Source organism: Sphingomonas sediminicola (assembly GCF_049991885.1).
GTDB lineage: Bacteria > Pseudomonadota > Alphaproteobacteria > Sphingomonadales > Sphingomonadaceae > Sphingomicrobium > Sphingomicrobium sediminicola.
The window spans coordinates 2332501-2387974 of sequence record NZ_CP178916.1 but is presented as its reverse complement, the minus strand read 5'-3'; the positions used below and the strand labels follow the sequence as shown (position 1 = coordinate 2387974).

Below are 55474 nucleotides of genomic sequence, written 5' to 3'. Positions count from 1 at the left end.
CCCGTCGGCTCAACGCCGCCTGGAGAAAAGTCTTACGGAAGGGCAAAGGGCTAGGCGACCTAGGGCCGACGCGACTTCATCGGCTTCGGATAAGCCTCAAGAGGATGCGATATGCCGTGGACTTCTTTGCGCCGCTGTTTGCCAGGAAACAGGTTAGCAAGTTCGGTTCCTCGTTGGAGAAGATGCAGGATTGTCTCGGCCTGATCCACGACGAGATAGTCAGTCGGCGAATTGTTGCCTACTTTGGTCTTGGCGAGATGGGCAGAATGGAAATGACCACTCGATCGCGGCAGCTCAAGACGGTCGAGACACGCTTCAAACATCTGAAACGCCAACCGCTCTTCTGGAAAAGCTAATCCCCGGTCACCGGAGCAGCACGATCGCAATCCCGTAGCCCTGACGATGTTCGAGCAAGTCACTGGCGCGGAGAAGAAAGCGGGGCCCGTTGCGGGGGGCATGCTTTTGTCGAGCATTCCAGTAACGAACCCCGGCGTGCAGATACGCACTCTGCTGCGGTGGAAGACCTTACCCAAAGTTAGCGATAGCGTTGCCGAAGGCTGCGGGGGAGGCTTCCCTCCCCCGTAATTCGCCGATTAGAGCAGATGGTCGTAAGCGCCAAACACGTGGCCGAAGTTCGCGTTTAGTACGATAACCGAGTCATCGATCAAGTGCAGCGAATCCAGGTTGCCGGATACCCGAACAGCCGCTTTTGGCGAGGCGGATGCGCCCGCAAGGTCGTAGGAATAATAGGTTGCTCCATCGAGCTCGGTCGTTCCCGAATAACGAAGGGCGGTCGCCCCCGTGATCTCCACGCTGCTTGAGCCGAAGAGGCCGAGCGTCCCGCCGGCGCCAAGCTCGATGATCCCGTCGCCGTTCCCATCGGCAAGCTGCACCGTCGTCAGGAGGTGGTCCGGGTTGCCTAGGTCGACGATCCGGTCGTTCCCGGTTTCGGCTCGATTATCGAAGACGAAATAATCGGGACCGTTTCCGCCCCTCAATTGGTCATTGCCGGTTCCGCCAATCAGCTCGTCCGAGCCATTATCGCCATTGAGCTGGTCGTTGCCTGCGTCACCCGAGAGATGGTCGCTGCCATTGCCGCCATAGACTAGGTCGTTCCCTGAACCGGCCCGTGCCCAATCGTCGCCGTTGTTGCCGCGGAGCGTCTCGTCAGCAGCGCTTCCGAACAGATTGTCGTTGTCGTTTCCACCGATCAGGAATGGATCGTCGACATACATGACAAGCAGCTGGCCCTGTTCGACGGTGGCCGGATTCCCCGTTGCAGCGTGAACCTGAGCGTCGAGTAGATAGGCTCGCGTGTCGCCGTCGCCGAGGAGCGACGTGACATCGACGACGCCGGAACTTTCTTCGTCCTGAGTGATGAAGTTCGCTCCACCGACAACGAACTGCGCCGGGTTGAAGCGGGCCAATTCGCTGACGGCACCGCTCGCGATGTCATATTCCCAGACCCGGGCGACATAGGCGTTATTGCCCGGATCCTCCTGGACGATGACTTTGCCGTCTGCGACCGTCAGATTGTCGAACATGTGGCCGCCGAGATCGTCGCTCTCGACTACGGCCTTGATTGTACCGCCGGTCGTCGGATTGGTGATATCGTTGAACGTCAGCTGATAGACACGCGAGACGCCGGAGAAGCTGTTCGTCGTCGTAAAGTAGGCGACGCTTGGATTGTCCGGATCCCAAGCGAAATCTTCCGGCCGCAGGAAAGCCGTGACGCCTTCCGCATTGCTCTCCGCCTCGATCTGGGCGCCCGTCATGTTGCTGACGTCGCCGCTGGCTCCGATTTCGTTGAGAGTGAAGCTGCCGCTTATCGGGCTGCCATTTGACTCGGCGGTCACCCCAGTGACCTTGATGCCGTAGAAATCGCCTCCCGAAAGGCCCGCTTTCTCGATCTCGGTGCCCGTCGACTGCTTCTGGCCGACGTAAATGTACACCTGGCCGTTGCCGTTCGGAGGACTGCTATCGTCACTTACGGCAATGATCGTCTTGTCTTGCGCGTAGGGGTTCGCGACGATGTTCTCGAACGCGAGATTGCCAAGAGAAGGAAGCTCGTAGATCGTTCCGGCGTTCGCACCGGTGACGATCGTTGCGGTCGCACGACCTTCGGGCGTGTTCTCCTCGCCGGTAAGATAGATTCGCACCTGAGTGCCCAGGCCATCCGCCGAATTGAAGAGTGCTGAAGTCGCCGGCAAGTCGCCCGAACAAAAGCGGTTGAAGGCGGTCGTCGCGTTCACATAGCTGTCGGTCGCGTCGTCCCATTTCATCACCGTCTTGATGAGATCGTCAGCGCCGACGACCTGTAGGGTATTCGCATCGATAATGAGCTTGTCGACGTAGGCGCCGGTCGATCCGTGGTCGCGCACCAGTCCAGCGCTCGACCCCAGCTCGTGGTTGACGAGCACGGTGATCGTGCCGTCGCCATTGTCGAATGCGCCGATGCCATCCGGGATTCCACCGAACACGCCGTCGCCCGGCAGAGCATCACCAGTCGTAGCGATCGAAACGATTCGCACGTTGGGCTCGGAAGCGAGCAGGAACGGATCAACGGTGGTGGAAGGACCGGTAGGCATCGCCTTACTCCTCTGCTTGGAAAGCAGATTAGCTACGGACGGGCGATTTCAGATCGCCGTTCGGACAGGTGACACGCGCGAGACCGAATGATGAAAGTTGGAGGCGAGGTGCAATTCGAAACTTCACTCATCGCCAAGAGAATCCGCTCCTGACGGCGCGCCTAACGCCCAAACTTGAAAGCAGTGAAATTTCCGAGAGCGCATATGCGTCCGAACGGAAGAAGAGTGACCTGCTCACCAGATCGGACAAGGTCGCCCTTACAGTAATAGGCAGCATTGGAATCCGGGATCACCGTCTGACCCGGCGAAAATCCGCAACTGTCCTCTAGGGTGCTAACCCAAATCACCTTGTCCTCCTCATAAAGAAGGACGTGGGGATCCGAGTTCGAAATGCGGAAGACCCGACCCGATTCGACCCCGATGCAGCGTTGACTTTTCACCGGCAGTCGGCCTGCGAGCTCAGCCACTCTTTGAGGCGGAGGCGCTACTGGTTCCGGCGCCCCCTTCGCGCAAGAGCAAGCTAAAAGGGCGACCAGCACGACAGTCTTATTGCTCATTAGAACAATCCGATTTCCCCAATATTCAAATCATTTATCAGTCCGCAGAGGGTCTCGGGCCACCAATTCGCAATAGCAAACAAAGAAATGCGACCTCCGGCCCGAAGACGAACAAGATATGCAGAGCACCCTCAACGACCAAGGCCATGACCGAAACCGGCAGGCGAACCCATCGCCTCAAAATTTCGACCCAGTGCTCCAACCCCCAGCTCCTCGCTTGCGGACGCGCTGCGAGACTCTTCTCAGTCAAAACCAAGGCGCAGCCATGACCGATGGATGAAAGTTGCGAGACGAAAGGTATCATTCGCGACTTTCCAGGAACTGTTCGACTTCCCTCACCACATCGCGCGCCGCTCTGGGAGAGATTGCAAATGCCATATGATGGCAATCAAGCTCGGCCTGCGCGTCGCGCTCATGATCAAGCCCTCGTGCTGCCCGGGGTGCGATCAGCCCATCGCGCCTGGACCAAATCGCGAGGTGTGGAACGGGCGGCTTATCAGTGATCCGCGGAATCGGTGGATCATCGACCTTGTGATTGGCTACCCACTCGTACAGCCGCCAGACATTGTTCTGCTTTGGATGACCGGAGAAAGGGGTGCCGAGGGTTATGACCGCCCTTACGTTTGCAGCGTAATAACGGGCATACTCGCGAGCATAGAGACCCCCAAGACTCCAGCCCACAATGACTATTGGCCGATCGTGGCCAAGGCCATCGACCCTTGCTGCAAGAATCTCGATCGTGTCCGGCTTTGCGCCGAAGTTCCATCCTTGCTTCCAGCCATGAACCCTGAATCCCGCGCGAGCGAGTTCGCGTCGAAGGGAAAACGTGGTCTGATCACTACAGAGGAAGCCCGGGATCACCAGCACAGGCTGTCCGTGCAACGGGCCGAGCGGACCTCGTTTCCGGAATGTGCCAATCATCCGGCCGAAGTTCCAGAGGAGCTCGCCCCAATTTCCTTGAGATGGTGGGGCGTCGTCCCCCTCCCACGCCGGCTCATGACTTTGCGTCGATCTCCTCACCGAGTCTCATCGGCTCCCCAGATTGGCAAAACGCTTACCTAGGCCGCTTCGCGAACGGGAGTGCGTTGCGATGTTTCGCTTGCGAGGCCTGTTTCGAACAGGTCTGTGCAATGCTCCCAAGAGTAACGCCGACCTTCAGCGACCGCGGCGCCCCGGTCGGCGGTGAGAGCGAGATGGATTGCGGCGCCCAAATCTTCATCGAGCGCCCCAATTCGACGAGACCCGTCATGAACGCCTCGGCCGTCTTCTCCGATAATGTCGAGCGGCCCTGGAACGGGATATGCAGCGACCGGCACGCCGCATGCCAATGCCTCGATATTGACCAATCCAAACGTATCCGTCCGGCTTGGGAACACAAATACGTCCGCCGCCGTATAGCAAGACGCCAACTCCGCGCCGTGCATCGCGCCCATGAAGACAACTTTGGGGTAACGCCGCGACAGGCTTTCGAGCGCTGGCCCATCACCGACTACGACCTTCGTTCCGGGCACATTGCAGTCGAGAAAAGCCCCAATGTTCTTTTCTACTGATACCCGCCCGACGTTGAGCAGCAGCGGCCGAGGAAGCCTGAACAATGCAGGATGCGGACAGATGTGGGGGCTGAACTGGTCGAGGTCCACACCACGCGGCCAAAGATGTGTTTGCGCAATTCCGTGCCGGTTGAGTTCCCTCTCAAGCGTTGCTGTCGCCGAGAACGTGCGTTCCGCCGCGCCGTGAAAACGCCGCATCACCTTCCAGATCCATTCGGCCGGAATGCCTGTCCGGATCGAAACATAGTCGGGAAAGCGCGTATGGAATGCGGTCGTGAATTGACGATTGCGCTTCAAGCACCAGCTGCGTGTCGCCCAGCCGATCGGACCTTCGGTCGAGACATGAATACGGTCAGGTGCGATCCGGTCGAGCATTGCGGAAACCTGCCGCCCGCAAGCGATCGCGAGGCGAATTTCGGAATAAGTCGGACACGGGATAGTCCGGAACATGCCCGGCTCGATGACGACCACCTCATGTCCGCGGCGCTGCAGATGCTCGACGGTCGTATCGAGCGACCGTACGACTCCATTTACCTGCGGACGCCAGGCGTCGGTAGCGATCGCGATCCTCACGCTGCGGCTAGCTGATTCGAGGGATGGGGGGCTGCCGCGCTAGCTTCGTTCCGTTTGCGCTCGGCCCAGTTGAGAATCTCCATCTGCCCGTCTGCGTGCTCAACCAGAGCGGTGCAGCTCTCCACCCAGTCCCCATCATTGTAATAAGTGACGTCGCCGATCTGACGGACCTCGGCAGTGTGAATGTGGCCGCAGACGACGCCGTTAGCGCCGCGTTCGAACGCCGCACGTGCGACAGCCTCCTCGAAGCTGGAAATGAACTGGACGGCATTCTTGACCTTCTTTTTCAGGAGGCCTGACAGCGACCAGTAAGGCTTGCCTATCATCCGGCGGCAGCGGTTGAGAGCAGCGTTCAGCTTGAGCAGCATTGAGTATGCGCTGTCGCCAAGGAACGCGAGCCAGCGCGCATAGAGGACGACGCCGTCAAATTCGTCGCCATGGACGATTAGCAGAGTCCGCCCATCTGCCGTGACGTGCACAGCTTCGGGCAGGATTTCGACGCCGCCAAAGTGAAGCCCGATATAGTCGCGGAAGACTTCATCGTGATTACCGGGAACATAGATGACCCGCGTTCCATGCTTCGCCATCTTCAACACGCAACGGACGATATCGTTGTGGCGTGGCGGCCAGTACCAACCCTTTCGCAGCTGCCAGCCGTCGATGATGTCGCCGACGAGGTAAAGGGTTTCGCACTCGATCGCCTTGAGGAAGTCGAGCAGTATCTCCGCATTGCATCCAGGAGTCCCAAGATGCGTGTCGGAGATCCAGACGGTGCGGAATACTAGTCTTGGGCGATGAGGTTCGAAGTGAATGGGTTCCTCAATCCACTTAGGCGTCAGTCGCCCTGCAGCGGAAGCACTCCGACCTACGATCAGATCATTCGGCAGACTGTTGGACACGGCACCCTCCCCGCCTCCTTGATATGGAACAGAGTAGGTCTGGGCCGTGTCAGCCGAGTTGCGTGACTGCTACAGTCTTATGGCGCCTTATCGCTTGCCCGTGATTATTCCGCGAATGTCCGCTTTGGGTGGAAAGACGACATTAACGCCTCCCTGCGATTGAGACAAAAATGTTCACGTTCGCCTTCATCGTTTTTCTTTTGGCATCCTTGCTGGGAGTATTCCTGGCGCACAGAAAGCGCCAAAGGCGTTGGCTCCTAATAACGCTACCCTTCTTAGTTGCGCTGGCTCTTTACGGGATAATCGTGTTCGCTTGCTTCTTCGGCAGCAGCTGCCTGTAGTGTCCGCAATGGGTGGAAAGCGGACATTGGCGCTTGCTCAAATCGAGTCGAACGAATTGGTTCGCCATCGCTACGGCAGTCACTTCTTCGATACCTTAACTTCAGCGTTTTGAACCGACCGTACGGCGTAGCCATTCGGTCCTGCGGCCGCTGTGGCTTTGTAGCTCTCAATCACTGCCTGACAGGCTGCATCGACCAGTTCCGGCCGCTCGTTTTCAGGATATTCCACGCAATCAGAAACGCGACCGTGTTCATCAACGGCGAACATCACCTTGGCATAGCCCGACGAGCGAGCCCCTTTGGGAATTTGGTCTACTTTAACCGTAACGTCAGGCGGCCTGAGGTTCGGAGGCGGATCGTCTCCGACCGCCCATGTCACTCCGGCTCGAAAGACACCCTGGACGGGTGATCCGTCGGTCCACTTCGCCGGTGCCAGCTTCGCACGCTTTTTGATGATGTTGCAAGACAGACTGTCGAGGTAACTGTCATTGCTGCTGATCTCGACGTCGCAAGCCTGGATTGAGCCGTCGGGCTTCACCGTGACTCGATAGGTCAGCCAGCGCGTGACCCCGTTGATCTGGTGGTAGGCCGGCATGTCATCGGGCGACCACCACTTGAGGAAATCGATGGGAACCGGAGCGCTCAATTGAGCGGCAAGTGCAACCCAGATCATGCGTTCAAGTTTGCATTGGTCTCAGCCATTGTCGATATGCGTCAGCTTCTAGCTTCTAATGTCAGCTTTGGGTCGAAAGCGGACATTGCGCGTCGTCACCATTTCCATAAGGTTCGCTGATGAACACGGCGACGCTCCGACAGCGCCTAATCGCTATTCTCAACGAAGAAGAGCGACCAAATGTTGATTGGCATGCCGTTGAGGACCTCTGCACGAAGCTCTCTGACGATCTCGAAAATCACCCCAATCAGGACTGCCCTCACATCGTCCATCACTTCCTGGCGGACGCGGACATAAGGGCGAAAGATGCCGAATATGGCCGAAAGCAGCGGGTTGAAATCAGGCGCTTTGCCGACACCGGCGAATGCGATGACAGCAAGCCGGTTTCTGGCCGTGGTTGCTTGGCCGTCGCTATCGTTTGCCTCGGTGCGCTACTATTCTGGTGGCTAAGCTAATGTCCGCAATGGGTCGAAAGCAGACGCTAGGATGATCTGCTCGTTGTCCGGGAAGAGGCAGGGCTAGGGTCTCGCACGGCTCGACCCGACGTTGATCCGCTCACGTATCTCAAAGGCAAGCGCGCAGCTATCGCAGGCCCGGGCTCAAGCGGCGCAGTAACAAGGCGAGGCCAATCGGGTCCGAGGGCTCGATGAACCCGGCATTCTGCCGGACGGAGAGGATGGCTGCGGTTGAGCAGGGCTCGCCTGATGGAACGCGCGCCGCCGTAGGCGGCGTTCCTTCCTGATCGCAGAAGATCGTTGGACCCAAAAGATTATCCGAGATGATTTCTGAGGCAAACGGGATCTTTCTGGAAAAGAAGAACAGGACACCGAGGTTAATCAACCCAAATTGCTAGCGCAGGAACTTGTTGAGTCTGAAACAACGAATGTGTCGAATCATCAGGAAGATTTCCAGAACCTATTCATTAGAACATCCACAATACTTCCACAACAAACCGATACGCATTCATTCATTGTTAGAACATCGGAAAACGGCATTTTGATACTTTGACAAATCGACAATTCGCATCGATTATCACGCGCGAGTTGTTGTGGCAGTTGGAGTAGCAGATGAGTGCGCCGGTCCGACTGAAGGTTGGGGACTGCTTCGTCCTGGACGGCATGTCTTCGCCGCTATGCCGTGTTCTCAAGGTTACGAAGGCGGGCATCAGCGTGCTCAAGAGCGGCAAGGATGAGGATGAGCCCGAGACCATCTCCTTCGGCGAGGTGTTGCAGGCTTATGGACGGCGGAGGTTCCGCATTGGCCCGTAAATCTCGACAGCCTCCAAGCTGACAAGGTCGAGATGTTGCAGTCGGCCTTTACCGCTTGGCCGGCGCACGTCAGGAGAGAAGCGGCTCGGCGGTTGGCTTATGTGTCAGAAGTCGACCAGCGCATCCCTGTTTGCGGGACGATCAGGGCCGCCTGCCTCTCGGCACGCGGCGAGACCTTTTCCGCCCACTTCGAAGCTTGGGAGGCAGAAGAGAAGAACGCGGCGCTCATAATCCATAGCTCTAGGACCCACCGGAAGGGAGAGAGCTTCGACGGGCCAGCTGTCAAGCACCGGCGGGTGAAACAGCCTTCTGCCCGGACCATAGAGAACTGGTACGGCGATTGGCGGGATGCCGGACGCGACATCTGCGCTCTCATTCCGAGCTATCACCGCAGAGGCTGCCGTAGCCCCCATTACAAGGCCAAGGATCGGTCAGGCTTCGACACATATCATTATGCCAAGAAGGCGATCGACGAAGTCTACATGACGTTGTTGCGACCTCCATCCACGGCCGCTTGGGAGGTGTACAAGGACTGTGTCGAAGAAAGCAGCTTGCCCGCCACCGAGCTGATGTCTGATCGAGGCTTTCGCGATTACATCGACAGGCTCTACACGCCTGAAGAGCAGTGCATAGCACGCAAGGGCCGGAAGAAGGCCTTCCTCGAGCACGGCATTTTCATTCCACAGGACCTACCCGACATCCCGCTCGATGAGGTGGAGATCGATCACTGCTTGGTGGACGTCATATTGATACACAAGAACGGGCGGATTGCCGGTCGGCCGTGGATTACCGTCCTTCTCGATAGGGCAACGAGATGCGTTCTCGGCATTCACATCACCTTCCAGCCGCCGAGCTACCACTCCGTCCGCCTAGCGATTGCCCACTCGGCTTATCCAAAGGATCTCTCGACGTTCCCGTCCATCAAACGAAAATGGGCGTGCTTCGGAGTGCCCAAATACTTGATCAGTGATCAGGGCAAGGAGTTCAAATGCGCGAGTTTCAAGGCGACCTGCGCTGCGCTAGACATCATTCCGGTCCCTCTTCCAGGTCGCAGCCCTTGGCTCAAAGGTGCTATTGAGCGGCTGTTCGGGTACATGGGTATAGCCGTCTTTGACCTGATGGACGGCGCAACGAAGTTTAACGACGTCGAGGCCTACCGATCAGCAAAAAGTGCTCGTCTAGATAAGGACGAATTCACGAAGCGGCTCATCCGCTGGATTGTCGATCGCTATCATCATCGACCGCATCCCAAGCTCGAAGAGCGCTACGGAAGGGGTACGACGCCTGACATGGCGTGGCAGGTTCTGACCTCGCGCTACGGCATTCGTTTGGCTCGTGACCCAGAGCAAGTGCATCTCATCACTGGCGAGATCTTCAATTGTCGGATCAGGTCGGATGGCATCCGGATCGGTCCGCAATGGTACTTAGACAAAGATGTAATGGAGCGGCTTCGCAAGAGGCACGGACCTGGCAAGGTCTGGCGGGTTCATCGGGACGATACCGACTGGGGATATATCCGTCTTCTGGATGATACAGGCCGCGTGCCCCACTGGATCACGATACCTAATGCCAACCGCGAGGTCATGAGCGGCGTCTCCAGAGAGCAGTTCAAGATCATCCTCGACGAAGCGCGCCAGATGACCCGCGAAGGTGCGGAGATCCAGGTTGCCACCCTCGCTCGCGCCAAGAACCGCTTAGAGCGCGAGAGTGCGGCGCTTCAAAACGGAGAATACAAGCGGAACAGCACTCATAAATATCTGCTCAAATGGACCAAGTACGGGGACCTTGGGACGTTGGTGACCCCGGTCCCGGGGTTCGAGCACCAAGTCATCGCCAACGACCAGGACCCCCTGTTGGAGGATGACTCGTTCGAGCTTGCAGCGGCTTGCGAACCGTCGCGCGTCGTCTCACCTGAGCCTAGAGCAAAGAACGCTGACCAAGTTGGCTTGCCACAAGTCGACGAGGAATCTTTGGATGAGCTGGCAGCCCTCATTGAGGAACGCATGAAGCTTTGGCGGGCTAAATCATGATGGTCGGGTACGCACCTGGCGAACTCGAAGCCACCATCGCCAGCAGCCGTCTTGAGCAAAGTATCGTCCAGCACAAGTTGCTCTTCCATGGCTTGCAACGTCTACGCCTGCACCAGGCACGAAGTCTGAAGCTCTTCGAGGGCTCCTCACAGCCATCGCATCTGCTCATCGTCACAGGCCTCCCTGGGGCAGGGAAATCAACGTTGCTCAAGCAGCACAAGCGCGACTTTCCCGACGTTGAGACAATCGACGGTCGAATGATGCCCGTAGTGCTGGTCGAAATGCCTTTTCCCTGCACTCGCAAGGGTCTCGTCGAGGCCATACTCATGGCGATGGGCCATGAGCCCAGCGCCAACTGGAATACCGCCCGTATCGTAGACGAGATCGCTAATTTCGCGCGGCGGCACGATGTTCTCATGATCGCCATTGATGAGGCAGACCGCATCTTTGGCTCTGAAGCGCCAATATTGGCGAAGTTTCTCGTGTCGCTTCTGAACAGCCTCGACTGTCAGCTCGTGCTTGCCGGAGCTCCCGAGATTCAGCAGCTCCACAAAGGCTGGGGCCTGGAGAGACGGAAAGAGGTGGATCTGAACCTCGATCCTTACCGCTTCAACACTAGAGAGGGCCAGACCGACTTCCGCTCAATGCTCGGGCTGTTCGAAGAGAACATGGGGTTGCCCGAACCATCGCTCATAAACTCGCCGGATTTCAGCAAGCGACTCTACCTCGCGTCAGGGGGGCAGGTTGGCCTCGTCAGCAAGCTCTTGGTCGAGGCTTTGAGGCGTGCTCACATGAGGCAGATGGCCAAGATCGATCTTGCACTCCTCGGCGAGGTTTACGTCGCCTTCAAGCGGGGCGACGAGGACGAGGAGATCGAATTCGATTGCGACGCAGAAACCATTGATGCGGCCGAACCTCTTCCGTTGAGTGACAATCCTTTTCTCTGCACCTCGGCTCGCTTGAAAATCCTGTGGGATGATCTTCACGCCGAAAGAGCGCGCAAGGCGAGGGATAATGCGAAGCCCGCGGTGAACAACGCCACGATAGGAGCCAAGGGAAAAGGCAAAAGCTCGTAGGTGTCACGGGCTCTGACCCTCAGGCTCCGGCCAAGGCTAATGGAGCCGGCGCATGGCGCCTTCGTCAGGCTAGCGGGCAGGATGGGTTATCGGGCCCTCCGAGATCTTCGACGCCGCCTTCGATTTTCACTGCACGATCTCACGAAGGGAATGAACGTCGATGAATTTGCGTTTCGAGCAGGCCTAGATCCGGGGCAGCTCATGAAGTGGTCTCCGGTAAGGCGACCGACAGGCCGTCTAGTCGAGCTCCGAGGCGAGCTGATCAGACTTGGGGATTGGTCCACTACGTTCCGACGGCGGTGTGAGCTTTGTCTGAACGGCGATTTCGAACGAGCGCGATCTCTTGGAATCGACGACCGGGCCTGGGCCTGTCATCGCTTCCACTGGGACGTTCAATCGATTTCCACTTGTCCTGAGCATGGCTGCGCCCTGACGGACGATTGCTCCGCCTGCGGCCGGCGGCAGCGTTGGTCCGACCCGTCACTGCTTTATTGCGCGTGCGGCGCCCGGTTGACCTGCAGACTATTCGCGACCGCTCGCTCCGTTTGCAGCGACTATCTTGCCGGCCGGCTTGGAGTCAGCGACCGCTTAAGCTGCGAGCTACTCGATGCGCTCGACTATCGGCATGCGGTTCGTGCTGTGAGGATTTTGAGCTTCGCCGCTTCCGATGCTGGCATCGAAGCTGTCGGAGATTTTTGCACGCCAGCGGACCGCGGATGGACGATCGCCAAAAATTGGGTCGATTCGATCCCGTTGCTTCTGGACAGTCTCTTAAAGCGCCGAGGTCGTAGAGGCTCGGGCCTCATAGAGGCTTACGGCAGACTTTATACCGAGACGGACGAGCAAAGCGCAGGGCCGATCTTCTCAGAACAGCTTCTTGCCGCGATTGAGCGGCACGCGGTCCAACACGGCATAATAGCCGAGAACGAGTGCCGACGTGGGCGACCGCCCCTAGGAACCGTGAGCGTCACCGGCCTGGCTAGAAGACTAGGACGATCATACGAGACGACAAGGTCGCTGCTGAGGGAGGCCAACGCCATTCCTCGGGGCTCCCGACGCGGTGTGGCATTCGCCATAGAGGCGTCGATTGCCGATTCACTGCCGCCGCGCCAGCCCGAGAGCGCGACCCAAGTCCTTGGCGTGGGCAAGCGGCAAGCTGCTCAACTCGTTGCCGAGTTTTGCCTGAAGAATAATCTGGGTCGCCCATGTCCCGAGATGGCTCGGAGGTGGGTAAGCAGCCTCCCAACATATCAAAGCCTTCCGTCTGAAACTGGTCTTCTATCGGACGTGTGCCGAAATCGCGCGGTGTCGCTCGCCAATATTTGCCACGGCATCATTGCAGGTCGCGTCCGCTGCACGCGGCTGACTGCGACCGGCGGCTTGAGCGACTTCCGTGTCAGCGTTGAGGATTGCGTGAGCCTCAAACGGGCATCCGAGTGGACCATTAAGGACGTCAGTCAAAGGTTCGGCGCGCATCATCAAGCCCTACTTGAACTGGTGAAGCTGGGCGTGCTGGCGCGACACGGGCGAAAGCTGTGCCGAGAGAATGTAGAGGCATTTTTCGCAGAGCATCTAACTACAGCTCAGCTCGCCGAGAGGCTGCATATCGCAGCCAAGCAGGTGATAGGTTTCGCGGACCGACGAGGCGTTCACCCTGCGTTCGGCCCACCGAGCGTTCGCCAAACATTTTTCCGACTGCAGGATTGCCGTCAACTGAGTCTCTAGGACGGGTGGCGAGCAGTCGATCGAGCGGGTCAACGACATCGTGATCAATGGGAGTGTCTTATGGGAACCCCAAGGCCACATCTGCGGAAGAGACCACCACATCTCTTACGAAAGGCCCCTCTCTACATACGGGAGCGAGCGGACGAGGCTCCCGCCTCCATCTGGTGCCGCCTAGCGAGGCGGGCCGGTTATCAAAATGTCACCGACTTTTTGAATACAGCTGGCGCGAAAGGCGACGTCATGAATTCGCCATGGCGGGAAGAGTCCCTGATCGCGCTCGCAAACGTTTCGGGTCAGGATTTGGAGACCTTAAAAGCTCGAACGCCGCTGTCCACTGATCGCGGAATCATCCTGAACTCCATCCTGCTGACAGACCACACGCGCTTTCCTCATCCCGGAGGAGCTTTCATCGATTCAGTCTGTCCCGAGTGTTTGGCCAACGATCTTGAGCACCTCGAGGGGCCGGAGGACTGCAGGCCCTATCGTCGTTTCTGGTGGGCCCTCTCCTTTATAGGCTGCCCCCTCCATCGGCGGCCCTTGATTTCCCGATGCCCGGGCTGTGGAGACCAGCTCCAAACCCGCAGAGTGCGGGTCGAGTCTTGTGTCTGTGGGGCAAATTTGGCGCGGTGCTCCGAACTCCAAGCGGAAGTGGCAACGTTGGACGCGGCGTTTGTTGGCTACCTTATGGGTTCTCCGAGGCCGTCCTGGACTCTCCCATATGATCTTCAGACCCTCTCGGATCTTTGTCTGCGAGTTGGTCTCTTTTTCAGTGACGCTCCGTATCTGGATGTTGGACGACACCTGCCGCCTCACGAGATCATGCGGATGTCATCTGAGGCATTCGACCTTCTGCTAGACGCTGACGGAGACCTTTGTCAGGTCATCGGCGAGAAAGCCGCGCGGAGAGCGGGTCACGGCTTTTCGCGCGTTTTTGGTCCGCTCGCGCACTTTCATGAACAGCGCATACGCAGACACCGCCGCGAGTTGCCGTTCATGTCTGCTCTTGAGAGGCTATGGAAGGAGATTGTCCTGAACCGCGCCCGTGGTGTGGCACGTCATAATCGTCAGCAGCCGTTGCGCTTTTCGCTAAGTGAAGTTGCGCTCTTAAACGAGGTTTCTGAGGCGGCGGTTGCCGAAATCGTCGCGGAGCTTACCGAGACAAAAGTCGAGGATTGGTCTCCGGCGGCGATGCTGGATGCAAAGCTGATTCAATCAGTCAGGCTGAAGATCGGACATACTGGCACCATACATGAACTCGCCGCGATGTTGGGTGTCGGTTGGAAAGTCGTGCTCCAACTGGCCGAGCGTGGAGTTTTTCAGCGCGTGAGCGGGAAGACGTCTACGAAGGCAAACCTGTTCGATCTGAGGGCGCCCCGCGCATTCGTGGCTGCGGCTGCAGAAGGGAAGCCGACCTTCTCAGAACAGCCGGATGACCTCGTTTCAATAATTACCCGTAGATCTCAGAGCATTGCTGAGATTGTTCGAGCCATTCAGGACGGTCAGCTTGAATGTGAGGGCCGGCTGAAAGGAGTAGCTGGATTGGCGGGGCTGCTCGTTAGGGATCAGCAATTGGGTTGGGACTACCGGCAATATGAAGTCGAGTTCGGCCTACCAATTTACGACGGCGGCGCGAGGCTTATGATGGGGGACTGGGCCGTTAATCGATTAATAGAGGCCGGCTTCCTGGAAATTTATCCTTCGTCGCGTAATCGCACAAAATCTCACACTGTGACGCGCCGGTCGCTCGAAGCGTTCGCGGAGCGTTACGTCAGTAAGGCCGAGTTGGCGGCCAGATCGGATCTTGCGCAAGAGATCATCACAAAGCGCATGCGCGTGGCGAGAATTCCGTGCCTCGAAATGAACGGTTCTCGCTTCCACCGCGTTTTCGAGCGCGAGCGCGCCCTTCACGCTTTAGGACTGAACGAGGAACCCATTTAATGCTTCCGAAAGAGATTAAGAGCTGCTTTATCGCTTCCGCGACGCGGGAGATTGCCTTCCGAATTCGCGGATCGGCTCCGCTTTTTCGGCTCCGTTGAGAACTGCCTTGGCGAGCCCGGTGTTGCCACAGTCGTGACCGTTGAATCGTCGATCACCGTCGCAAGCTACAATGTGCGCAAGGCCATCGGCACCGACCGGCGCCGAAACCCGCAGCGCGTGCTCGATGTGCTCCACGAAATGGATGCCGACATCGTCGCCCTGCAGGAAGCGGACAAGCGCTTCGGCGGACGCGGCGCGGCCGTGCCGCACGAGCTGATCGACGATCACGGGACGTACAGGCCGGTGTTCTTCGGAGTGAAGCACCGGCGCGTTCTGGACCGCATGCCGGGCGGAAAGCATGTCGACGCGCTGCTCAAGATCAACACGCGCAACATGGGCTGGCACGGCAACGCCATCCTCGTGAAGCAGCATGTCGGCGTGCTCGACTGTGCGGCGCTTGAGCTTCCGACATTCGAGCCGCGCGGGGCCGTGCTTGCTGAATTGTTGATCGGCGAGAGGCCCGTCCGGGTGATCGGCATGCATCTCGATCTCTCCGGAATGTGGCGACGGCGCCAGATCCGGGCGATCCTTGAGGCCGTGGCAAAGCGGCCTCAGAAAATGCCCACCATCCTGATGGGCGACACCAACGAGTGGCGCGAAGCGGCGGGCTGCCTCAGGGACTTTGAACCGCATTTCCATATCGCTCCGACCGGGCCGAGCTTCCATTCGCGGCACCCGGTGGCGGCGCTCGATCGCATCATAGTCGACAAGGAATTGCGGATCGATGCGGCCGGCGTGCACATGAGTCCCTCGGCGCGGCGCGCGTCGGACCATCTGCCAATCTGGGCGCGGCTCTCGCCTTAGGCGGCGCCGGCCATCTTCCGTTGGCGGCGGCGGTGGATGGATGAGCCGATCCCCATCGACTCCCGATATTTGACGACGGTGCGGCGGGCGCAGTCGAAGCCGCGCTGCTTGAGCAGGCCGGCGATGGCGTCGTCGCTCAGCACATCGGCCTCACTTTCGATGATCTCGCGGATCGCCGCTTTTACCGCTTCGGCAGCAGCGCCTTCGCCCTCGCTCTCGGTCGAGGCGACGCCCGAGCCGAAAAAATATTTCAGCTCGAACAGGCCGCGATCGCAAAGCAGATACTTGTTCGAGGTGACCCGGCTGATCGTGGATTCGTGCATCTCGATCGCGTCGGCAATCTCGCGCAGGGTCATCGGCTTCATCGCGGCGACACCCTTCTCGAAGAAGCCCTGCTGCCGCTTTACGATCTCGCTGACGACCTTGACGATCGTCCGGGCGCGCTGATCGAGCGCTTTCACCAGCCAGTTCGCGCTGGCCAGACATTCGCTGAGCCAAGCCCGCGATTTCTTGTCCTGCGGTCCGGTCTTCAGCTCCTGATAGTAGCGGCGATTGACCAGCAGCCTCGGAAGCGTCGCCTGGTTGAGTTCGACCGCAAAGCCAAGCCGAGTCCGGCGGACGAACACGTCCGGCGAAACGCTTTCAGCTCCCCGGCTCGAGAACTGGCAGCCGGGTTTTGGATCGTAAGCGCGAAGCTCCCGGACCATGTCGGCGAGATCCTCGTCGTCAACCCCGCAAATGCGCTTGAGGTCGGCCATGCGGCCCTTGGCGAGCAGATCGAGATTATCGATCAGCCTCGCCATGGCCGGATCGTAGCGGTCAGCCGCCTTGGCCTGCAGCGCGAGACATTCGGAGAGATTTCGAGCGCCTACCCCGGGCGGATCGAGGCTTTGGACGAGCCCGAGCGCCTCCCCGACGACCGCGACTGGCTCCTCCGTAGCTTCGGCAATGTCGCGGACCGGCACGTCCAGATAGCCGGTCTCTTCGAGCATTTCTGCGATGACCCGAGCGAGCTGTCCGACCGTGCCTGACGCGCCATGAAGCTGGTTGAGCAAATGTTCGGACAGCGAGTCCGCCGTATATTCCATCCGCTCAAAATCCGGGCCGTCTTCGTCACCGCCGCCACTGCTGACAACGACATCGGCGAAGCTGTCGGTTTCCAGCGCTTCGCTGTCCCAGTCGAAATCGAGCGGCTGATCGGACGTGCCGTCCGACGAAGTCATCAGTTCATCGGCGCCGGGGACCGCTGGTTCGTCGGAGGAATCTACCGCGACTTCGGCATCCGCATCCAGGGGCGGGCCGCCCTCGTCGTCGCCGCCTGAAGCCGCCTCAAGGAGGGGGTTCTTGGATATCTCCTCCGCGATGACCGCTTCGAGCTCGAGGTTCGACAATTGCAGCAGGCGAATCGCCTGCTGCAGCTGAGGCGTCAGGACGAGTGCCTGAGTTTGTCGAAGGTCGAGGCGTGGGCCGAGCGCCATTGCGCTAAGAGACTAGCGGCAAAGAATTAAAGCGCGAAGCTCTCGCCGAGATAGAGTCGACGAACTTCATGGTCGGCGACGAGTGCCTGCGGAGTCCCCGCGAATAGCACCTGGCCATCGTAGATGATGCAGGCGCGGTCGACGATGTCGAGCGTCTCGCGGACGTTGTGGTCGGTGATGAGCACGCCGATATCGCGCTTCTTCAGCTCCCGAACCAATTCGCGGATGTCGGCAATCGAAATCGGATCGATCCCGGCGAAGGGCTCGTCAAGGAGCATGATCGACGGGTCGGCCGCGAGGGCGCGGGCGATCTCGCAGCGGCGACGCTCGCCGCCAGACAGGGCCATCGCGGCGGAATCGCGCAGGCGCGTCAGCCCGAACTCTCCAAGCAGTTGCTCAAGCCGGTCATGCCGGGCGTGCGGCTCGGGCTCCGCGACTTCCAGCACCGCCATGATGTTCTGCTCCACGGTCAAGCCGCGGAAGATCGATGTTTCCTGGGGAAGATAGCCAAGCCCAAGGATCGCTCGCCGGTACATCGGCAGCTCGGTGATGTCCTGGCCGTCCAGGAAGATCCGACCACTGTCCGGCTTCACCAGGCCCATGACCGAGTAGAAGCAGGTGGTTTTGCCTGCGCCGTTCGGGCCGAGCAGGCCAACGACCTCACCGCGGTGAACATCGAGCGAAACATCGTGCAAGACGGCCCGGCGATCATAGGCCTTGGCGATCGACCGGACTTCCAGGCCGCCAACCGCCGCCGCCGGCTCGATGACCGCGCGTGGGAGGGTGACGGCTTCGTTCACGGGATCAGCCGCCCTTTTTCTGAGGGACGGTGAAATGTCCGGTCACCCGGCCGCCGCTTTGGCCGACGCCGGCAGGGCCACCATCGATCACTGCGCGTCCGGTATCGAGATCGATCACCAGCCGCTGGCCATTGATCTGCGATCCCTGGCGCTGGAGGACGACATCGCCGACGAGGGTGATCAGCTTTCGGTCGAGGTCGTAGATTCCGAGAGCGCCCCGCGCGGTCTCGGACGGACTGCGCACCGTCACGCCGCCGCTGGCATCGAGCCGCTTGATCTGGACACCGCCCGTGCTCGTATAGGCGACCGTCAGTCGGGCAGTATCGAGACTCAGTTCGTCCTGCCTCACCTTCACGTTGCCGGCGAAGATTGCGCGGTCGGCGCGGTCCTGGACCTCGATCCGGTCGGCGGAAACGTCGACGGGCGCGTTGCTGTTGTGTCCCTTGAGCGCCGAGACGGGCTCCTGCGACTGGGCGAGGGCCGCTGCCGCCGTGGCGAGCGCCACAGGGGCGAGAAGGATCAGCGGCAATCTGCGCATCGGTCTCATCTGACTGCCCCCTGCACGATTTTCAAGCGAGCGCCGCCGTCCAGGACCACAGTTCGGTCATTCAGGTTGGCGCGAAGGCGTGACGCCTCGAACTGACCGAGCTCCATTCGGCCCGCCACGCCGCCGTCGCTGGTCATGACATTCTGCTTGAGGTCGACCGTCACGTCGCGCGTCACCAGCTGTTCGCCCTCTGGGCCGGCAACCCGAACCGGGCCCTGGACCGTCACCTTCTGCTGGTCGAGATTGTACTGGCCCTGGTTCGCCGCAACCGTCACGGGCCCCTGCGCAAGGCCGAAGCGGGCGAGCATTCCCCAGATGTCGACGATCGGCTGCTCGGAAGTTCGCTGAAGCGCGCGGTTGGCGACGATCAGGAATTTCTGCCCGTTATTGTCCTGGCCGACATAGCGCGCCTGCTCCACGCGCATGCGCTCGGGAGCGTTCTCCACCTGGTTCTTGTCGAGGATGAAGCTCACGTCCCCACTCTTGTCGAGCGGCGCCATGGCCAGGAATGCGATCACGACGCCGACAGCACTTGGGAGCGCGACCTTCGCGAACCGCACGATCCTGTCGTGCGAGCTCCCGGGCACCGCCCAACGCTGTTTTACTTCGCGTTCCTGGTTGGCAAGGTCCGACATCGATTATCCGTCGTGAGCGAAAATGTCCTGTTCCGGCCAGCCGGCCAGATCAAGCAAGGCACGATGGGGAAGGAAATCGAAGCAGGACTGCGCCAATTCAACCCGCTTTTCCCGAACCAGGCGTTCGTCGAGCTTTTCTTTCAGCGCATGCAGGTAGCGGACGTCGCTCGCGGCATATTCGCGCTGGGCATCGCTAAGCTCCGGTGCACCCCAGTCGCTGGTCTGCTGCTGCTTGGAAATTTCGTGGCCAAGAAGCTCGCGGACAAGGTCCTTGAGGCCGTGCCGGTCTGTATAGGTCCGAACCAGACGGGACGCCGTTCGCGTGCAGTACAGCGGCGCGGCCATGAACCCGAGGTAGGCCTGGATCATCGCCACATCGAATCGGGCGAAGTGATAGAGTTTGAGGCGGTTCGGATCGCCGAGAAGCGCCTTGAGGTTTGGCGCAGAGTAAGCGCTTCCCTTGCGGAATCGGACCAGGTGCTCGTCCCCGCGGCCGTCAGACAGCTGGACCAGGCATAGCCGATCGCGCGCCGGATGGAGCCCCATCGCCTCCGTGTCGACGGCAATCGCCCCTTCGAAGCTAAGGCCGTCGGGCAGGTCTTCTTCATGGAAATGGATGCTCATTCACTCGTCCCAAAAATCTTTCATTACGCTCGGATCGCTCCCCCTTTAGCAGACCTTGCGCCGCACTTCTTGAGGCCATGTCACGGTTCCGCGCTGGAATCACTGGAGAGACACAGTTTTTTGCTGTAGGGTGCTGAACAGTGTGTGAGCAATCATGCGCCTGACCGGTTGCGCTCTTTGGGCCCAGCGCGTTGGTTTTAAGACATTGTGGGCACAAAGGATTTTAGACGGGCATGGGTTTCGATAGAGGGCGTAAGGGGGACCGCGGTGGTCGCGGCCGTGACAAGCGCGACGATTTCTTCGGTGGTGAAAGCAGCAGCTACGGCGAGCGCGGCGGTTTCGGAGACCGCGGCGGATTCGGCGGTGGCGGTGGCGGTGGCGGCGGTGGATACCGCGGCGGCGGCGATCGCTTTGGTGGCGGCGGCGGAGGCGGTGATCGCTTCGGCGGTGGCGGCGGCTTCGGCGGTGGCGGCGGCTTCGGCGGTGGCGGAGGCGGTGGTTTCCGTGGCGGCGGTGGCGGTGGCGGCTTTCGTGGCGGCGGCGGCGGTGGCGGCGGAATGCCCCCCCAGGTCGTCGGCGAAGGCAAGGGCGTCGTAAAGTTCTTCAATCCGCAGAAGGGTTTCGGCTTCATCGTCCGTGACGATGGCGGCGAAGACGTTTTCGTGCACATTTCTGCTGTCGAGCAGGCCGGTCTAACTGATTTGGCCGACGGTCAGCCGCTCGAGTTCACGCTGGTCGATCGTGGTGGGCGTATTTCCGCGACCAACCTGCGAATCGATGGCGAGCCGATGGCGGTCGAGCGGGCCGAGCGCGCGCCCGAGCGGAAGCTGACTGGCGAAAAGGCGACGGGCGTCGTCAAGTTCTTCAACGCGATGAAGGGCTTTGGCTTCATTCAGCGCGACGACGGACAGCCGGATGCGTTCGTGCATATCTCGGCGGTTGAGCGTGCGGGCATGCCGACGCTCAACGAAGGCGACCGACTTGAGTTCGAGATCGAGGTGGATCGTCGCGGCAAATATGCCGCGGTGAACCTGGCACCGGTCAGCGAATAACAGCTCCTAGGGGGCAGAGGAGCCGGCGGGACGCAAGTCCCGCCGGCTTTTTCATGCCTATTGAGCGCTTGCGTAGAAATCCGCGAGGTCGGCCTTGAGCTGCCGTGCAGAGCCCGGGTCCGTGTACATCATGTGGCCCGCCGGATAGTAAGTGTAGCGGATGTTCGCCGTGATCTGCGGCTCCAGCGCCATATGGCCGATGTCATAATCAGCCCCGAAGAATGGCGTCGCCAAGTCATAGAGACCGTTCACTGAAAGCAGCTTCATCCGGGGATTGCCGCGCATTGCCGCAGCGAGGTCGGCGCTTGTGTCGACTGCGAGTTGCTGCCCCTCGACCGACTTGTGCTGGAAGTTCCAGTCCTCGCCGATGCCGGCGTAATTGTTCGGCCGGTAACTGAGCGGCGTCTTGTAGCCGAGGTCGCGGAACAAATAGTCGTTCAGCGCTCCGGCAAAGGCGCCGGTAATGGCCGCAGCCTGTGCATCGTAGCTCGGCTTCTCGCCTGCCGCGTCGGCGTCCGTGCCGACATAGCGCGAATCGATCCGGCCAATGATCTGGCGGCGATCCCGCAAGAGCTCGCGCTCGAAACGGTCGGGATTCACGCGCAGGTTCGAGCGAAGGATGTATGCCTCCGACAGGCCGGTCAGCCGCGCCATTTGCTGTGCAATGGACTGCTTCTCCGCCTCGGTGATTGCGGCGCCCTTCTGTAGGGCGGCGGCGTAAGGGCCGGCGGCGAACGCCTTCGCCTCGGCCACCCAGCTCATCAGGTCCGGCTTCGGTTCGGCGACTTTGCCGTGATACCAGGCGTTGGTCGCATAGGTCGGCAAGAAGTTGACCATCGACTGATCGCCGTTGAAGCTGTTGAAGTTCAGCACCGTCGAGACGAGCACGATGCCGTTGAGCTGAACGCCGCGGTCCGCGAGCGCGGTGGATAGGCCCGCCGCTCGGGTCGTCCCGTAGCTTTCGCCGATGATGAACTTGGGCGAATTCCAGCGCCCATATTTGGTCAGGTAGCGCTGGATGGTTCGGCCGAACGCATCGAGATCCTTGTCGACACCGAAGAAGTCCTTCGATTCGGCCTTGCCCAATGGCCGCGAGAGCCCGGTCGTCGGCGCGTCGATGAACACAAGGTCGCTGACGTCCAGCAACGTGTCCGGGTTCGCACCGTAGCGGAACGGAGGGCCCTGAACCGTTTCGGGAAGCGAGGCGTCCACCTTCACCGGCCCGAAGCTGCCCATGTGCAGCCACATGGTCGACGAACCCGGCCCGCCATTGAACAGGAAGGTCACTGGCCGAACGGGACCGCGCCCGTTGTCCACCGTGTAGGCGACGTAGAACATGCTCGCCTTGGGCGCGCCGTCATCGTCGCGGATCGTCAGGTGACCAGGCGTGACCGTGTAGCTCAGCGACCGGTCGCGCATCGAGATCGAGCGCTTCTTCGGCTGGGCGTCTTCCTCGACGCTTGCGGCGGCGACATCCGGATCCGGCTTCGCGGCTTCCTCTTTCGCTTTCGCTGGCGGGGCATCGCCGGCAGGGGCTGGCGTATCGGCGGCAAAGGCGGTGGTGGAGAGGAGGAGGCTCAGCGCCAATAGTGACGAACGCATGCTTCGGTCAGTCCTTCATCGGGATCGGCTTGCCGCCGACCATGACATAGCCGACGCGCTGCACAGCGGTCGGATCGACCAACGGGTCTCCTTCGACTGCAATCAGGTCGGCTGACTTGCCGGGATCGAGAGTCCCGGTCTCGCTTGAGATGTCGAGAAGGTCCGGACCGCCCTTCGTCGCAGCGATCAGGGCGTCCCGCGGAGTCATCCCGCCCTTCGTTACCATCAGCTCAAGTTCCTTGTTGGCCTGATTGTGAGGAGCGACAGCGCTGTCGGTACCGAGGGCGATCTTCACGCCGGAGCGATAGGCGAGGTTCAGCCCTTTGCCCCAGACGGCGAAGGTCTGCCGCGCCTTGGCTTCGGATTCGGGCGGCAGCTTGCCGCTGCCCATCAGCGCCTGGACTCCGCTGAACGCCATGAGGGTCGCTGAATAATAGGTACCGTGCGCCTTCATCGCCTGAGCGCCTTTGGCATCGAGGAAGGTGCCGTGCTCGATCGAATCGACGCCCGCGTTGGTGGCGGCGAGGATTCCCTGCGCGCCATGAGCGTGGGCGGCCACCTTGAGGTGCATTGCGTGGGCCGCCTCGACGATGCCCTTCATCTCGGCGTCACTGAAATGCTGTTCGAGGCCCATCGCCCCCGGATCGAGGACGCCCCCAGTTGCCATGATCTTGATGACATCGACGCCCTCGGCCGCGAGCTTGCGAACCGCCGTCTGGCACTGCTCGACGCCGGTGCAAACGGCCGGGCTCAAGTGCGCGTCGTTCACGGCCTGCGCCAACTCGGGCGGGAGACCGGTCGCCGCGTCCGCGTGACCGCCGATGATCGAGAGAGGGTCGCCGGAGACTCGGATGCGCGGACCCGGAAAGCGTCCTTCCGCTACCGCGTCGCGAACCGCGGTCACTGCGCTTGCATCGCCACCGAGATCGCGGACCGTGGTGAACCCGCCGCGCGCCATTTCCAGCGCATGCGTCAGGCCCAGAGTGGTCGCGTAAGGAGCGGAATATTTCTTCGTGAAGTACGCATACCAGGGTGTCCCGGAGGTCTGCGTCAAGTGGACGTGGACGTCGGTCATGCCCGGCATCACCGTGCGGCCGCGCTCGTCGACGATCGTCGCACCGGCGGGCGCAGCGAAGCCGTTCTCAATCCGCGCGATCCGCCCATTCTCAACGATCACGGTCGACGCTCCGCGTGCGGGCTGCGCGGCATCGACGATCAGACGTCCGGCCTGGATTGCGTAGGTTTCGGCGCTGGCAGTGGAAGCGGCGGTCAGCGCCGCGACGGCGGCTAACAGTTTCAGCATGCAACTCTCCCCTTCGGTGCGTGACCGTAACGGGAGTCGCAATCGCTTCAAGTGGCCATGGCGAGCAGGGCCTCGATGCGGTCGGCTTCGTTCGCCGGCTTGTCCGTTCGGATACGGCTGACGCGAGGGAAACGCATGGCGAGGCCGGACTTGTGACGAGTGCTCTTGTGGATCGAATCGAAGGCGACTTCGAACACCAGGCTCTTCTCGACTTCGCGGACCGGGCCGAAGCGCTGGATCGTGTGGCTTCGGACCCAGCGGTCGATCCAGCGCAGCTCCTCGTCAGTGAAACCGAAATAGGCCTTTCCGACGGGAAGCAGCTCGCCCGCTTCGTTCCAGCAGCCGAAGGTATAGTCGCTGTAATAGCTTGAGCGTTTTCCAGAACCGCGCTGGGCGTACATCAGCACGCAATCGGCAGTCAGCGGATCGCGCTTCCACTTGTACCAGAGGCCTGCCCGGCGACCCGCCACATAGGGGCTGTCTCGACGCTTCAGCATGATGCCCTCGATCGCCGCGTCGCGGGCACCCGCGCGGAGAGCTTCCAGCTCGTCGAAGTTCGCCGCTTTGATCAGCTGCGAGATGTCGAACCGCTCGGCTTCGAGCGTCGGGACGAAGCTCTCCAGCCGCTTGCGCCGCTCGGACCAGGGCAGTTCGCGGTGGTCGCGGGCACCTTCGAGCAATATGTCGTAGAGACGCACGAACGCCGGATATTGGCCGAGCATCTTCTGGCTGACGTTCTTGCGGCCGAGCCTCTGCTGGAGCGCGTTGAAGCTGGCGGCCGCCCCGCCATGGAGATCGGCAGCGCCTTGATCGGTGCCTCGAACGAGAAGCTCGCCATCGAGAACTCCCTCCGCCGTGAAGGCCTCGGCAATCTCGGGGAAGCTGCCGCTGATGTCGTCGCCGGTCCGGCTGTAGAGGCGCGTCTGCCCCGCTGTCCGCACGATCTGGACGCGGATTCCGTCCCACTTCCACTCCGCCGCATAGTCGTCGAGCGAGACCTTCGTTTCTTCGAGCGGATGGGCGAGCATGAAGGGCCGAAAAACCGGAACGTCGCGCGCAGTCGGCTGCGGCCCGCGGCCTTCGGCCCAGTCAAATAACTCCAGATAGGGCGGAGCGAGGCCGTGCCAGACTTCCTCGACCGCTTCGACGTCAATCCCGAAGGCGTCGGCAAGCGCCTGCTTTGCGAGCCGGGCCGAAATGCCGACGCGTAATGCTCCCATCGCCAGCTTCAGAAGCGCGTACCGGCCGGACGCATCGAGATGGTCGAGCATCTCTGCGAGCACCTTCGGCGCGTCCATCTTGCTTGCCGAGCGAAGGCGATCGACGGCGGCGGAAATGCTGACGGTAGCGTCGTCCAGCTCCGGCTCGCCATCTGCCGCATTGGGCCAGAGCAGCGAAATCGTCTCCGCCGAATCGCCGACATAGTCGCGGCTCATGCGGAACAGGACCGGGTCGATCGTCTCTTCGACCAGCCCGCGTATGGCAGCCGGTTTTACATGGGGAATGTCGAGCGTCGCGGTCAGCGCGGCGAGCGCGATCCCCCGATCAGGGTCGGGCGTTTCCTTGAGGTAATCTCCGATCAGCTTGAGCTTGGTGTTGCGCGAGCGCGTGTAGACGAGGTCGTCCAGCAGCTGGGAGAAGGCGCGCATCGGGCATCACAATGCCTCAATGGCGTTGCGGTGCCGAAACTTTAGTGAAGACGAATGGCAAGCGCGGCGAGAATTGCGTTCGTGTCGGTGCTGCGATTGCTCGAAAGAGCTTCATCCATATGTTCGAGGCAGCACTGCAACGAAACGCGGTGGCCGGGCAGAAGCGCCAGCTGTGCCGAGCGGTGCGCAAGGCATTCGAGCGCGGCAAACCCGTTGATCGCCGCAACCTCGCGGATCGCGTCCATCTGGGCGTGGATATCGAGCGGCGACAGTCGGGTCGCGCGCTTCGTCAGGTCGGCGATGCGCTCACCGAGCTGCTGACGAACGTCGCTTAGCGAGTCAGATTTGCGTGCCCGAGCCATGAGCGCAGTTTCACCGATGATGGTTAAGAGCGTGTTACGCGGCCGCGTCTTCTTGACAAAACGGCTCGGGCCAGTCATTTGCGCCGGCGATCGAGCGGCCGCCTCGCGCGCCGCTCTCTTCGTTTCAAGCATTTGGGATAGGCGCGATGGCCAAGCCGACAACCGTCAAGATCAAGCTCGTCAGCACGGCCGACACGGGCTTCTTCTACGTTACCAAGAAGAACCCTCGGAACCAGACCGAGAAGATGAGCTTCCGCAAGTACGACCCGGTCGCGCGCAAGCACGTCGAGTTCAAGGAAGCGAAGATCAAGTAAGCCGCTGCCGGCGCTTTACGCGTCGGCGGTTACCGGCTCTTTCCGCGCGAGCAGTGAGTCCACCTCCTGCACGAACCGCGCGACTGAAATCGGCTTCGTCACGTAGGATTCAGCGCCCGCTCCGCGGATGCGCTCCTCGTCGCCTGCGGTCGCATATGCGGTGACCGCCATGATCGGCACGTCCTTGATCGCCTCGTCGGCGCGAATCAGCTGAATGAGCTCCAGCCCGCTGACGTGCGGGAGCTGGATGTCGGTAATCACCAGGTCGGGAACGAACTCGCGCGCTGCGTCGAGGGCGAGGCGGCTGTCGGTCACGGCCTGCGGCTCATGGCCATGCGCTGCGAGCAGATCGCAGAACAGCTTGATGTTGAGGGCGTTGTCCTCGACAATCAGGATCTTGGCCAACCGAATATTCCCCCCACTCTCTCTAGCAACGACTTAAGCCATGCGGGCTCGCTCGACAAATGACGCTGAGACGCTCGCGCTCTCCGCGCTTGCCGCCACACTGACCGACGAACGCCGCGCCCGGCGGTTCCTCGACCTGTCCGGAATCGACACAGAGGAGTTGCGCCTCCAGGCTGCGGAGCCGGCGTTGCTTGCCGCATTGCTGCGCTTCCTCGAAGCGCACGAACCCGACCTGATCGATGTAGCCGATGCGATGGGCGTGAAGCCGGCGGAGCTGGTCGCAGCCCGGGAGGACCTGGAAGCGTGAAGCGGCCGCTGCTCATCACCGATTGTGACGAAGTGCTGTTGCATATGGTCAGCCACTTCGCCGAGTGGCTGGAGGCGGAGCATGGTGTCCGCTTCGAGCTGGAAACCGGCCGCTGGTCCGAGGCGATGACCGTCGTCCAGACAGGCGAGTCGCTTGCGCTCGACCAGGCCTGGATCCTGCTCGACGCGTTCTTTCGCGGGGAAATGCACCGCCAGACCTTGGTTCCGGGGGCAGTAGAAGCGCTCGGCCGGATCGGCGAGGCCGCGGACATCGTCATCCTCACCAACCTCGGCAACGAGGCGCATCCCTGGCGCGTGGAGCAGCTTGCAAGCCACGGCATACGCCATGACGTCATCTGCAACACCGGCGGCAAGGGCGCGCCGGTGAAGCAGCTGCTCAAGAAGCGCCGTCCCTCGGGAGCCGTGTTCGTCGACGATCTGCCGATGCATCACGCTTCGGTCGCGAAACATGCTCCCAAGGTCTGGCGGCTTCACATGATCGCGGAGCCTCGCGTTGCGGGAGCCGTTCCAATGGCCGAGCACGCCCACGCGCGGATCGACGACTGGCCCACCGCCACCGACTGGATCCTCGACAAGCTTTCGGAGAAGAAATGACCAAGACCATCCTCATTACTGGCGCGACTGCGGGATTTGGTCAGGCCGCGGCAAGGCGCTTTGCAGCCGACGGATGGCGAGTTATCGGCACCGGCCGTCGCGCCGAGAGGCTCCGAGAGCTTCAGCAAGAGCTGGGCGACGCCCTCCTGCCGCTGGAAATCGACATGCGCGATCGCGAGGCCGTCGAAAGCCTTTCGAATCTTTCGCCGCCCTGGGGCGACATCGACCTCCTGCTCAACAATGCGGGCTTGGCGCCACCAATGACCCCGATGCCGGAGACGGATTGGGAGCGGATCGAAGAAGTCCTAGACACAAATATCGCGGGATTGGTCGCGCTCACTCGCGTGCTTCTTCCGAAGCTGGTCGAGCGCAAGGGGCAGATCATCAACCTGTCCTCGGTCGCTGCGACGTATCCCTACAAAGGTGGAGCGGTCTATGCAGGGACCAAGGCGTTCGTCCGCCAGTTCTCGCTTGACCTTCGTTGCGACCTCGCCGGAACCGGTGTCCGGGTGACCTCGATCGAGCCGGGCATGGCCGAGACCGAGTTCACTATTGTGAGGACAGGAGGGGACAAGGCTGCCTCGGACGCGCTCTATGCAAACATGAAGCCGATGACCTCGGAAGACCTCGCGGACCTGTTCTGGTGGCTGGCCAACCTGCCGCCGCACCTCAACATCAACACGATCGAGCTGATGCCGGTCAGCCAGAGCTGGGCCGGCTTCACCGTTAACCGCGAGGGTTGACCAGAAGCGCCAGCGGGTGTTGAGGCGCGGCCATGAGCATCGACCAGCGCCTCGCCGAACTCGGCATCACCCTTCCGCAGCCCGCAGCCCCCGTTGCCTCTTACGTCCCGGCGGTCGAGCAAGGCGGCCTGCTTCACATCTCCGGCCAGATCAGCTTCTCCGAAGATGGGAATCTCATTCAAGGTCGTCTTGGCGAAGACATGAACCTGGAACGTGGAACCGCGGCTGCGCGCCGTTGCGGGATCATGCTCCTGGCGCAGATGAAGGCGGCGCTCGGTTCGCTAGATCGAGTTGAGAAGGTCGTGAAGCTCGGCGTGTTCGTGAATAGCGCGCCTGACTTTACCGACCAGCCGAAAGTCGCGAACGGTGCTTCCGAGCTGATGCAGGAAGTGTTCGGCGAGGCCGGCCGGCACGCGCGCAGCGCCGTCGGCGTCGCGGTCCTGCCCCTGGGTGTCGCCGTCGAAGTGGATGCGATCGTCGCGGTCAAAGCCTGACCCGCTCGAGCCGGGCCCGAAAGGGTTCGCGCACCGGGGCCTGCACTACGGCTCTGGCTTTCCCGAGAATAGCCTGATCGCGTCCGCCGCAGCGCTCGAGCTTGGCGCGGGCATCGAATGCGACCTGAGGCTTACCGCCGACGACCAGATTCTCGTCTTTCACGACGCGGATGCCTGGCGCATGTGCGGCAGTCCGCTTCGCATCGGCCAATCCACCCATGAGGAGCTAAAGAAGCTCAAGGTCGGTGAGGGCCCACTGCCGACCCTCGAAAGCCTTCTCGCGCTAGTGAAAGGCGACGCTCCGCTGCTGCTGGAAGTGAAGGTCGACAGCGATATCTGGCGCTGGGTGCCTGCACTACGGCGTGCGCTCGCGGGCTACGCCGGTCCGTTTGGGGTGATGAGCTTCGATGCTCGCCTGGCGAGGCTTTTGAAGACGAACATGCCTGACGTTCGGCGCGGACTTGTCGTTCGCGATGACCTTTCGCCCCTGCAACGCAGCCTTGCGATCTGGCTTGCCGATCCCGATTTTCTCGCCGTGGATCGTACTTCTCTCGGAAAATCATGGATCGCCCGCGAACGGGAGCGGATGCCAGTCTACAGCTGGACGATACGATCGCCCGAGCAGCGCGCGCAAGCGCAGGTTCACGCCGATGCCCTTATCTGGGAAGCCGATGGCCGACCGTGAATCGGAAGTAATTGCCAAACTGGCGTCGGGGGTGAGCGGTCTCAACAGCCACGCCTGGGACAGGCTTTCGGGCGATGACCCGTTCGTAAGCCATGCCTTCCTCTCGGCGCTCGAGGAGTCGGGCAGCGTCGGCAAAGGCACCGGCTGGACGCCTGCGGCCATCCTTGTCGAGGACGAATCTTCCCGTCTGATTTCGGCGGCGCCCGCCTATCTGAAAACTCACAGCCAGGGCGAATATGTATTCGACCATGGCTGGGCCGACGCCTTTGAGCGCGCGGGCGGGACCTATTACCCGAAGCTTCAGATCGCCGTTCCCTTCACCCCCGTGCCCGGGCCGCGCTTGCTCGGCACCCAGCCGCAGCACTTGCTTGCGGCTGCCGAGGCGGTGGTCGTCCAAAATGAGATCTCATCGGCGCATATGACCTTCATCGATGAGGGTGGCGTCGCCGAATGCGAGCGGCGCAATTGGCTCATCCGGGATGGCATCCAGTACCATTGGCGGAACCGCGGCTACGGCAGTTTCGAAGACTTTCTTGCGGCGCTGACCAGCCGCAAGCGCAAGGCGATCCGCAAGGAACGTGACGCAGCGCGGCATGGTTTCGAGTTCCGAACTCTGCGTGGTGCCGAGATCGGCGCGGCTGACTGGGACTGGATGTGGCGCTTCTACCAGGACACCGGCTCCCGCAAATGGGGACGGCCTTACCTGACCCGCAAATTCTTCGACCTCATTGGCCAGAGCATGGGCAACAAGCTGCTCCTGTTCCTCGCCATGCGCGACGGCGAGCCGGTCGCCGGCGCCCTGAATCTCATAGGCCAGGACACACTTTACGGCCGTTACTGGGGAACGGTCGACGAGGTCCCGTTCCTTCATTTCGAGCTCTGCTACTACCAGGCGATCGAGTGGGCGATCGCGAATGGTGTGACCTGTGTGCAGGCTGGTGCGCAGGGCGAGCACAAGCTTGCGCGCGGCTACGAGCCAGTGGTCACCAAGTCAGCGCATTTCATCGTCGATCCGGGATTCCGCGACGCGGTCGAGCAGTTCCTGGTCGAGGAGCGGCGGGCAATCGGCGCGGAGTTGGACTGGCTGCGGCGGGCTCTGCCCTACCGCATGTCTTCCTCAGCGTAGATCGCGACCTTCTGCATCTCCGGGCCAGCGACGCCGCGATACATGGCGCGTGTCGTGAATCCCCAGGCACAATCGCCGCTCGGCGAGACGGCAATCAGTCCGCCCAATCCGCCGAGCTGTTTAATGTCTTCCAGCGTTCCGTCGAGCGCGTCCTGAAGCGTCTCTCCGGCCAGGCGAACTCGTTCACCCAACTGATGGCCGGCGACGGCGCGAATGAAATATTCGCCCGAGCCGGTCGCCGAAACCGCTGCGGAGCGGTCGTCGGCGTAAGTGCCGGCGCCAATCAGGGGCGAGTCGCCGATCCGGCCCCACTGTTTGGCCGTCAGTCCGCCCGTCGATGTAGCGGCGGCCACATGCCCGTTCGTATCAACCGCAACCGCGCCGACGGTTCCGTATTTGACGTCAGCGTCGAAGCCGCCTTTTTCGAGCAATTCGTCGAGCTGCCGACGGCGTTCGCCGGTCACGAACCAGCTGTTGTCGACCTGCGCGAGCCCGGCCTCGATCGCGAGACGATCGGCGCCTTCATATGAGAGGAACACGTGCGGACCGCGCTCCATCAATGTGCGCGCCAGGCTGATCGGCGCGCGGGTTGTGCGGACTCCTGCAACGGCGCCGGCCCGGCGATCCTCACCGTCCATGATGGCGGCATCGAGCTCGACGATGCCCTGCGCGTTGAGGGTGCTTCCGCGTCCGGCGTTGAAGCAGGGGTCGTCCTCCAGCACTCGAACAGCAGCCTCGACCGCGTCGACCGCGCTTCCGCCGTTGTTCAGGATCGCAGACCCCGCCTCGAGAGCATTGCGCAATCCCTGCCGCGCACGCTCTTCATGATCTTCGTCGCCATGGACCGGGCGCATCGCACCTGCGCCGCCATGAATCACAAGCTTCCAGGAGATAGTCATGGGGGCGTTCCTAGCCACCGACGGGTTCCAAATCCACGTCGCTGATGTCGGATTGACTCAGATTGAGTGCGATATTATTTTGATATCACTTTAACAGGGAGGTTCTCGTGGCTGACAATGTCACCGCCTTGAAGGCCAGCCGGGAGCGGGCGGCCTCAACATCCAGCGGCTACCTGATGCTGTTTCTCTTGTTGCTCGACATCCTTCTCATTGCTTTTGGCGCCTACAATCTGAGCAATTACGCGGCCGGCTGGGCGCCGGTCCTAGCGGTGCTCCTCGGACCGATCGCGCTGCTGCTCATCGCGCCAGGATTCTTCATGTTGCAGCCCAACCAGGCCTCCGCGATCACCTTGTTCGGGGATTACCGCGGCACGGATCGTGCAACGGGCCTCCGCTGGGTGTGGCCATGGATGATTCGCAAGAAGGTCTCGGTCCGATCGGTCAACTTCATTTCCGAGCGAATCAAGGTCAACGACCTGCGCGGCAACCCGATCGAAATGGCAGCCCAGATCGTCTGGCGCGTGGTCGATACGGCTCAGGCCCTGTTCGACGTCGACGACTATAGGGAGTTCGTGAAGGTCCAGGTGGAAGCGGCGATCCGCACCATCGGCTCGCGCTATCCGTACGACGATTTCGAGCACAAAGAGATCACCCTTCGCGGCAACCACGACGAGGTCGGGGTCGAGCTTCGCAAGGAGCTGATCGCGCGTCTTGCGGTCGCCGGAATCACGATCGACGAATGTGGCTTCACGCACCTCGCCTATGCGACTGAGATCGCCGGCGCGATGCTACGTCGTCAGCAGGCGCAGGCAGTCGTCGCGGCTCGCCGGACACTCGTCGATGGCGCGGTGGGCATGGTCGAGATGGCGCTCGCGTCCTTGTCCGAGAAAGGGGTCGTCCACCTCGATGACGAGCGGCGGGCGGCCATGGTCTCGAACCTGATGGTCGTGCTCTGCGGTGAGCGTGACACGCAGCCCGTGGTGAACACCGGCACGCTCTACACCTAGGTCAAAATGGCTGGCGGCGGCGAGCGCAAGGCATATCCGTTGAGGGTCGACCCGGACCTTTGGTCCGCAGTCGAGCGCTGTGCCGCCGCCGACCTGAGGAGCGTCAACAGCCAAGTCGAATGCCTGCTTAGAGAGGCGCTGAAGGCCCGCGGCGTGAAATTGGAGCCACCACAGCCGGTCAAGCGCGGCCGCCCCAAGAAGGGCTGATCGACTAGCCGACCGAAAGATCGTGCTGCTGGTTCAGCAGCCTCCACTCGTCGAGATCCGCATGCATCGCTCGCGCGGCCTGTTCGACAAGGTCTCCCGCCCGCGGAAGGTTCGCAGGCTCCCGCTCCAGGCGATCGACGATCTGTTCCAGGACCTGCGCGGTCTGCTCCGATCGCACCGCGCTCCCTACATAGTCGCCCTGGACCCTGATGCCGAAGACTGCAGTGCCGATGGCCGGGAGGCCTGCAGACAGGAGGGTGAACCAATTGCTGTTGTGCTTGACCCAGGCCGGATCGACCACGAACCCGATGAGCAGGGCGATGCAGCCCACGAGCGCGAGGGCGAACAGGCTGTAGCCGAATATCTCGAGACGGTGGTCGAGCCGTTCGACCTGCCGCGCGGTCGAACGGTGGTAGTCGATTTGCGGGGTGATCTCATGTTCGGCGATCGTTTCTGTGAGGATCTTGAGCTTATCCTGCGTGAGCCGCCCGGAAGGGCAAGCCATCGCCCGCCACACCGCGATTGCATACCAGTCGATCCACCGTCGAGCGACCGGATTTGCGCTGGTTCCGGGTGGGTCCGGCGCCGCCAAGGCAAGCATTTTCAGGCTGCGCATGGGCCGAAGACGCTCGGCCAGCTGACGATAATCGAGCCAGCGACGGTGCCATTGCTGCCTGGTGCCAAACCAGGTGTTGAAGAGGATCGCGAGCACCGCGATGAGCTCGGCGACTGCAAGATACTTCTTCGCGTCGGGAAGGACCAATGTGGTCAGCGCGAGCAGTACGGCCAGCGCACCCAGCACGAAATTGAACACGTGCCCGCTCCGGTAAGATTGGGCGAAATGGGTGGCGAGGCTGTCGGCCCACTCGTACCAATTCTGGAGGGAAGTGAGCGGCGCGCTGACGGCCTGCACTCGCTCGCATGCGTCGCAATAGCTCCGCCATTCGGCATGGGACTGCTCGAACGCCGCATCGGCTCGCCAGTGCTGTCGGCGGAAGCGCGATACTCCGGTCGCGGCGAGTAGAAGCGGATATTCGATCCGTGCCTTCACCTTCCGCCGGCATTCGCTCTGGAACTTGTGGATGAAGTTACGCTCCTGCGCGCCTGGCGGCGGGGTCACCAGCGCGTTGAGAACGTCGTTCAACTCTTCATTGGAAAAGCCTCGAACGTTCGCCGTGTCTTCGGCGCTTGTAATGACGGCGGGCTCGAAGGCGCTCCATCTCAGGGTAATTGGCTGCGAGGCCGAAATCGGAACGTGGATCGTGGGTGTCGCTCGGTCATGAGCTAGCCGCACGATTTCGCCAGTCCCGCCGCGCCCCCTGGGCGGGAGGCCATCCCATACGGCGATTAGCAGATCGCTGTGAGCAACCGTTGCACGCCCGGCCATGACGTAGCTCTCGAGCAAATGGCTCGTGTGCCCGGGAAGCTCGAGCACGCAGGACGCGCGCGAGAGTAGCGCGTCGAATTCGGCGCGGCCGGCCGCTTCCGCCATGTCCTCAAGATATCGGTCGCGTTCGAACGGAAGGATTGCGTGCAGCTCGAAACCGAGCTCCAGCGCGATTGCGGCGGCGATCTGATCGGCCCCGTCTGCCAGCGGCGAGACGAATAGCAGCCGCAGCGGTGCATCGGAAAAGAACTCGCAGTTCGCGCGCCGCACGTCATTTGCCGTGGCCGCAATCGCCACGAGAACGTCGCGCAGCCGGCTCTTCAGCGCCTCAACCGCATCCGCGGCAAGGGCATCCCTTCGGTGGCCGGTCACCCCAACCGCAAGGACGAACGGCAGCGATGGTGGGCACTCCCGCATACGGCGACGACCCGACTGGTGCAGGTTCAGCTCAGGCGCAGTGATCGCTCGCTCCTATTGCGCACTAGTCCCGCCGTTCTTGAACTCAGGATCGCAAGGCTCGGCCTTATTGGCCTGGTCGACGAAGTTCAGCTGATACCGAAGTATCGATTCCTTGTCGTTCTTGTTGACGAGCTTCAGCGTGTTGTCATCGCAGCTCACGACCTCGATCTGCTTGTCAGTCGCTCCTGGGGAAGGGCACTGACCGTCCGCATTCTCGTGAATCCAGATCGGCTGCTCGGTATCGAAGCGAAGCTTCCGGCTGGTTGTGTCTTGAAGCTTGAACTCTACCAGCACGTCGTTGTCGCCCTTATCGAATTCGATCCGCGAGACTTTTGCTTTCTTCCCGTCGATTTCCCAATCGATGAGGCCCTTGTCGCCTTTCTTGGCCTCGACTTTCACGTCCTTTGCCATGACCGAGCTCCTCTTCTCGTTTTCGTTTACCCAACAATTGAAAGGTCGCGCTTGTAGGTGGGGTCGCCGTAGCCCATGCGATCCAGCCGTGCGGCCAGGCCTCCCGCCTCTTCCCGTCGGCCCAATCCTTTCAGGATCACGACCTTGCGGGCGATCAGTGCCGGCCTGTCGGACGCTTCCGCGGGCCATGACCGCAATGCACTCGCAAATGCGTCGCGAGCTCCTGCCCGATCCCCGGACGAGCTTTGGACCAGGCCCCGCAAGAGGTAGGCATTGGCTAGGACAAGCCGCGCGTCGCTCGAAGGCGATCTCGCGAGTTCGCCTTGCGCAAGTCCGTTCAGCTGGCCGGAGAGCTCCTGCGCCTCCGCCAGCGCGCCTCGCCCAACGGCCGCGCGAATCTTTGTTTCGAGGCACATGCTCCTCAGATCCATGCGCCAGAGAACAACCGTTGAATCTTTTGAAACGAGCCTGTCCGCGGAATCACAACCGGATCGAACAAGCGCGGACGCTTCGTCGACGTTTCGCGCCGCCAAATCGAACTTGGCGAGCTCGAGCTTCGAATAAGCGGTCATCGCCGCCCAGTCCGTATTTGCCGGCTCAGCTTTCAGGAGAGCGTCGCCAATGTTCACCGAAGTGCGCATTTGCTGGATGCCGGCAGCTAGGTTTCCTCGAACGGCGTTCAACCGACCCGCCGCGCGGTACGCAACGACGGCTTGACGGCGATACTCCGCGTCACTGTTCGGATTGGTGATGAGGGGCTGGAGTAGTACGATCTGGCGTTCCCGCTGCGCGAGGCCGTCGTCGAGCCGGCCCTCCTTCTCTCGCGCGTCGCCGAGCCACGCCAGGACCTCAATCAGCGCCTTGCGGTACTGCGCATTGTCCGGAGCGCTCGCGGCCAGCTTTTCGCGGTCGGATAGCGAGTTCTCGAACACCGATGCCGCTTCGGAATACCGACCCGATTCCATCAGCAGGATTCCGAGATTGGTATCGGCGTAAATACCTTCCATTTGCCAGGTCGGGTTCGAAGGGTCGGTCGCGATCAACCGCTGCGCCAACGCCTTGTAGTTGCGCATCGCCGCTTCAGCTTCGTTCGTCATGCCCCGCAGGCGGGCAACGTCCCCCACGTAGAAGACGTTTTGCGCGTGTTCATAAATTCGCTGCGGATCGTTGGGCGATCGACGCAAGGCTTCGGCGGTGCCTGCCAAGGCTTCACGGTAGCGCTGGAAGGCTCCATCCACGTCCCCCCGGCTGCTTGCGATCTGTCCCATCAGGGTCAGCGCCCTCGACCGTTGGGTCAGGCTTTCGTCGCTTAAGCTCGTTGTGTCCTGGTGCCGGTAATAATCGAGCGCGCGCGCCCCGACGCTGTCAAGGACATCGAGACGGCCCAGTGGCTCCAGTTTGTTCTTCAGATCCCCGAGCATGAAGCCGATAAGACCTTCGGCTTGCCTTCGTTGATCGCGAGCAGCGTCGCGTGCCTGGATAGCGGTGTAAGCAAGTCCGCTCGTCACCACCATTCCCGCGAGGGATGCGGCAGCCAGCAAGGCTAGCCTTTTCTGCCGCCGGACTTCGTCGCGACGGATGAGATCGTCGAGGCCGACGCCCAGCATTCCTGCGACGAGCTTGAGCAATCCCAGGCGTCTGACTTCGGCATCGCCGCGAAGGTCGGCTGCCAGTGGCTCGGCTCGCTTCGGCGTCGGACGTCCACGTCGATCGTACCGGAACCGGAGCGCCCTCGGCAGGCATTCTTCCTGCTCCCTGCCCGGATGCTCGGATGCAAAGGGCTCGCCGGCCACGATCGCGGCGAGGACGCAGCCTTCGGGGTGCACGCGCTTGAAGGCCTCGATCTCGGCATTGGTCCATTTGGAATCAGCCGCCGCCGGCGAGCAGATTACGATCAGGAAGCGCGACGTCGAGAGCGCGGCACGAATCTCGTGGCCCAAGTCATCCGACGCAGGAAGCTCCCTTAGGTCGCGGAAGATCGGGGTGAGCCTTCGAGGTACGGAACCGTGATCGGTGACGCGGCCGACCAGATGGCCGGGCACGCGGAACTTCTCGAGCTCATCATGGAGCCAGCGCGCTGTCGGCTCGTCGCGGTGGCTGTAGCTGAGGAATGCGAAATAGTGCTTCGAGCCACCGGCGAAGGGCGTCGCCGAAGCTGCATCCCGGTCGGGATGAATCCACTCAGACGGCCGGGCAAGTAACGTCATCGCTGCCCTCGCAACTCCGCTAAATCGCTTACCATTTCCGCGAATTTAACGCGAATCAGTCCTCGGACCTCGCTTGGCCGTAGCGGCGGCAGGCCCTATATGCGCCGCCATGTCCTCAATTCGCCCGTGGCGAGATATCGCGCGCCGCAAGTCGCGTCAGATCATGGTCGGCTCCGTTCCGGTGGGCGGAGATGCGCCCGTAACCGTTCAGACAATGACCAACACGCCGACTGCTGATGCGGGCGCCACGATCGATCAGATCCGACGCTGCGAGGATGCAGGCGTGGATATTATTCGCGTCTCCTGCCCCGACCAGGACAGCACGGCGGCCTTGAAGGAGATCGTCCGCGCGGCGAACGTCCCGATCGTTGCGGACATCCATTTCCACTACAAGCGCGCGCTCGAAGCGGCGGACGCCGGAGCGGCCTGCCTGCGAATCAATCCCGGCAACATCGGTTCTGAAGACCGTGTTAAGGAAGTGATTGCGGCGGCTCGCGCCAACGGCTGCGCGATCCGCATTGGCGTGAACGCCGGAAGCCTCGAGAAGGACCTTCTCGAAAAGTATGGCGAACCGTGCCCCGAGGCCCTCGTTGAGAGCGCGCTCGACCACATCCGAATTCTCGAGGATCACGACTTCCGAGAGTACAAGGTCGCGGTCAAAGCGTCCGACGTCTTCCTCGCGGTCGCTGCGTATCATGCGCTAGCAGACGCAGTGGATTGTCCATTGCACCTCGGCATTACGGAAGCCGGCGGGTTGATCGGTGGCACCGTGAAGTCATCGATCGGCATCGGCTCTTTGCTTTGGGCAGGGATCGGCGACACGATCCGCGTATCCCTTTCCGCCGAGCCGGAGGAAGAAGTTCGCGTCGGCTACGAGATCCTGAAGGCGCTCGGCATCCGCAATCGCGGCGTTCGTGTTGTCTCCTGCCCAAGCTGCGCGCGGCAGGGCTTCGACGTGATCCGCACGGTCCAGACGCTGGAGGAAAGGCTCCAGCATATCCGCACGCCCATGTCGCTCTCGGTGCTAGGATGCGTCGTCAACGGTCCAGGGGAAGCCCGCGAGACCGACATCGGCATCACTGGTGGCGGCCAGGGCAAGCACATGGTCTTCCTGTCGGGAGTCACCGACCATCATGTTCGCGACGAGGACATGATCGAGCACATCGTGAAGCTGGTCGAGGCCAAGGCCGCGGAAATCGAGGCGGCGTCCGCAAGCGACGAGACTCTCGACGCAGCCGAGTAAAGTTCAGCCTTTTTTCACCTTGTTGGGCGCATTGTCGCGCCGTGGCCAAGCTGTTGTTCATTCTGATTTTGGGCGGAGCGCTCGCCGGCACCATGGAGCCGTCGGAGCCGCCGCTGCTGATCGATGATGCCTCGCAGCCCGCACCGTCTTCGCCTGACGCAGACCTGTAATCACCACAGCATCTTCGCGAGTTTAAGCAATTGCTGACGAGTTGCGCTTAAATTGCAGCTCAATGTACCGAGCTCTCTTTGCGTTCATTGCTGTCGGAACCGTGATCGGCCTCGCCGTGCCGACGTCCAAGCGCCCGCCAGCCGCACCGGCCTCCGTTCCGCAGAATGACGGCCAAGCCCGTGAGACCGTCCTCGAGCGCGAAAGCAACGGGCATTTCTACGTCCACGCGAAAGTGAACGGCGAACTCGTCCGCTTCCTGGTCGACACCGGCGCAAGCGGTGTCGCCCTCACCGTTGAAGACGCCCAGCGCATCGGCATTCCCGTCAATCCGGCCGAATTCGAATATATTGGCGAGGGCGCTTCGGGCCCGATTCGCGGCAAGCCGATCATGCTGCACGAGGTCGATGTGGACGGGAAAAAGGTGACCGATGTCCGCGGGGCAATCCTCGAGGGTTCGGAGCTGTCGCTTCTCGGCCAGTCCTATCTGTCGCGGATGGGCGAGGTGCAGATGCGCGGCGATTATATGGTGCTGCGCTAGCCGACGCTCATGGCTAAGGGCGGTGCGTGAATCGCGTCGCCCAACATCCCGTCCAGGCCTTTCTCGCGGCGCTAGCCGCAGTCGGCATCCTGTCGGTCATGGACGCTGTGATGAAGGCGCTGGTGCTGGCGATAGGGATCTACGCTGTCAGCATCTGGCGGTCGGTCGTCGGCTTCATTCTTTCAGGGAGCCTCTACCTCCCGCGCCGCCTTCCATGGCCGAGTCGGTCGACGCTCAGGATCCACGTTGCGCGAGGCTTGATCGTTACCGTTATGGCGTTCCTCTTCTTCTGGGGAATCGGCCGGGTGCCGCTCGCCCAAGCCATCGCCCTGACGTTTATCGCTCCGCTAATCGCACTCATGCTCGCGGCGCTCTTCCTGCACGAGAAAATCGGCGGACGATCCATCGGCGGCTCGGTTGCGGCCTTTGCCGGGGTTCTCGTTATTGTCTTGGGGCAAGCGCGGGCCGAGCTTGGTCCCGACGTCCTGATGGGTAGCGTCGCCATCATTGGCTCCGCGCTTTGCTATGCCTGCAACATCGTCTTGATGCGGCATCAGGCGCTGGCGGCCAAGCCGCTCGAGATCACCTTCTTCCAGTCGCTGACCGTTCTGGTCCTATGGCTGGCGGTCATTCCGTTCGCGGGCCTGCCGGACTGGCCATCGGACTATTGGTGGACGTGGATCGTCATTGCTGCGGCTATGTCGACGGCCGGCGCCATGCTCTTTGCCTGGGGTTATGCGCGTGCCGAGGCGAGCTACCTCGCAGTGACCGAATATAGCGCATTCCTATGGGCCGCTGCGCTCGGCTGGATCGTCTTCCAAGAACCGGTCTCTCTCTACACCGTTGCGGGTGCCGGCATGATCGTCGGAGGATGTATCATTGCCGCCCGGAGCAAGATTGCTGCGCCGGGTGAAGTGGAGGTCGCGACCTAGCGGGATCCGAGTATGTTCACCGTCAACGCAAGCACACCAAGATTGAAGAAGAAGCCGACCACGCAATGGACGGTGACGACCTTGCGGATGTGTGGTGACGTGATCGCCACGTCGCTGGTTTGGACCGCAACACCAAGCGTAAAGGCAAAATAGGCGAAGTCCGCCATCAGCGGTTCGCGCATCTTGGGAAACTCGAGGCCGGCACAATCGCGGCCGCCATCGTCTGCCGTGTAATAGAGATGAGCATAGTGAAGCGCGTAGACTGCGTTGGCGAACGTCCAGACCAGAATGAGGCTGACGGTGACGATGAACTTGTCGAGGCTCGAGATCTTCCCGCCTTGAGCGAGCTCGCCGACGAGCACGGCCAGGATCATGATGGTGAGCACAAAACTGAGGATGAGCAGGATTGCGCGGTTGGCGTCGTTGTGGGCTGCTTCCTGGCGGATGCGCTTCGCGTCAAATCGGAACGTCGGCGCGTAGGAAGCAAGGAAAGCGATTGCGGCGACGTCGAACCCGATCAGCAGACCTCGCGAAAGCACTGCGCCCGCCCCGATCGCAACGATCCAGGCGGCGATCAGGATCGCGAAGAACAAGAGGAAACGCCACGGGGCGATACGATTGATATTCATGCCACTGCTCGCCATGAGCGCAGAACCTACAATCGGCAAGTTGGTTGCGGAGGCGAAACATAGCCTGGTTCTGGCTCATTCTGGGAGGCGTATTCGAAGTCGGCTTCACGACGTCGCTGCGTTTCGTCGATGGCTTCAGGAATGCTCCGTGGACGATCGCCTTTCTCGCTTCGGTCGCAATCAGCATGGGCTTGCTGGAGCTTGCGTCCCGCTCGATCCCGATGGGAACGGCCTATGCGGTCTGGGGCGGGATCGGCGCGGTCGGCACGGTGATCGTCGGCATCCTCTGGTTCGGCGAGCCTGCGGCGACCGTCCGCATATTGCTGATCTTCGCAATCGTGGCGGCGATTGCGGGCTTGAAGCTCACCGCCTAAGTCCCCCGCAATGACGACGCCCCAGCCCGTTCGCGGGACCCAGAGCTTGCTAGGAGAAGAGGCCGACCGCTTCCACGCAGTGGTCGACGCGTTCGATCGCGTCCGCCGCCTGTTCGGCTTCAGGCGCGTCGAGGTTCCGGTGATCGAGCAGACCGCCGTCTTCGCTCGCACGATCGGCGAGACCACCGACGTCGTGTCCAAGGAAATGTATTCGTTCGAGGATCGCGGCGGCGAGCTGATCACCCTGCGTCCGGAGTTCACGGCGGGCATCTGTCGGGCCTATCTCAGCGAGGGTTGGCAGCAGTTCGCGCCGCTGAAGCTCGCGGTGCACGGACCGGCCTTTCGTTATGAGCGTCCACAGAAGGGCCGCTTCCGCCAGTTCCACCAGCTCGACGCCGAAGTGATTGGGGCAGGCGAGGCCGCTGCGGATGTCGAACTGCTGTCGCTCGGCGACCAGCTATTGCGCGAACTCGGCATCCACGAAGGCGTGACGCTTCAGCTCAACACGCTTGGGGATGCGGAGACGCGCGATGCCTGGCGGTCGGCTTTGATTGAGTATTTCGAAGCGCATCGCGATTCGTTGTCCGAGGACAGCCTGGCCCGGCTCGAGCGCAACCCACTCCGTATTCTCGACACGAAAGATCCGAAGGAACGCCCGATCGCGGACGCCGCGCCTTCGATCGACGATTATCTGACCGGTGAGGCTTCCGATTTCTTTGGGCAGGTGACGGCCGGCCTCGATGCGGCGGGTGTGAAGTGGGTAAGAAACTCGCACCTCGTTCGCGGGCTGGACTATTACCGTCACACGGCTTTCGAGTTCGTCACCGACCGGCTTGGAGCGCAGGGGACGGTGATCGCCGGCGGCCGCTATGACGGCCTAATCGAGGCGCTCGGCGGTCCGCATACGCCAGCCGTCGGCTGGGCGGCCGGAATTGAGCGGCTGGGCATGATGATCGATGCGCCCAAGCCGGAAGCGGCGACCGTGGCGGTCGTGCCGCTCGGCGATAAGGCCGAGGCTGCGGCGCAAGGAATCGTGGCAGGACTTCGCCGCGAGGGCATCGCCGCCGACATGGCCTATCGCGGCAACATGAAAAAGCGGCTGAGCCGCGCGAACGCGTCGGGCGCTAAATATGCGCTAATCCTTGGCGACAATGAGCTCGAGAGCGGAGAGGCGCAGCTCAAGGACCTCACAACTGGTGAGCAGCGAGCGGTATCGCTCGACCTGATCGGGGATGCGATCCGCAAATGACCCAGATTTCGTCGGAGCGTATCGCGTCCATCGAGGCGAAGAAGCAGGAACTTGCCGACGCAATGGCCGCTGGCGACCTCTCGCCGGACGACTTCGTGCGCCTGTCCAAGGAATATGCGCAGATCGAGCCCGTCGCTGCGGCTGCTCGCGAAGTCCGCCGTCTGCGCGCCGAGCTCGAAGTCCTGAACGGGATGGTGGCCGACCCCGCGGCGGAAGCGGAGCTGAAGGAGATGGCTGCGGCCGAGGCCGACGAGATCCGTCACAAGCTTCCCGACGCCGAGCGCGCCCTGGCCATCAAGCTCCTGCCTCGCGATTCCGCCGACGAGCGCGCTGCAATGCTCGAAGTCCGCGCGGGAACTGGTGGCGACGAGGCCGCGCTTTTCGCAGGCGACCTGCTCCGAATGTACCAGCGTTTCGCGGAGTCGCAGGGCTGGAAGTTCGAATTGATCTCCGCGAGCGCGTCCGACGTCGGAGGCTACAAGGAAGCCGTCGCCTCGATCATCGGACCGGGCGTCTTCGCTCGACTCAAGTTCGAAAGCGGGGTGCATAGGGTTCAACGCGTGCCGGCGACCGAGAGCGGCGGGCGCATTCACACCTCCGCTGCGACCGTTGCCGTGCTTCCGGAAGCGGAGGATGTCGACGTCCAGATCGATGACAAGGACCTGCGCATCGACGTCTACCGGTCCTCCGGTCCCGGTGGTCAGTCGGTCAACACCACCGACAGCGCGGTGCGCATTACCCACCTGCCGACCGGCCTCGTCGTCATCCAACAGGACGAGAAGTCGCAGCACAAGAACAAGGCGAAGGCGATGAAGGTTCTGCGCACGCGCCTTTTCGAAATGGAGCGAGAGCGTCTCGCCAGCGAGCGCGCCGGAGCCCGCAAGTCGATGGTCGGTTCGGGTGACCGCTCCGAGCGCATCCGCACCTACAATTTTCCGCAGGGCCGGGTGACTGACCATCGGATCAATCTGACGCTGCACAAGTTGCCGGAGATTCTCGAAGGGCCGGCACTTGGCGAACTTCTCAACGCGCTGGCCGCGGAGGACGAGGCGGAGAGGCTCGCCGGTCTCGAACAAGCGTGACGACCATCCCCCGAGCCCTCTCCCGGGCGACCAACGAACTGGGACCAGTCAGCGACACGCCTCGCCTCGACGCCGAATTGCTGATGGCCGAGGCGCTCCACATCGACCGTGACAGGCTGATCCTGTCGCCGCCCCAGCGCGAAGCTCCCGACCGCTTTTTCCAGATGGTCGATCGGCGAAAGGTTGGGGAGCCTGTTGCCTACATCACCGGCCGGCGCGCCTTCTGGAATATCGAGCTGCACGTTGGGCCGGGGGTGCTAATCCCGCGGCCGGACAGCGAGGTTCTGATCTCGTCTGCTCTCGAGCATTTCGAAGGCGCGGATGGGCCGAAGCGGATCCTCGATCTCGGCACGGGTCCCGGAACGCTTCTGTTGGCCGCCCTCGATCTTTGGCCCGGTGCGACCGGTCTGGGCGTCGACGTCTCGCGGCAGGCCATGTCCTATGCGGCGGCAAATGCGCGGCGGCTCGGGTTCGAGCCCAGGGTAGAGTTGATTGAAGGCGACTGGGCCAAGGGGATCAGCGAGAGGTTCGACCTCATCCTCTGCAATCCGCCCTACGTCGCGGAAGATGCCGAACTTGGACCGGGAGTCCGTGAATATGAGCCGGACGAGGCACTTTTCGCGGGCAAGGAAGGCCTCGACGCCTATCGTGAATTGGCACCCCAGCTTCCTCGGCTGCTGAACAAAGGGGGGCTCGCCGCCGTCGAGATCGGCCATGATCAGGCCGAGGCGGTGACGGGGCTTCTCGCTCGCGATGGGCTTTCCGCCCGGATCGCGAACGACCTCGCCGGCCGGGCAAGGGCGCTGCTGCTAACTTGGAGTGTTTAGAAATTCGCTTGGCATCCGCCTGTTCCGACACTACATCTAAGTCAGGACCGGGCTCGCTCCCTTGAGAGAAAGCTGAGCAGATCCCGCTCCACCCCCGACGCAATCGGCCGTTCGCATCGTGTCCATGAGACACAGTTCGGAACGAGAGGGTCAGGCCCGGCACGTGGAATTCGTGCTGGTCTGGCAGTCTCAGGTGAAGGGGAAAGCTTCTTGTTAAGGAAGTAGGCATTTGATCAATAATCGTCAGGGCGGCCGCAGGCGCGGTCGTGGGGGTCAGAGGGGACAAAGCCTCGGGGGACAACCCGGAGGTAACCGTCAGGACAACCGGCAGCGCGGAAACGCGGCGCAGCTGCTCGAAAAGTACAAGAGCATGGCGCGCGATTCGCAACTCGCCGGTGATCGCGTCCAGAGCGAGTATTACCTCCAGTTCGCGGAGCACTATTTCCGCGTGCTGAGCGAAAGCCGTGCCCGTTTCGAGGAACAGAATCCGCGTCGCCAGCGCGACGACGAACTCGACGAGGACGACGGCGACGAAATGGAGACGTCCGGCGAAGACAATTCGGACATCGAGGAAGAGCAGGCCACGCGTCCAGAGCGCAACGACCGCCGCGACCGTGCCGAGCGCCCGGAGCGTCAGGAGCGCCAGCGCCGTTACTCGCGCAACGATCGTCCCCGCGACGAAGGCGATGAACGCAACGGCCTCGAGCGCGGCAATGGCGCCGACGAGCGGATTCCGATGGATGTTCTTCCGCCGGCGATCGGGCGCGAAGAAAGCGCGAATGACGAGGGTGAGGAGGAGGCCATTGAGGCCCGCCCCCGCCGTCGCGCGCGACGTCCCCGGTCCCAGGATGAAGGCGACATCGCTCCCGCCGCGTGATCTTCACGCTCAACAGGGACAAGAGCCGAAAGCTCATTGAGGGCCTGACCGAGGCCGCAATCATCGTCCGCGGCGCTTCCGTCGTTATGAGCAATGCCGCGGCCCGCAACCTTCTCGGCATCGGGATCGAGGGCGTTGACGTTCGGCAGGTACTGCCGCATCCGGCGCTGATCGAGCGCCTTGTTCGGGGTGGGTTGACCGGGCCCGAAGAAATCGAAGCCGCGGGCTTCGGCGGGTCACGCCGCCACTGGCTCGCCCGAATCGCGCCGCTTGGGGACGGCGCAATACTCGTCCGCCTGATCGACCGAAGCGAAGCGCGTGCCGCCGAGCAGATGCGCGTCGATTTCGTCGCCAATGCGAGCCATGAGTTGCGGACGCCGCTGGCTACGCTGATCGGCTACACCGAGACCCTTCGTGAACATACCGGCGAATTGGACGGCGAGACGCAAGGGCGGTTTCTGGCGATCGTTCACGAAGAGGCTCGCCGAATGCAGCGGGTCGTTGAAGACCTCATTTCCCTTTCCCGCATCGAGGCCGAAAAGTTCACGACCCCGACCGAGGCCGTAGATCTCGAGCAGTTGATCGAAGTAGCGGTCGAAAGCGCCAAGCGGATGGCCGACGAACGCGGGTCGGCGCTTCTCTGCAAGATAGAGCCTGGATTGCCTCCGGTTGCGGCCGATCGCGTGCAGATACTCCAGGTGCTGGACAACTTGATCACCAACGCGCTTCGGTACGGCGAACCAGGAACTCCGGTCGAGGTCTCGGCATCGCTCGAGGACGAAATGGTTCACCTCCGCATCGTCGATCAGGGCGAGGGAATCGCGCCGGAGCACATCCAGCGACTGACCGAGCGATTCTACAGGGTCGACACGAGCCGCAGCCGGTCGCTCGGCGGGACGGGTCTCGGCCTTTCAATCGTCAAGCATATTGTCGAGCGACACCGAGGCCGCCTGACCATCGAGAGCGAGGTCGGGAAGGGCACGACCGTGCACGTCCTGCTGCCGGTTGCTGCGGGATCGCTGTCATAGAAGTGTAACAGAAGAGTCGCGAAGAGGTCGCTGAACTGCCGCTAGGGCCGATTTCGAAATTGGCCCGAATGGGAGTTCGCAAGTGAACAAGATGATGATTGCGCTGCCGCTTGCGGCGGCGCTTGCCGCGTGTGGAAGCAATGGCGGCGGCGAAGGCGGGGCCGCGAAACAACAGCTGAAGGTGGTCGGTTCCTCGACCGTCTATCCCTTCACGACCGCGGTCGCCGAACAGTTCCAGCGCGATAATCCCAATGTCAGCGTAGTCGTGGAATCGACCGGCACGGGCGCGGGCATGAAGCTGTTCTGCGGCGGTGTCGGCGCGAACTTCCCCGACATAGAGAATGCTTCGCGCGCCATCAAAAAGAGCGAGTATGACTCATGCGTCGCCGCCGGTGCGAAGACGATCATCGAGGTCCCGATTGGCATCGACGGACTGACGTTCATCGAAGCCAAGGGCAGCCAGCTCGCCAACCTGACGCAAGCCGACATTTACAAGGCGCTTGCCGCCAATCCGTTCGGCAAGGGCCCGAACACGGCGCAGACCTGGAAGGACGTCAATCCGGCGCTTCCGGCCATCAAGATCCGCGTGCTTGGCCCACCGCCGACGTCGGGCACCCGCGACAGCCTCGCCGATCTCTATCTTGAGAAGGGCTGCAACACCGATCCGGCGATGGAAGCGCTGAAGAAGTCGGACGAGAAGAAACACAAGGACGTCTGCACCAAAATCCGCGAAGATGGCGCCTATGTCGAGGCTGGCGAGAATGACAATCTGCTGGTCCAGAAGGTCAGCGCCGAGCCGGGCACAATTGGCGTGCTGGGCTTCAGCTACCTCGAAGAGAATCTGGACAAGGTTCAGCCTGTTCAAATTGCCGGCGTTTCCCCGACGGAAGCGACGATTGCCGACCTCTCCTATCCGGGCGCCCGCAAGCTCTACATCTACCTGAAGGGCGAGCACCTGGCGGCAAAGCCGGCCCTGCGTGACTTTGTCGCAGCCTATTCGAAGGCGTGGGGCAAGGGCGGTACGCTCGAGAAGCGTGGACTGGTTCCCTTCGCTGGAGCAGACTCGGAAGCTGCTGCCAAGCAGGCCACCGAGCTCAAGCCGCTCGACCCGGCGACCCTGAAGTAAGCCTCGCCAGCGCCGGCCGTGACGCTCGGAATTGCCTTGATCGTGGTCCTGCTGATCGCTTCGGCGGTCGGCGGGATCGCGTTCAACAGGGCACGGCAGCTCCGCGCGGGTGGAAGGCTTCACTCGCTTCCCGTCTACCACGGCATTCACGCGGCCCTTTGGGTCGTGGTGCCCGCCTTACTAGTGCTCGCCGCATGGTCTCCCATGCAGACCCGGCTCGTCGACCAGGCAGTGCTATCAAGCCCCGAAGGCAAGGCGCTTCCCGACTTCGAGATGCAGCGCGATTCGATCCTCGATGAGGCGCGGCAAATTGCTCACCATGAGATCGAAACCGGCTTTAATCCGGAATCGACGTCACTCGCGCCTCGCGTAGCGGAAGCGGAAGGCCGCTATGCGTTGATTGGGGGCATTGCCGCCATACTGATTGCGCTCGGTGCTGCAGGCGTCCTGCTCCTGCGGAAACGTGATCGCGAGTTCCGGGCGCGGACGTCGGTTGAGCGCTGGATGAATGGCCTGCTGATCGGCGCCTCGCTGATCGCGATCTTCACGACCCTCGGGATCGTCCTGTCGTTGCTGTTCGAATCCCTGCGATTCTTCCAGCTGGTGCCGATCACCGACTTCCTGTTCGGGCTGTCCTGGAGCCCGCAGATGGCGATCCGCGCCGACCAGGCCGGCTCGTCGGGCGCGTTCGGATCGATCCCGCTCTTCTGGGGCACGATCCTGATCGGCGCGATCATCGCCATGATCGTCGCGATTCCGCTTGGTCTGATGAGCGCGATCTATCTCACCCAATACGCCAGTCAGCGGGCACGGGCGGTCATCAAGCCTGTGCTCGAGATTCTCGCGGGCGTCCCGACGGTGGTCTACGGTTATTTCGCCGCCCTGACTGTCGCTCCCTGGATCCGCGAAGTCGGAATCTCACTGGGCATCGAATCGGCAAGCAGCGAGAGCGCGCTCGCCGCAGGCCTCGTCATGGGCATTATGATCATTCCGTTCGTCAGCTCGATGGCCGATGATTCCATCGCCGCCGTTCCGCAGGCGATGAGCGACGGCAGCCTCGCGCTCGGCGCAACCAAGTCCGAAACCATCCGCAAAGTTCTTCTCCCCGCCGCGCTTCCGGGCGTCGTCGGGGGTGTATTGCTCGCCGTCAGCCGCGCAATCGGCGAAACGATGATCGTCGTCATGGCTGCCGGCCTAGCCGCCAACCTTACCGCCAATCCGTTCGAAAGCGTGACGACGGTCACCGTTCAGATCGTCCAGTTGTTGACCGGTGACCAGGAATTCGACAGCGCCAAGACGCTGGCGGCTTTCGCGCTCGGCCTGGTGCTCTTCCTGATCACCCTGGTCCTGAACCTGATCGCTCTGACCGTCGTGCGCAGATACCGAGAAGCCTATGAATAGCGTCGCTTCAGAAGCCGCCATCACTCGCTGGACCGGCGATGCGATGCAAAGCCGGCTGCGCAAACGCTACCGCTCGGAGCGGCTGTTCAAGCTGCTCGGCTTCGCGGCCGTCGGCATTTCGCTTGCCTTCCTGGCCTTTCTCCTCGGCACGATGCTGTGGAAGGGCGCGGGCGGACTAAGCCTCGGCTTCTTGACGATGTCGGATTCGACCGACCCGGCGACCGCCGGCGTCTGGGGCGCGCTGAAGGGTAGTTTCCTGACCATCGTCGTGACGATGGCGTTAGCCTTCCCGGTCGGAGTGCTGTCCGCGATTTACCTCGAGGAATTCGCGGCACGGAACCGTTGGACCGACATGATCGAGGTTTCGATCAACAACCTCGCGGCCGTTCCGTCGATCATCTTCGGCCTGCTCGGCCTCGCCGTATTCCTGAACTTCATGCACCTGCCGCGCTCCGCGCCATTGGTGGGCGGCCTGACGCTGGCGCTGATGACCATGCCGGTCATCGTCATTGCCGGCCGGAACGCGATTCAAGCCGTCCCGCCCTCGATCCGCGAAGCTGCGCTCGGCGTCGGGGCGTCGAAGATGCAGGTCGTTTTCCATCACGTGCTGCCGCTGGCATTGCCGGGCATCTTGACCGGGACGATCATCGGCATGGCACGTGCGCTCGGCGAAACCGCACCGCTGCTAATGATCGGCATGCGCGCCTTCATCGCGGTCCCGCCGTCAGGCATTACCGATCCGTCTTCCGTTCTTCCGGTCCAGATATTTCTCTGGTCCGACGAGGTCGACCGCGCGTTCGTCGAGAAGACGAGCGCTGCGATCATCGTTCTGCTCGTCTTCATGCTGATGATGAACGGGCTCGCTATCTATCTTCGCAACCGCTTCGAGCAACGCTGGTAGGCCCATGCTTATGACGACCACGAAAGCCCCGACGATCGCGCCGCCGGTCCCGCTGCACGCCGACGAGGAGCCGCACGTTACGACCAAGCGGGCACCCAAGATGCGGGCAAAGGACATCAGCGTTTTCTACGGCGACAAGCAGGCGCTGAAGGATGTCTCGATCGAGATCCACGACGATCGCGTGACCGCTTTCATCGGCCCGTCGGGCTGCGGCAAGTCGACGTTCCTTCGCTGCCTCAACCGCATGAACGACACGATCCCGTCCGCGCGCGTCGCTGGCCGGATCGAGCTCGATGGTGAGGACATCAATGCGCCGGCGATGGACGTGGTGCAGCTACGGGCCCGGGTCGGAATGGTATTCCAGAAGCCGAACCCGTTTCCAAAGTCGATTTACGAGAATGTGGCCTACGGTCCCCGCATCCACGGACTTACCGCGTCGCGGACCGAGCTCGACGAGACCGTCGAGAAGTCGCTGAAGCGCGCCGGTCTTTGGGATGAGGTCAAGGACCGCTTGAACGAGAGCGGCACGGCTCTGTCCGGTGGACAGCAGCAGCGCCTTTGCATTGCGCGTGCCATCGCGGTCGATCCGGAAGTCATCCTGATGGACGAGCCCTGCTCGGCGCTCGACCCGATAGCGACGGCTCGCATCGAGGAGCTGATCCACGAACTTCGCGGCCGCTACGCGATCGCGATTGTCACGCACAACATGCAGCAGGCGGCGCGCGTTTCGCAGCGCACGGCTTTCTTCCACCTCGGCGAGCTGGTCGAATATGGCAAGACCAGCGACATGTTCACCAACCCGCGCGAACAGCGCACCCAGGATTATATCACTGGGCGGTACGGCTGATCGGAGCAGAGACGATGCAACAACAGACCGGTCACACACTCAAGGCATTTGACGAGGATATCGATCGCCTGCGCGGGCTCATCAGCGAGATGGGCCAGCTAGCCCACCAGGCGATCCGAGAATCCATGCGCTGCCTGATCGAGCGAGACACCGAAGGAGCGCTTCGGGTCGTCGAGCGCGACAAGGAGATCGACCGCCTCGAGATCGAGACGGAGAAGCGCGTTGTTCAGTTGATCGCGCTTCGCGCGCCGATGGCGGGCGATCTTCGCGATGCCGTTGCGGCGCTGAAGATCTCCGGCGTCGTCGAGCGCATCGGCGACTATGCCAAGAACATCGCCAAGCGGGTCCCACTGCTGGACGGCGCCAGTGACATCGAGCCAGTCTCGCTGCTTCCGGAAATGGCACGCATCGCGACCGACATGGTCACGGACGTGCTTCGGGCATTCGTCGAGCGTGACGCCAAGGGCGCCGTCCGGGTTTGCGAGCGCGACCAGGCGGTCGACGATTTCTACGATTCCATCTTCCGCACTTTGCTGACGCACATGATGGAGAACCCGCACAATATCGGCCAATCGGCCCACCTGCTGTTTGTGGCAAAGAACCTCGAGCGGGTTGGAGATCACGCGACGAACATCGCCGAGATGGTTTATTACGCCGCGACCGGCGAGCATATGGTTGAGCCCAGCAAGAAGCGGCGTCGGAAAACGACATGACGAAGAAGAAGCTACTCCTCGTCGAGGACGATCGTGCGCTCGCGGAGCTTCTTATCTGGCATTTCGAGCGCGAGGACTTCGATGTCCGTCGCACGGGTGACGGCGAGGAAGCGCTGTTGCTGGCTGCGGAAGAGGCGCCGGACGTCATCATCCTCGACTGGATGATCGAAGGGATCACGGGCCTCGAAGTTTGCCGGCGGCTTCGTCGTCGCTCCGAAACCGCAAACGCTCCGATTATCATGCTCACCGCTCGTGGCGAGGAGAGCGATCGCATCCGCGGCCTCGAGACCGGCGCGGACGACTATGTCACCAAGCCGTTCAGCCCGCGCGAATTGGTCGCTCGTGTCGAAGCCGTGCTTCGCCGTGTCCGGCCGGCGCTTGCCGCCGAGCAGCTTGGCTACGAGGACGTCGAGATGGACGTTGCCGCTCATCGCGTTCGTCGAAGCGGCAAACCCGTTTCCCTGGGCCCGACCGAATTCCGTCTGCTCCGCCATTTTCTCGAGAATCCGGGCCGCGTCTTCTCGCGCGAGCGGTTGCTTGACACGGTCTGGTCGCACGATCCCGACATCGATCTCAGGACGGTCGACGTGCACGTTCGCCGTCTCCGCAAGGCGCTGAACGACGGCGGGCAGAAGGACATAATCAGGACGGTCCGCTCGGCGGGCTATTCGCTCGACGCCGAGGCCTGAGAGTCACCCGAAAACCTCGTCACGAGACTGAAACAAACCGGTCATTTTCGAGTCTTTGCACGCTCCTAGAGAATGATTGTCGCGGCTGAGCCGCCGACCATTCCAAGGGGTATTATTCAGATGTCTTCCAAGATTTTGGCTCTGGCGGGGGTCGCACTGATGGCAACCACCGCCAGCACTGCCGCTGAAGCCCGCACGCAGATGCGCGCCGTCGGCTCTTCGACCGTCTATCCGTTTGCCAAGATCGTTGCCGAGCGCGTCGCTCGCGCCAACGGTCGCCTCGGCACGCCGATCATCGAATTGACCGGGACCGGCGCCGGAATGAAGCTGTTCTGCGCCGGCGTCGGCGAGCGCTTCCCGGACATTGAGAACGCCTCACGTCGGATGAAGGCTTCTGAAGCAAAGCAGTGCGCCGCAAACGGGGTGACCAAGGTCACCGAGATCCAGGTCGGCATCGACGGGATTTCGCTGGCAACGTCCAAGCGTACGCCGCTTGCCAACCTGACCACGCGCGACATCTACCTCGCACTCGCCAAGACGCCGTTCGGCAAGCCGAACAGAGCGAAGACCTGGAAGGACGTAAACGGCAAGCTGCCGGCGCTTCCGATCCGAGTCTATGGGCCGCCGCCCACGTCCGGCACGCGTGATGCGCTCGGCGAGCTGATCATGACTGCGGGCTGCGACAGCAACCCCGGCATGGCAGCGGTAAAGAAGGCCGACGAGATCAAGTACAAGGCCATCTGCACCGCGATGCGCGAGGACGGCGCCTTCATCGAGGCGGGCGAAAACGACAATCTGATCGTCCAGAAGCTCGAGGCAAACCCCGGCACCGTCGGCATCTTCGGCTATTCTTACCTCGAAGAGAATACGAACCTGCTGAAGGGCCTCTCCATCAACGGCGTCGCGCCGAGCTACGACTCGATCAGTTCATTCAAGTATCCGGGTGCTCGCCCACTCTACGTCTACGTGAAGAACGCTCACGTCGGTGCGATCCCGGCGATCCGCGCCTTCGTCGCCGAGTTCACCAAGGAGAGCGCATTCGGGCCGAACGGATATCTTCGCCAGGCGGGTATGATCGCGTCGCCGACACAGGTGCGGGCCCGCTCGCAAATGGCTGCACGTGGCCTCGCTCCGCTCAACTTTGCGAGCCTCAAGTAGCAGCGTTCCGCCACACAAACTGATCGTCCATGACGGCGCCGGCCCCTTCGGGAAGCCGGCGCTGAGGCCTCACCAAAGAGGCGGGGGAAAGGGAATAGAATGACTCGCAAGTTCGTAATCGCCGCGCTGCTCGCCGGCACAGCAGTATTCGCTGCGCCGGCCCAGGCCGCGGCGCAGGAAGCACCAGCCGCTCAAGAGCCGACGGCCCCGGACGCATCCGACGCCACGGCCGACGCAACCATCGCCAACACCAATCAGGTCGACGACCTGCAGGCAAAGATCGAGCTGCTGCAGGCCCAAGTCGAAGCGCTTCAGGAATCGCTGGAGGGCGTGAAGAAGCAGCAGGCCAAGGCGGTTCCTTCGTGGAAGGGCGGGCCTGAGTTCGCCGACAAGGATACCGGCTTCACCTTCAAGCCGAAGGGCTTCGCGCAGTTCGACACGGGCTATGTCGGGTTCCCTGACGGCGACGAGCGCCGCGGAACGGTCAGCGGCCTCAATTTCCAGAACCTCGGCTTCAACAGCCGCGCTCGCCGCCTCGTGTTCGGCGCGGAAGGCACGCTGCCCGGCCGGTTCGGATACAAGGTCGAATTCAACTTCGCCCAGGGCACCGTCGACTACGAGGACATCATCCTCACCTACGACTTCGAGAAGGCGCCGCTGCAGGTCTCGGTCGGTAACTTCTATCCCTATTCGAGCCTCGAAACGATGACGAGCTCGCGTCTGGGAAGCATGCTCGAGCGCGCCTCGTTCACCGATGCGTTCAACTACAACCGCCGCCTGGGCATCGGCCTGCAGTTCTCGGACAAGGCGACGGACAGCTACCTCGTACAGGCCGGCATCTTCTCGACGCCGATCAATGACGCGAGCTTCACGCGCACCGGCTGGCAGGCATCACTGCGTGCCCTGTACACGCCGACGCTCGGTTCGACCCGCCTCCATGTCGGCGCGAACTTCCAGCACCGGTCGAACAGCCAGGAATCGCTGGGTGCGCAATATCGTACGCGTCCGCTGACCCAGATCACCGACCAGCGTTTCATCGATACGGGCACGCTCGCATCGTCGGGTGACGACACGCTCGGCGTCGAGTTTGCCGCGATCCACAAGAGCCTGCACGTTGCGGCCGAAGCGCAGAAGGTCTGGGTGCGTAATACCTTCACCGCGGCCGAGCTGGCGGCGACCAACGCCGATCCGAATGACAACGATGTTGCGACCGGCACCGCGCTGAATGGTAATCCGTCGTTCTGGGGCGGATATTTCGAGCTGGGCTACTTCCTCACCGGCGAGACCCGCGCCTACAAGGGTGGCAAGTGGGATCGCACGAAGGTGCTCAAGCCGTGGAACGACGGCGGCTGGGGCGCCCTGCAGATCAACGGCCGCGTCGACTATGTCGATCTTAGCGACCGCGTTGACAGCAGCGCCACCTACGCCGCGCCGTTCTACGTCAACGGCGGCAAGCAGCTGGGTCTTCAGGCCAGCCTGATCTGGAATCCCATCGATTGGGTCCGCTTCATGGCGCAGTACGGCCACGTGGAAGTGACGGGCGGTCCGCGCGCGCTTGGCTTGGTCGACCCGAACAAGCCGGCGAACAAACGCAAGTTTGGCGCCGACACGTTCGCGGCCCGGGCTCAGATCGAGTTCTAGAGCCTTTCCACCCACTCCCCGGAAAGGCACGGCAGGCCCCCTCGCCCGGATGTACGGCGAGGGGGTCTTTGCTTTCTTGGCTCAGGCCGCTTCGATAGGACGCGGGCGGTTGTTCTCGTCGAGAGCGACGAAGGTGAAGAGACCTTCGGTAACCGGGACCTGCGTCGCACCGCGATCGCGGCTGGCGACGACCTCGATCCGGACCGCCATTGAAGTTCGCCCGACCCGCTCCACCTCGGCGTAGACGGAGATGACGTCGCGCAGGTGGATCGGGGCGATGAACTCCATCCTCTCGATCGCAACGGTCGCGACTGGCCCCTGCGACCGTCGGGACGCGGTGATTCCGCCCGCGATGTCCATCTGGCTAAGCACCCAGCCGCCAAATATATGGCCGTTGGCATTAATGTCGCTGGGCCCCGGAACGACGCGCAGCACCGGGTCGCGGTTCGTGACTGTCACTACTCTTCATCCTCTTCGAATCTGTTTGCTTCATCGTCATGCCCGGTCGACGAGCTCAGGAAGACGAGGCTCATCAACGCACCGGCGAGCAGAACGGAAAGGCCGGCGCCGAGTGCGGTTGCGATGAGCATGTGAATGTGGACACCCTCGT

General features: G+C 61.9%; 58 protein-coding genes and 1 pseudogene (2 of these 59 running past the window's edge). 37 read left to right on the top strand and 22 right to left on the bottom strand.

All coding sequences use genetic code 11. The features are described 5' to 3' along the window. Window positions 1-356, top strand: the end of a protein-coding gene (locus tag ACMC5O_RS12430) for a CHAD domain-containing protein (RefSeq protein ID WP_426692949.1). The gene continues 1093 nt to the left of window position 1, outside the view; the window shows 356 of its 1449 coding nt (coding positions 1094-1449); its start codon lies beyond the left edge, outside the window; it ends in the stop codon at window positions 354-356. Window positions 357-593: 237 nt separating this feature from the next. Here the strand turns inward: ACMC5O_RS12430 and ACMC5O_RS12425 are convergent, their stop codons facing one another. From ACMC5O_RS12425 to ACMC5O_RS12405, 5 genes are all read right to left on the bottom strand, one after another. After that, on the bottom strand, window positions 594-2588 hold the full coding sequence (locus tag ACMC5O_RS12425; RefSeq protein ID WP_246444213.1) for a hypothetical protein: 1995 nt from the start codon (window positions 2586-2588) through the stop codon (window positions 594-596). Between the two features lie 857 nt (window positions 2589-3445). Then, a complete protein-coding gene (locus ACMC5O_RS12420; RefSeq protein ID WP_187708520.1) occupies window positions 3446-4027 on the bottom strand; it encodes an esterase/lipase family protein in 582 nt (193 codons plus the stop codon). 176 nt (window positions 4028-4203) lie between these two features. After that, the gene (locus ACMC5O_RS12415) at window positions 4204-5268 is read right to left on the bottom strand and encodes a glycosyltransferase family 4 protein (protein ID WP_187708521.1); all 1065 of its coding nucleotides are present in this window, start codon (window positions 5266-5268) and stop codon (window positions 4204-4206) included. Next, the gene (locus ACMC5O_RS12410) at window positions 5265-6107 is read right to left on the bottom strand and encodes a UDP-2,3-diacylglucosamine diphosphatase (RefSeq protein WP_426693532.1); all 843 of its coding nucleotides are present in this window, start codon (window positions 6105-6107) and stop codon (window positions 5265-5267) included. The genes ACMC5O_RS12415 and ACMC5O_RS12410 overlap by 4 nt, the downstream gene beginning before the upstream one ends. A gap of 480 nt (window positions 6108-6587) precedes the next feature. Beyond that, the gene (locus ACMC5O_RS12405) at window positions 6588-7181 is read right to left on the bottom strand and encodes an energy transducer TonB (protein ID WP_187708522.1); all 594 of its coding nucleotides are present in this window, start codon (window positions 7179-7181) and stop codon (window positions 6588-6590) included. A gap of 119 nt (window positions 7182-7300) precedes the next feature. Between ACMC5O_RS12405 and ACMC5O_RS12400 the strand changes: the two genes are divergently transcribed. From ACMC5O_RS12400 to ACMC5O_RS12365, 8 genes and pseudogenes are all read left to right on the top strand, one after another. After that, entirely contained in the window at window positions 7301-7636 is a 336-nt protein-coding gene (locus ACMC5O_RS12400; RefSeq protein ID WP_426692948.1) for a hypothetical protein, read from the top strand. A 612-nt stretch (window positions 7637-8248) separates the two neighbouring features. After that, on the top strand, window positions 8249-8449 hold the full coding sequence (locus ACMC5O_RS12395) for a hypothetical protein (RefSeq protein ID WP_187708523.1): 201 nt from the start codon (window positions 8249-8251) through the stop codon (window positions 8447-8449). Window positions 8450-8931: 482 nt separating this feature from the next. After that, the gene (locus ACMC5O_RS12390; protein ID WP_426692947.1) at window positions 8932-10479 is read left to right on the top strand and encodes an integrase catalytic domain-containing protein; all 1548 of its coding nucleotides are present in this window, start codon (window positions 8932-8934) and stop codon (window positions 10477-10479) included. Further along, window positions 10476-11555, top strand: coding sequence for an AAA family ATPase (locus tag ACMC5O_RS12385; RefSeq protein ID WP_426692946.1), 1080 nt, complete (start codon window positions 10476-10478; stop codon window positions 11553-11555). The genes ACMC5O_RS12390 and ACMC5O_RS12385 overlap by 4 nt, the downstream gene beginning before the upstream one ends. Next, on the top strand, window positions 11556-13280 hold the full coding sequence (locus tag ACMC5O_RS12380; RefSeq protein ID WP_426692945.1) for a TniQ family protein: 1725 nt from the start codon (window positions 11556-11558) through the stop codon (window positions 13278-13280). It begins immediately after the preceding gene. 60 nt (window positions 13281-13340) lie between these two features. Then, window positions 13341-13808: pseudogene (locus ACMC5O_RS12375) on the top strand (TniQ family protein); the annotation flags it as partial. A gap of 291 nt (window positions 13809-14099) precedes the next feature. Continuing rightward, complete coding sequence (locus ACMC5O_RS12370; protein ID WP_222949849.1) at window positions 14100-15218, top strand: hypothetical protein; 1119 nt, start codon at window positions 14100-14102, stop codon at window positions 15216-15218. A gap of 132 nt (window positions 15219-15350) precedes the next feature. Continuing rightward, the gene (locus tag ACMC5O_RS12365; protein WP_187708529.1) at window positions 15351-16121 is read left to right on the top strand and encodes an endonuclease/exonuclease/phosphatase family protein; all 771 of its coding nucleotides are present in this window, start codon (window positions 15351-15353) and stop codon (window positions 16119-16121) included. On the opposite strand, the gene rpoN is transcribed toward ACMC5O_RS12365, so the two are convergent. From rpoN to ACMC5O_RS12340, 5 genes are read right to left on the bottom strand one after another with little or no spacing between them, the layout of a single operon-like run. After that, complete coding sequence (rpoN, locus tag ACMC5O_RS12360) at window positions 16118-17599, bottom strand: RNA polymerase factor sigma-54 (protein ID WP_187708530.1); 1482 nt, start codon at window positions 17597-17599, stop codon at window positions 16118-16120. The two genes, ACMC5O_RS12365 and rpoN, sit on opposite strands and share 4 nt — an antisense overlap. Window positions 17600-17625: 26 nt before the next feature. Continuing rightward, window positions 17626-18399, bottom strand: coding sequence for an LPS export ABC transporter ATP-binding protein (gene lptB, locus ACMC5O_RS12355; RefSeq protein WP_187708531.1), 774 nt, complete (start codon window positions 18397-18399; stop codon window positions 17626-17628). A gap of 4 nt (window positions 18400-18403) precedes the next feature. Beyond that, on the bottom strand, window positions 18404-18937 hold the full coding sequence (locus ACMC5O_RS12350) for an LptA/OstA family protein (RefSeq protein ID WP_187708532.1): 534 nt from the start codon (window positions 18935-18937) through the stop codon (window positions 18404-18406). Window positions 18938-18942: 5 nt separating this feature from the next. Then, window positions 18943-19581 carry an LPS export ABC transporter periplasmic protein LptC gene (gene lptC, locus ACMC5O_RS12345; RefSeq protein ID WP_187708533.1) on the bottom strand — a complete coding sequence of 213 codons (639 nt, stop codon included), beginning with the start codon at window positions 19579-19581 and terminating at the stop codon, window positions 18943-18945. 3 nt (window positions 19582-19584) lie between these two features. Further along, window positions 19585-20205 (bottom strand): ribonuclease D, encoded by a 621-nt coding sequence (locus ACMC5O_RS12340; protein ID WP_187708534.1) that lies wholly within the window; start codon window positions 20203-20205, stop codon window positions 19585-19587. Between the two features lie 233 nt (window positions 20206-20438). Here ACMC5O_RS12340 and ACMC5O_RS12335 point away from each other — a divergent pair, with 233 nt between their 5' ends. Next, window positions 20439-21257 carry a cold-shock protein gene (locus ACMC5O_RS12335; RefSeq protein ID WP_187708535.1) on the top strand — a complete coding sequence of 273 codons (819 nt, stop codon included), beginning with the start codon at window positions 20439-20441 and terminating at the stop codon, window positions 21255-21257. A gap of 57 nt (window positions 21258-21314) precedes the next feature. Here the strand turns inward: ACMC5O_RS12335 and ACMC5O_RS12330 are convergent, their stop codons facing one another. From ACMC5O_RS12330 to ACMC5O_RS12315, 4 genes are read right to left on the bottom strand one after another with little or no spacing between them, the layout of a single operon-like run. Further along, entirely contained in the window at window positions 21315-22859 is a 1545-nt protein-coding gene (locus tag ACMC5O_RS12330) for a S10 family peptidase (protein ID WP_187708536.1), read from the bottom strand. A 7-nt stretch (window positions 22860-22866) separates the two neighbouring features. Beyond that, entirely contained in the window at window positions 22867-24162 is a 1296-nt protein-coding gene (locus tag ACMC5O_RS12325) for a metal-dependent hydrolase family protein (RefSeq protein ID WP_187708537.1), read from the bottom strand. Between the two features lie 47 nt (window positions 24163-24209). After that, complete coding sequence (locus ACMC5O_RS12320; protein ID WP_426692944.1) at window positions 24210-25811, bottom strand: cisplatin damage response ATP-dependent DNA ligase; 1602 nt, start codon at window positions 25809-25811, stop codon at window positions 24210-24212. Window positions 25812-25852: 41 nt separating this feature from the next. Beyond that, a complete protein-coding gene (locus tag ACMC5O_RS12315) occupies window positions 25853-26173 on the bottom strand; it encodes a hypothetical protein (RefSeq protein WP_222949850.1) in 321 nt (106 codons plus the stop codon). Window positions 26174-26319: 146 nt separating this feature from the next. Between ACMC5O_RS12315 and rpmG the strand changes: the two genes are divergently transcribed. Further along, window positions 26320-26487, top strand: coding sequence for a 50S ribosomal protein L33 (rpmG, locus tag ACMC5O_RS12310; protein ID WP_187708539.1), 168 nt, complete (start codon window positions 26320-26322; stop codon window positions 26485-26487). Window positions 26488-26502: 15 nt separating this feature from the next. Here the strand turns inward: rpmG and ACMC5O_RS12305 are convergent, their stop codons facing one another. Next, a complete protein-coding gene (locus ACMC5O_RS12305; RefSeq protein ID WP_425506914.1) occupies window positions 26503-26883 on the bottom strand; it encodes a response regulator in 381 nt (126 codons plus the stop codon). 49 nt (window positions 26884-26932) lie between these two features. Here ACMC5O_RS12305 and ACMC5O_RS12300 point away from each other — a divergent pair, with 49 nt between their 5' ends. From ACMC5O_RS12300 to ACMC5O_RS12275, 6 genes are read left to right on the top strand one after another with little or no spacing between them, the layout of a single operon-like run. Continuing rightward, window positions 26933-27199 carry a DUF3572 family protein gene (locus tag ACMC5O_RS12300; RefSeq protein WP_187708541.1) on the top strand — a complete coding sequence of 89 codons (267 nt, stop codon included), beginning with the start codon at window positions 26933-26935 and terminating at the stop codon, window positions 27197-27199. Then, a complete protein-coding gene (locus ACMC5O_RS12295) occupies window positions 27196-27813 on the top strand; it encodes an HAD family hydrolase (protein ID WP_426692943.1) in 618 nt (205 codons plus the stop codon). The genes ACMC5O_RS12300 and ACMC5O_RS12295 overlap by 4 nt, the downstream gene beginning before the upstream one ends. After that, window positions 27810-28556, top strand: a complete 747-nt coding sequence (locus tag ACMC5O_RS12290; RefSeq protein WP_187708542.1) for an SDR family NAD(P)-dependent oxidoreductase — start codon at window positions 27810-27812, stop codon at window positions 28554-28556. Before ACMC5O_RS12295 ends, ACMC5O_RS12290 begins: the two co-directional genes overlap by 4 nt. A 32-nt stretch (window positions 28557-28588) precedes the next feature. After that, entirely contained in the window at window positions 28589-29050 is a 462-nt protein-coding gene (locus tag ACMC5O_RS12285; RefSeq protein ID WP_426692942.1) for a RidA family protein, read from the top strand. After that, a complete protein-coding gene (locus ACMC5O_RS12280) occupies window positions 29025-29735 on the top strand; it encodes a glycerophosphodiester phosphodiesterase family protein (RefSeq protein ID WP_187708543.1) in 711 nt (236 codons plus the stop codon). The genes ACMC5O_RS12285 and ACMC5O_RS12280 overlap by 26 nt, the downstream gene beginning before the upstream one ends. Further along, on the top strand, window positions 29722-30861 hold the full coding sequence (locus tag ACMC5O_RS12275) for a GNAT family N-acetyltransferase (RefSeq protein ID WP_187708544.1): 1140 nt from the start codon (window positions 29722-29724) through the stop codon (window positions 30859-30861). The genes ACMC5O_RS12280 and ACMC5O_RS12275 overlap by 14 nt, the downstream gene beginning before the upstream one ends. Here ACMC5O_RS12275 and ACMC5O_RS12270 read toward each other — a convergent pair. Continuing rightward, window positions 30837-31760 carry an isoaspartyl peptidase/L-asparaginase family protein gene (locus ACMC5O_RS12270; protein WP_187708545.1) on the bottom strand — a complete coding sequence of 308 codons (924 nt, stop codon included), beginning with the start codon at window positions 31758-31760 and terminating at the stop codon, window positions 30837-30839. The genes ACMC5O_RS12275 and ACMC5O_RS12270 overlap by 25 nt on opposite strands. 107 nt (window positions 31761-31867) lie before the next feature. Here ACMC5O_RS12270 and ACMC5O_RS12265 point away from each other — a divergent pair, with 107 nt between their 5' ends. Together ACMC5O_RS12265 and ACMC5O_RS12260 are read left to right on the top strand one after the other, a co-directional pair. Continuing rightward, the gene (locus ACMC5O_RS12265) at window positions 31868-32767 is read left to right on the top strand and encodes an SPFH domain-containing protein (protein WP_426692941.1); all 900 of its coding nucleotides are present in this window, start codon (window positions 31868-31870) and stop codon (window positions 32765-32767) included. A 6-nt stretch (window positions 32768-32773) separates the two neighbouring features. Continuing rightward, the gene (locus ACMC5O_RS12260; protein WP_187708546.1) at window positions 32774-32974 is read left to right on the top strand and encodes a toxin-antitoxin system HicB family antitoxin; all 201 of its coding nucleotides are present in this window, start codon (window positions 32774-32776) and stop codon (window positions 32972-32974) included. 4 nt (window positions 32975-32978) lie between these two features. Here the strand turns inward: ACMC5O_RS12260 and ACMC5O_RS12255 are convergent, their stop codons facing one another. The 3 genes from ACMC5O_RS12255 to ACMC5O_RS12245 are packed head-to-tail and all read right to left on the bottom strand — an operon-like array spanning window position 32979 to window position 37438. Next, window positions 32979-34778 (bottom strand): DUF4231 domain-containing protein, encoded by a 1800-nt coding sequence (locus ACMC5O_RS12255; protein ID WP_426692940.1) that lies wholly within the window; start codon window positions 34776-34778, stop codon window positions 32979-32981. 54 nt (window positions 34779-34832) lie between these two features. Continuing rightward, window positions 34833-35231, bottom strand: a complete 399-nt coding sequence (locus tag ACMC5O_RS12250; protein ID WP_187708548.1) for a hypothetical protein — start codon at window positions 35229-35231, stop codon at window positions 34833-34835. Between the two features lie 26 nt (window positions 35232-35257). Next, entirely contained in the window at window positions 35258-37438 is a 2181-nt protein-coding gene (locus ACMC5O_RS12245; RefSeq protein ID WP_426692939.1) for a TIR domain-containing protein, read from the bottom strand. A gap of 109 nt (window positions 37439-37547) precedes the next feature. Between ACMC5O_RS12245 and ispG the strand changes: the two genes are divergently transcribed. The 4 genes from ispG to ACMC5O_RS12225 all read left to right on the top strand — a co-directional run bounded on the left by ispG (window position 37548) and on the right by ACMC5O_RS12225 (window position 40322). Then, entirely contained in the window at window positions 37548-38681 is a 1134-nt protein-coding gene (gene ispG / locus ACMC5O_RS12240) for a flavodoxin-dependent (E)-4-hydroxy-3-methylbut-2-enyl-diphosphate synthase (protein WP_187708551.1), read from the top strand. A 41-nt stretch (window positions 38682-38722) separates the two neighbouring features. Next, window positions 38723-38851, top strand: coding sequence for a hypothetical protein (locus tag ACMC5O_RS12235; RefSeq protein ID WP_281389387.1), 129 nt, complete (start codon window positions 38723-38725; stop codon window positions 38849-38851). A gap of 62 nt (window positions 38852-38913) precedes the next feature. Further along, entirely contained in the window at window positions 38914-39390 is a 477-nt protein-coding gene (locus tag ACMC5O_RS12230) for a retropepsin-like aspartic protease family protein (protein ID WP_187708552.1), read from the top strand. Window positions 39391-39416: 26 nt separating this feature from the next. After that, the gene (locus tag ACMC5O_RS12225; protein WP_246444215.1) at window positions 39417-40322 is read left to right on the top strand and encodes a DMT family transporter; all 906 of its coding nucleotides are present in this window, start codon (window positions 39417-39419) and stop codon (window positions 40320-40322) included. Here the strand turns inward: ACMC5O_RS12225 and ACMC5O_RS12220 are convergent. Then, entirely contained in the window at window positions 40319-40951 is a 633-nt protein-coding gene (locus ACMC5O_RS12220) for a DUF1345 domain-containing protein (protein WP_426692938.1), read from the bottom strand. The two genes, ACMC5O_RS12225 and ACMC5O_RS12220, sit on opposite strands and share 4 nt — an antisense overlap. 44 nt (window positions 40952-40995) lie before the next feature. Between ACMC5O_RS12220 and ACMC5O_RS12215 the strand changes: the two genes are divergently transcribed. The 14 genes from ACMC5O_RS12215 to ACMC5O_RS12150 all read left to right on the top strand — a co-directional run bounded on the left by ACMC5O_RS12215 (window position 40996) and on the right by ACMC5O_RS12150 (window position 54864). Continuing rightward, on the top strand, window positions 40996-41325 hold the full coding sequence (locus ACMC5O_RS12215) for a DMT family transporter (protein WP_246444217.1): 330 nt from the start codon (window positions 40996-40998) through the stop codon (window positions 41323-41325). Between the two features lie 10 nt (window positions 41326-41335). Continuing rightward, the gene (gene hisS, locus ACMC5O_RS12210; RefSeq protein WP_187708553.1) at window positions 41336-42574 is read left to right on the top strand and encodes a histidine--tRNA ligase; all 1239 of its coding nucleotides are present in this window, start codon (window positions 41336-41338) and stop codon (window positions 42572-42574) included. Continuing rightward, entirely contained in the window at window positions 42571-43656 is a 1086-nt protein-coding gene (gene prfA / locus ACMC5O_RS12205; protein ID WP_187708554.1) for a peptide chain release factor 1, read from the top strand. The genes hisS and prfA overlap by 4 nt, the downstream gene beginning before the upstream one ends. Further along, window positions 43653-44483, top strand: a complete 831-nt coding sequence (prmC, locus tag ACMC5O_RS12200) for a peptide chain release factor N(5)-glutamine methyltransferase (RefSeq protein ID WP_426692937.1) — start codon at window positions 43653-43655, stop codon at window positions 44481-44483. Before prfA ends, prmC begins: the two co-directional genes overlap by 4 nt. Window positions 44484-44712: 229 nt before the next feature. Next, window positions 44713-45360, top strand: coding sequence for a DUF4167 domain-containing protein (locus ACMC5O_RS12195; RefSeq protein WP_426692936.1), 648 nt, complete (start codon window positions 44713-44715; stop codon window positions 45358-45360). After that, complete coding sequence (locus ACMC5O_RS12190) at window positions 45357-46388, top strand: ATP-binding protein (protein WP_187708555.1); 1032 nt, start codon at window positions 45357-45359, stop codon at window positions 46386-46388. The genes ACMC5O_RS12195 and ACMC5O_RS12190 overlap by 4 nt, the downstream gene beginning before the upstream one ends. A gap of 91 nt (window positions 46389-46479) precedes the next feature. Beyond that, window positions 46480-47514, top strand: a complete 1035-nt coding sequence (locus tag ACMC5O_RS12185; RefSeq protein WP_187709995.1) for a substrate-binding domain-containing protein — start codon at window positions 46480-46482, stop codon at window positions 47512-47514. A gap of 30 nt (window positions 47515-47544) precedes the next feature. After that, complete coding sequence (gene pstC / locus ACMC5O_RS12180) at window positions 47545-48915, top strand: phosphate ABC transporter permease subunit PstC (RefSeq protein ID WP_426693531.1); 1371 nt, start codon at window positions 47545-47547, stop codon at window positions 48913-48915. Then, window positions 48908-49816, top strand: a complete 909-nt coding sequence (pstA, locus tag ACMC5O_RS12175; protein ID WP_246444223.1) for a phosphate ABC transporter permease PstA — start codon at window positions 48908-48910, stop codon at window positions 49814-49816. Before pstC ends, pstA begins: the two co-directional genes overlap by 8 nt. 100 nt (window positions 49817-49916) lie before the next feature. Continuing rightward, window positions 49917-50663, top strand: a complete 747-nt coding sequence (pstB, locus tag ACMC5O_RS12170) for a phosphate ABC transporter ATP-binding protein PstB (RefSeq protein WP_222949995.1) — start codon at window positions 49917-49919, stop codon at window positions 50661-50663. A 14-nt stretch (window positions 50664-50677) separates the two neighbouring features. Then, entirely contained in the window at window positions 50678-51376 is a 699-nt protein-coding gene (gene phoU, locus ACMC5O_RS12165; RefSeq protein ID WP_187708557.1) for a phosphate signaling complex protein PhoU, read from the top strand. After that, window positions 51373-52065, top strand: a complete 693-nt coding sequence (gene phoB / locus ACMC5O_RS12160; RefSeq protein ID WP_187708558.1) for a phosphate regulon transcriptional regulator PhoB — start codon at window positions 51373-51375, stop codon at window positions 52063-52065. The genes phoU and phoB overlap by 4 nt, the downstream gene beginning before the upstream one ends. A 159-nt stretch (window positions 52066-52224) precedes the next feature. After that, window positions 52225-53223, top strand: coding sequence for a substrate-binding domain-containing protein (locus tag ACMC5O_RS12155; RefSeq protein ID WP_426692935.1), 999 nt, complete (start codon window positions 52225-52227; stop codon window positions 53221-53223). A gap of 99 nt (window positions 53224-53322) precedes the next feature. Beyond that, window positions 53323-54864 carry an OprO/OprP family phosphate-selective porin gene (locus ACMC5O_RS12150; protein WP_426692934.1) on the top strand — a complete coding sequence of 514 codons (1542 nt, stop codon included), beginning with the start codon at window positions 53323-53325 and terminating at the stop codon, window positions 54862-54864. A gap of 81 nt (window positions 54865-54945) precedes the next feature. Here the strand turns inward: ACMC5O_RS12150 and ACMC5O_RS12145 are convergent, their stop codons facing one another. Together ACMC5O_RS12145 and ACMC5O_RS12140 are read right to left on the bottom strand one after the other, a co-directional pair. Continuing rightward, window positions 54946-55323, bottom strand: coding sequence for an acyl-CoA thioesterase (locus ACMC5O_RS12145; protein ID WP_187708561.1), 378 nt, complete (start codon window positions 55321-55323; stop codon window positions 54946-54948). Then, window positions 55323-55474, bottom strand: the 3' portion of a protein-coding gene (locus ACMC5O_RS12140) for a hypothetical protein (RefSeq protein WP_187708562.1). It continues 130 nt past the right edge of the window; only the last 152 of its 282 coding nucleotides appear in the window; its start codon lies off the right edge, out of view; the stop codon is at window positions 55323-55325. The genes ACMC5O_RS12145 and ACMC5O_RS12140 overlap by 1 nt, the downstream gene beginning before the upstream one ends.

Excerpts from the sequence above, each read along its gene's own strand:
- ACMC5O_RS12425 (WP_246444213.1), bottom strand. The coding sequence starts at position 2,588 with ATGCCTACCGGTCCTTCCACCACCGTTGATCCGTTCCTGCTCGCTTCC.
- ACMC5O_RS12405 (WP_187708522.1), bottom strand. The coding sequence starts at position 7,181 with ATGATCTGGGTTGCACTTGCCGCTCAATTGAGCGCTCCGGTTCCCATC.
- ACMC5O_RS12400 (WP_426692948.1), top strand. The coding sequence starts at position 7,301 with ATGAACACGGCGACGCTCCGACAGCGCCTAATCGCTATTCTCAACGAA.
- ACMC5O_RS12395 (WP_187708523.1), top strand. The coding sequence starts at position 8,249 with ATGAGTGCGCCGGTCCGACTGAAGGTTGGGGACTGCTTCGTCCTGGAC.
- ACMC5O_RS12390 (WP_426692947.1), top strand. The coding sequence starts at position 8,932 with ATGACGTTGTTGCGACCTCCATCCACGGCCGCTTGGGAGGTGTACAAG.
- ACMC5O_RS12385 (WP_426692946.1), top strand. The coding sequence starts at position 10,476 with ATGATGGTCGGGTACGCACCTGGCGAACTCGAAGCCACCATCGCCAGC.
- ACMC5O_RS12370 (WP_222949849.1), top strand. The coding sequence starts at position 14,100 with ATGCGGATGTCATCTGAGGCATTCGACCTTCTGCTAGACGCTGACGGA.
- rpoN (WP_187708530.1), bottom strand. The coding sequence starts at position 17,599 with ATGGCGCTCGGCCCACGCCTCGACCTTCGACAAACTCAGGCACTCGTC.
- ACMC5O_RS12350 (WP_187708532.1), bottom strand. The coding sequence starts at position 18,937 with ATGCGCAGATTGCCGCTGATCCTTCTCGCCCCTGTGGCGCTCGCCACG.
- lptC (WP_187708533.1), bottom strand. The coding sequence starts at position 19,581 with ATGTCGGACCTTGCCAACCAGGAACGCGAAGTAAAACAGCGTTGGGCG.
- ACMC5O_RS12340 (WP_187708534.1), bottom strand. The coding sequence starts at position 20,205 with ATGAGCATCCATTTCCATGAAGAAGACCTGCCCGACGGCCTTAGCTTC.
- ACMC5O_RS12335 (WP_187708535.1), top strand. The coding sequence starts at position 20,439 with ATGGGTTTCGATAGAGGGCGTAAGGGGGACCGCGGTGGTCGCGGCCGT.
- ACMC5O_RS12330 (WP_187708536.1), bottom strand. The coding sequence starts at position 22,859 with ATGCGTTCGTCACTATTGGCGCTGAGCCTCCTCCTCTCCACCACCGCC.
- ACMC5O_RS12325 (WP_187708537.1), bottom strand. The coding sequence starts at position 24,162 with ATGCTGAAACTGTTAGCCGCCGTCGCGGCGCTGACCGCCGCTTCCACT.
- ACMC5O_RS12320 (WP_426692944.1), bottom strand. The coding sequence starts at position 25,811 with ATGCGCGCCTTCTCCCAGCTGCTGGACGACCTCGTCTACACGCGCTCG.
- ACMC5O_RS12315 (WP_222949850.1), bottom strand. The coding sequence starts at position 26,173 with ATGGCTCGGGCACGCAAATCTGACTCGCTAAGCGACGTTCGTCAGCAG.
- rpmG (WP_187708539.1), top strand. The coding sequence starts at position 26,320 with ATGGCCAAGCCGACAACCGTCAAGATCAAGCTCGTCAGCACGGCCGAC.
- ACMC5O_RS12300 (WP_187708541.1), top strand. The coding sequence starts at position 26,933 with ATGCGGGCTCGCTCGACAAATGACGCTGAGACGCTCGCGCTCTCCGCG.
- ACMC5O_RS12290 (WP_187708542.1), top strand. The coding sequence starts at position 27,810 with ATGACCAAGACCATCCTCATTACTGGCGCGACTGCGGGATTTGGTCAG.
- ACMC5O_RS12285 (WP_426692942.1), top strand. The coding sequence starts at position 28,589 with ATGAGCATCGACCAGCGCCTCGCCGAACTCGGCATCACCCTTCCGCAG.
- ACMC5O_RS12280 (WP_187708543.1), top strand. The coding sequence starts at position 29,025 with ATGCGATCGTCGCGGTCAAAGCCTGACCCGCTCGAGCCGGGCCCGAAA.
- ACMC5O_RS12275 (WP_187708544.1), top strand. The coding sequence starts at position 29,722 with ATGGCCGACCGTGAATCGGAAGTAATTGCCAAACTGGCGTCGGGGGTG.
- ACMC5O_RS12270 (WP_187708545.1), bottom strand. The coding sequence starts at position 31,760 with ATGACTATCTCCTGGAAGCTTGTGATTCATGGCGGCGCAGGTGCGATG.
- ACMC5O_RS12260 (WP_187708546.1), top strand. The coding sequence starts at position 32,774 with ATGGCTGGCGGCGGCGAGCGCAAGGCATATCCGTTGAGGGTCGACCCG.
- ACMC5O_RS12255 (WP_426692940.1), bottom strand. The coding sequence starts at position 34,778 with ATGCGGGAGTGCCCACCATCGCTGCCGTTCGTCCTTGCGGTTGGGGTG.
- ACMC5O_RS12250 (WP_187708548.1), bottom strand. The coding sequence starts at position 35,231 with ATGGCAAAGGACGTGAAAGTCGAGGCCAAGAAAGGCGACAAGGGCCTC.
- ACMC5O_RS12245 (WP_426692939.1), bottom strand. The coding sequence starts at position 37,438 with ATGACGTTACTTGCCCGGCCGTCTGAGTGGATTCATCCCGACCGGGAT.
- ispG (WP_187708551.1), top strand. The coding sequence starts at position 37,548 with ATGTCCTCAATTCGCCCGTGGCGAGATATCGCGCGCCGCAAGTCGCGT.
- ACMC5O_RS12230 (WP_187708552.1), top strand. The coding sequence starts at position 38,914 with ATGTACCGAGCTCTCTTTGCGTTCATTGCTGTCGGAACCGTGATCGGC.
- ACMC5O_RS12220 (WP_426692938.1), bottom strand. The coding sequence starts at position 40,951 with ATGAATATCAATCGTATCGCCCCGTGGCGTTTCCTCTTGTTCTTCGCG.
- hisS (WP_187708553.1), top strand. The coding sequence starts at position 41,336 with ATGACGACGCCCCAGCCCGTTCGCGGGACCCAGAGCTTGCTAGGAGAA.
- prfA (WP_187708554.1), top strand. The coding sequence starts at position 42,571 with ATGACCCAGATTTCGTCGGAGCGTATCGCGTCCATCGAGGCGAAGAAG.
- ACMC5O_RS12185 (WP_187709995.1), top strand. The coding sequence starts at position 46,480 with ATGATGATTGCGCTGCCGCTTGCGGCGGCGCTTGCCGCGTGTGGAAGC.
- pstA (WP_246444223.1), top strand. The coding sequence starts at position 48,908 with ATGAATAGCGTCGCTTCAGAAGCCGCCATCACTCGCTGGACCGGCGAT.
- pstB (WP_222949995.1), top strand. The coding sequence starts at position 49,917 with ATGCGGGCAAAGGACATCAGCGTTTTCTACGGCGACAAGCAGGCGCTG.
- phoU (WP_187708557.1), top strand. The coding sequence starts at position 50,678 with ATGCAACAACAGACCGGTCACACACTCAAGGCATTTGACGAGGATATC.
- phoB (WP_187708558.1), top strand. The coding sequence starts at position 51,373 with ATGACGAAGAAGAAGCTACTCCTCGTCGAGGACGATCGTGCGCTCGCG.
- ACMC5O_RS12155 (WP_426692935.1), top strand. The coding sequence starts at position 52,225 with ATGGCAACCACCGCCAGCACTGCCGCTGAAGCCCGCACGCAGATGCGC.
- ACMC5O_RS12150 (WP_426692934.1), top strand. The coding sequence starts at position 53,323 with ATGACTCGCAAGTTCGTAATCGCCGCGCTGCTCGCCGGCACAGCAGTA.